The organism is Arthrobacter sp. Marseille-P9274 (assembly GCF_946892675.1).
Classification (GTDB): Bacteria; Actinomycetota; Actinomycetes; order Actinomycetales; family Micrococcaceae; genus Crystallibacter.
This window is the reverse complement of record NZ_CAMPOV010000001.1, coordinates 2735385-2791765: the sequence shown is the minus strand read 5'-3', so window position 1 is coordinate 2791765 and position 56381 is coordinate 2735385. Positions and strand designations below refer to the sequence as shown.

53 protein-coding genes, 1 tRNA gene and 2 riboswitches (2 of these 56 cut by a window edge) are annotated in these 56381 nt (G+C 68.0%); of the genes, 30 read left to right on the top strand and 24 right to left on the bottom strand.

The window, feature by feature from the left end; translation table 11 throughout:
- A protein-coding gene (locus OC550_RS12925) for an FAD-binding oxidoreductase (protein WP_262106167.1) crosses the window boundary here: on the top strand, positions 1-792 show its 3' portion. The gene continues 597 nt to the left of window position 1, outside the view; 792 of the gene's 1389 nt are visible here — the last part of the coding sequence; the start codon falls outside the window, past its left edge; its stop codon occupies positions 790-792.
- A gap of 63 nt (positions 793-855) precedes the next feature.
- The gene (locus OC550_RS12920) at positions 856-1464 is read left to right on the top strand and encodes a bifunctional 2-polyprenyl-6-hydroxyphenol methylase/3-demethylubiquinol 3-O-methyltransferase UbiG (RefSeq protein WP_262106166.1); all 609 of its coding nucleotides are present in this window, start codon (positions 856-858) and stop codon (positions 1462-1464) included.
- Between the two features lie 5 nt (positions 1465-1469).
- Here the strand turns inward: OC550_RS12920 and OC550_RS12915 are convergent, their stop codons facing one another.
- The 4 genes from OC550_RS12915 to OC550_RS12900 all read right to left on the bottom strand — a co-directional run bounded on the left by OC550_RS12915 (position 1470) and on the right by OC550_RS12900 (position 6325).
- The gene (locus OC550_RS12915) at positions 1470-2810 is read right to left on the bottom strand and encodes a DUF4032 domain-containing protein (RefSeq protein ID WP_262106165.1); all 1341 of its coding nucleotides are present in this window, start codon (positions 2808-2810) and stop codon (positions 1470-1472) included.
- A gap of 24 nt (positions 2811-2834) precedes the next feature.
- Positions 2835-3986, bottom strand: coding sequence for an ABC transporter ATP-binding protein (locus OC550_RS12910; protein WP_262106164.1), 1152 nt, complete (start codon positions 3984-3986; stop codon positions 2835-2837).
- Positions 3987-4055: 69 nt separating this feature from the next.
- Positions 4056-4853, bottom strand: a complete 798-nt coding sequence (otsB, locus tag OC550_RS12905) for a trehalose-phosphatase (protein ID WP_262106163.1) — start codon at positions 4851-4853, stop codon at positions 4056-4058.
- Complete coding sequence (locus tag OC550_RS12900; RefSeq protein WP_262106162.1) at positions 4850-6325, bottom strand: trehalose-6-phosphate synthase; 1476 nt, start codon at positions 6323-6325, stop codon at positions 4850-4852. The genes otsB and OC550_RS12900 overlap by 4 nt, the downstream gene beginning before the upstream one ends.
- Before the next feature lie 191 nt (positions 6326-6516).
- On the opposite strand from OC550_RS12900, the gene OC550_RS12895 reads away from it, so the two are divergent.
- From OC550_RS12895 to OC550_RS12885, 3 genes are all read left to right on the top strand, one after another.
- Positions 6517-7374, top strand: a complete 858-nt coding sequence (locus OC550_RS12895; protein WP_262106161.1) for a DsbA family protein — start codon at positions 6517-6519, stop codon at positions 7372-7374.
- Positions 7375-7479: 105 nt separating this feature from the next.
- Positions 7480-7556, top strand: a tRNA-Thr gene (locus tag OC550_RS12890).
- Positions 7557-7891: 335 nt separating this feature from the next.
- The gene (locus OC550_RS12885) at positions 7892-8134 is read left to right on the top strand and encodes a hypothetical protein (RefSeq protein WP_262106160.1); all 243 of its coding nucleotides are present in this window, start codon (positions 7892-7894) and stop codon (positions 8132-8134) included.
- Between the two features lie 199 nt (positions 8135-8333).
- Here OC550_RS12885 and OC550_RS12880 read toward each other — a convergent pair whose 3' ends face one another.
- The gene (locus OC550_RS12880) at positions 8334-8963 is read right to left on the bottom strand and encodes a hypothetical protein (protein ID WP_262106159.1); all 630 of its coding nucleotides are present in this window, start codon (positions 8961-8963) and stop codon (positions 8334-8336) included.
- Between the two features lie 186 nt (positions 8964-9149).
- Between OC550_RS12880 and OC550_RS12875 the strand changes: the two genes are divergently transcribed.
- Together OC550_RS12875 and OC550_RS12870 are read left to right on the top strand one after the other, a co-directional pair.
- The gene (locus OC550_RS12875; RefSeq protein WP_262106158.1) at positions 9150-9344 is read left to right on the top strand and encodes a hypothetical protein; all 195 of its coding nucleotides are present in this window, start codon (positions 9150-9152) and stop codon (positions 9342-9344) included.
- A gap of 136 nt (positions 9345-9480) precedes the next feature.
- Entirely contained in the window at positions 9481-10770 is a 1290-nt protein-coding gene (locus tag OC550_RS12870; RefSeq protein WP_262106157.1) for a CAP domain-containing protein, read from the top strand.
- 12 nt (positions 10771-10782) lie between these two features.
- Here OC550_RS12870 and OC550_RS12865 read toward each other — a convergent pair whose 3' ends face one another.
- Positions 10783-11094, bottom strand: coding sequence for a hypothetical protein (locus tag OC550_RS12865; protein ID WP_262106156.1), 312 nt, complete (start codon positions 11092-11094; stop codon positions 10783-10785).
- Positions 11095-11264: 170 nt separating this feature from the next.
- Here OC550_RS12865 and OC550_RS12860 point away from each other — a divergent pair, with 170 nt between their 5' ends.
- Entirely contained in the window at positions 11265-12329 is a 1065-nt protein-coding gene (locus OC550_RS12860) for a S1C family serine protease (RefSeq protein ID WP_262106155.1), read from the top strand.
- A 6-nt stretch (positions 12330-12335) separates the two neighbouring features.
- Here OC550_RS12860 and OC550_RS12855 read toward each other — a convergent pair whose 3' ends face one another.
- From OC550_RS12855 to OC550_RS12845, 3 genes are all read right to left on the bottom strand, one after another.
- Positions 12336-13130 (bottom strand): IclR family transcriptional regulator C-terminal domain-containing protein, encoded by a 795-nt coding sequence (locus OC550_RS12855; protein ID WP_262106154.1) that lies wholly within the window; start codon positions 13128-13130, stop codon positions 12336-12338.
- Between the two features lie 82 nt (positions 13131-13212).
- Positions 13213-15087, bottom strand: coding sequence for a bifunctional sugar phosphate isomerase/epimerase/4-hydroxyphenylpyruvate dioxygenase family protein (locus tag OC550_RS12850; protein ID WP_262106153.1), 1875 nt, complete (start codon positions 15085-15087; stop codon positions 13213-13215).
- A 22-nt stretch (positions 15088-15109) separates the two neighbouring features.
- Positions 15110-15982 carry a shikimate dehydrogenase gene (locus OC550_RS12845; RefSeq protein ID WP_262106152.1) on the bottom strand — a complete coding sequence of 291 codons (873 nt, stop codon included), beginning with the start codon at positions 15980-15982 and terminating at the stop codon, positions 15110-15112.
- Positions 15983-16230: 248 nt separating this feature from the next.
- On the opposite strand from OC550_RS12845, the gene OC550_RS12840 reads away from it, so the two are divergent.
- Positions 16231-17553 (top strand): MFS transporter, encoded by a 1323-nt coding sequence (locus tag OC550_RS12840; RefSeq protein WP_262106151.1) that lies wholly within the window; start codon positions 16231-16233, stop codon positions 17551-17553.
- Between the two features lie 99 nt (positions 17554-17652).
- On the opposite strand, the gene OC550_RS12835 is transcribed toward OC550_RS12840, so the two are convergent.
- On the bottom strand, positions 17653-18690 hold the full coding sequence (locus OC550_RS12835) for an LLM class flavin-dependent oxidoreductase (protein WP_262106150.1): 1038 nt from the start codon (positions 18688-18690) through the stop codon (positions 17653-17655).
- Positions 18691-18828: 138 nt separating this feature from the next.
- Between OC550_RS12835 and OC550_RS12830 the strand changes: the two genes are divergently transcribed.
- A complete protein-coding gene (locus OC550_RS12830) occupies positions 18829-19830 on the top strand; it encodes an MsnO8 family LLM class oxidoreductase (RefSeq protein ID WP_262106149.1) in 1002 nt (333 codons plus the stop codon).
- A 40-nt stretch (positions 19831-19870) separates the two neighbouring features.
- Here OC550_RS12830 and OC550_RS12825 read toward each other — a convergent pair whose 3' ends face one another.
- Together OC550_RS12825 and OC550_RS12820 are read right to left on the bottom strand one after the other, a co-directional pair.
- Positions 19871-21280 carry a lipase maturation factor family protein gene (locus OC550_RS12825; RefSeq protein WP_262106148.1) on the bottom strand — a complete coding sequence of 470 codons (1410 nt, stop codon included), beginning with the start codon at positions 21278-21280 and terminating at the stop codon, positions 19871-19873.
- A 179-nt stretch (positions 21281-21459) separates the two neighbouring features.
- Positions 21460-22869: an OFA family MFS transporter gene (locus tag OC550_RS12820; protein WP_262106147.1), complete on the bottom strand. Its 1410-nt coding sequence runs from the start codon at positions 22867-22869 to the stop codon at positions 21460-21462.
- 284 nt (positions 22870-23153) lie between these two features.
- Here OC550_RS12820 and OC550_RS12815 point away from each other — a divergent pair, with 284 nt between their 5' ends.
- Positions 23154-24884 carry a threonine/serine exporter ThrE family protein gene (locus tag OC550_RS12815; protein ID WP_262106146.1) on the top strand — a complete coding sequence of 577 codons (1731 nt, stop codon included), beginning with the start codon at positions 23154-23156 and terminating at the stop codon, positions 24882-24884.
- On the opposite strand, the gene OC550_RS12810 is transcribed toward OC550_RS12815, so the two are convergent.
- Positions 24881-25735, bottom strand: coding sequence for a siderophore-interacting protein (locus OC550_RS12810; RefSeq protein ID WP_262106145.1), 855 nt, complete (start codon positions 25733-25735; stop codon positions 24881-24883). The genes OC550_RS12815 and OC550_RS12810 overlap by 4 nt on opposite strands.
- Positions 25736-25803: 68 nt before the next feature.
- Positions 25804-26574: a uracil-DNA glycosylase gene (locus tag OC550_RS12805; RefSeq protein ID WP_262106144.1), complete on the bottom strand. Its 771-nt coding sequence runs from the start codon at positions 26572-26574 to the stop codon at positions 25804-25806.
- 149 nt (positions 26575-26723) lie between these two features.
- Here OC550_RS12805 and OC550_RS12800 point away from each other — a divergent pair, with 149 nt between their 5' ends.
- The 3 genes from OC550_RS12800 (at position 26724) to OC550_RS12790 (ending at position 28111) form a co-directional block, all read left to right on the top strand.
- Complete coding sequence (locus tag OC550_RS12800) at positions 26724-27032, top strand: DUF3263 domain-containing protein (protein WP_262106143.1); 309 nt, start codon at positions 26724-26726, stop codon at positions 27030-27032.
- 45 nt (positions 27033-27077) lie between these two features.
- Entirely contained in the window at positions 27078-27755 is a 678-nt protein-coding gene (locus OC550_RS12795) for a LytR C-terminal domain-containing protein (RefSeq protein ID WP_262106142.1), read from the top strand.
- Between the two features lie 149 nt (positions 27756-27904).
- Entirely contained in the window at positions 27905-28111 is a 207-nt protein-coding gene (locus OC550_RS12790) for a cold-shock protein (protein ID WP_262106141.1), read from the top strand.
- Between the two features lie 99 nt (positions 28112-28210).
- On the opposite strand, the gene OC550_RS12785 is transcribed toward OC550_RS12790, so the two are convergent.
- Complete coding sequence (locus OC550_RS12785; RefSeq protein WP_262106140.1) at positions 28211-28756, bottom strand: TM2 domain-containing protein; 546 nt, start codon at positions 28754-28756, stop codon at positions 28211-28213.
- A gap of 393 nt (positions 28757-29149) precedes the next feature.
- Here OC550_RS12785 and groL point away from each other — a divergent pair, with 393 nt between their 5' ends.
- On the top strand, positions 29150-30787 hold the full coding sequence (gene groL, locus OC550_RS12780; protein ID WP_262106139.1) for a chaperonin GroEL: 1638 nt from the start codon (positions 29150-29152) through the stop codon (positions 30785-30787).
- 2 nt (positions 30788-30789) lie between these two features.
- Here groL and OC550_RS22310 read toward each other — a convergent pair whose 3' ends face one another.
- Together OC550_RS22310 and OC550_RS12770 are read right to left on the bottom strand one after the other, a co-directional pair.
- Entirely contained in the window at positions 30790-31155 is a 366-nt protein-coding gene (locus OC550_RS22310; protein WP_306556924.1) for a hypothetical protein, read from the bottom strand.
- Between the two features lie 40 nt (positions 31156-31195).
- Entirely contained in the window at positions 31196-32101 is a 906-nt protein-coding gene (locus tag OC550_RS12770) for a DUF4031 domain-containing protein (protein WP_262106138.1), read from the bottom strand.
- 51 nt (positions 32102-32152) lie between these two features.
- Between OC550_RS12770 and OC550_RS12765 the strand changes: the two genes are divergently transcribed.
- Positions 32153-33091 (top strand): ribonuclease HI family protein, encoded by a 939-nt coding sequence (locus tag OC550_RS12765; protein WP_262106137.1) that lies wholly within the window; start codon positions 32153-32155, stop codon positions 33089-33091.
- Between the two features lie 92 nt (positions 33092-33183).
- Here the strand turns inward: OC550_RS12765 and OC550_RS12760 are convergent, their stop codons facing one another.
- The 6 genes from OC550_RS12760 to OC550_RS12735 all read right to left on the bottom strand — a co-directional run bounded on the left by OC550_RS12760 (position 33184) and on the right by OC550_RS12735 (position 40477).
- Entirely contained in the window at positions 33184-33474 is a 291-nt protein-coding gene (locus OC550_RS12760; RefSeq protein WP_262106136.1) for a WXG100 family type VII secretion target, read from the bottom strand.
- 100 nt (positions 33475-33574) lie between these two features.
- Positions 33575-35005: a cell wall metabolism sensor histidine kinase WalK gene (locus OC550_RS12755; protein ID WP_262106135.1), complete on the bottom strand. Its 1431-nt coding sequence runs from the start codon at positions 35003-35005 to the stop codon at positions 33575-33577.
- A 29-nt stretch (positions 35006-35034) separates the two neighbouring features.
- A complete protein-coding gene (locus OC550_RS12750; protein ID WP_262106134.1) occupies positions 35035-35745 on the bottom strand; it encodes a response regulator transcription factor in 711 nt (236 codons plus the stop codon).
- Between the two features lie 133 nt (positions 35746-35878).
- Positions 35879-37552: a DNA repair helicase XPB gene (locus OC550_RS12745; RefSeq protein ID WP_262106133.1), complete on the bottom strand. Its 1674-nt coding sequence runs from the start codon at positions 37550-37552 to the stop codon at positions 35879-35881.
- The gene (locus OC550_RS12740) at positions 37545-40178 is read right to left on the bottom strand and encodes a helicase-associated domain-containing protein (RefSeq protein WP_262106132.1); all 2634 of its coding nucleotides are present in this window, start codon (positions 40176-40178) and stop codon (positions 37545-37547) included. The genes OC550_RS12745 and OC550_RS12740 overlap by 8 nt, the downstream gene beginning before the upstream one ends.
- A 44-nt stretch (positions 40179-40222) precedes the next feature.
- A complete protein-coding gene (locus tag OC550_RS12735) occupies positions 40223-40477 on the bottom strand; it encodes a hypothetical protein (protein WP_262106131.1) in 255 nt (84 codons plus the stop codon).
- Between the two features lie 195 nt (positions 40478-40672).
- Here OC550_RS12735 and OC550_RS12730 point away from each other — a divergent pair, with 195 nt between their 5' ends.
- From OC550_RS12730 to OC550_RS12720, 3 genes are read left to right on the top strand one after another with little or no spacing between them, the layout of a single operon-like run.
- Entirely contained in the window at positions 40673-41056 is a 384-nt protein-coding gene (locus tag OC550_RS12730) for a cold-shock protein (protein ID WP_262106130.1), read from the top strand.
- Positions 41057-41065: 9 nt separating this feature from the next.
- A complete protein-coding gene (locus OC550_RS12725; protein WP_262106129.1) occupies positions 41066-41722 on the top strand; it encodes a DUF3027 domain-containing protein in 657 nt (218 codons plus the stop codon).
- Between the two features lie 51 nt (positions 41723-41773).
- Complete coding sequence (locus OC550_RS12720; RefSeq protein ID WP_262106344.1) at positions 41774-43051, top strand: MFS transporter; 1278 nt, start codon at positions 41774-41776, stop codon at positions 43049-43051.
- Positions 43052-43103: 52 nt separating this feature from the next.
- Here the strand turns inward: OC550_RS12720 and serC are convergent, their stop codons facing one another.
- Positions 43104-44237 carry a phosphoserine transaminase gene (serC, locus tag OC550_RS12715; protein WP_262106128.1) on the bottom strand — a complete coding sequence of 378 codons (1134 nt, stop codon included), beginning with the start codon at positions 44235-44237 and terminating at the stop codon, positions 43104-43106.
- A gap of 262 nt (positions 44238-44499) precedes the next feature.
- Between serC and OC550_RS12710 the strand changes: the two genes are divergently transcribed.
- From OC550_RS12710 to OC550_RS12660, 11 genes are all read left to right on the top strand, one after another.
- On the top strand, positions 44500-45195 hold the full coding sequence (locus tag OC550_RS12710; RefSeq protein ID WP_262106127.1) for a metal-dependent transcriptional regulator: 696 nt from the start codon (positions 44500-44502) through the stop codon (positions 45193-45195).
- 120 nt (positions 45196-45315) lie between these two features.
- A riboswitch (cyclic di-AMP (ydaO/yuaA leader) is annotated at positions 45316-45530 on the top strand.
- A 4-nt stretch (positions 45531-45534) separates the two neighbouring features.
- Positions 45535-46323, top strand: a complete 789-nt coding sequence (locus tag OC550_RS12705) for a M23 family metallopeptidase (RefSeq protein ID WP_262106126.1) — start codon at positions 45535-45537, stop codon at positions 46321-46323.
- Between the two features lie 321 nt (positions 46324-46644).
- Positions 46645-46849, top strand: a riboswitch (cyclic di-AMP (ydaO/yuaA leader).
- A 4-nt stretch (positions 46850-46853) separates the two neighbouring features.
- On the top strand, positions 46854-47627 hold the full coding sequence (locus tag OC550_RS12700) for a C40 family peptidase (RefSeq protein WP_262106125.1): 774 nt from the start codon (positions 46854-46856) through the stop codon (positions 47625-47627).
- A gap of 276 nt (positions 47628-47903) precedes the next feature.
- Entirely contained in the window at positions 47904-48404 is a 501-nt protein-coding gene (locus OC550_RS12695; RefSeq protein WP_262106124.1) for an HNH endonuclease, read from the top strand.
- Positions 48404-49063 (top strand): molybdenum cofactor guanylyltransferase, encoded by a 660-nt coding sequence (locus OC550_RS12690; protein WP_262106123.1) that lies wholly within the window; start codon positions 48404-48406, stop codon positions 49061-49063. The genes OC550_RS12695 and OC550_RS12690 overlap by 1 nt, the downstream gene beginning before the upstream one ends.
- 56 nt (positions 49064-49119) lie before the next feature.
- Complete coding sequence (locus OC550_RS12685; RefSeq protein ID WP_262106122.1) at positions 49120-49419, top strand: DUF6457 domain-containing protein; 300 nt, start codon at positions 49120-49122, stop codon at positions 49417-49419.
- Positions 49416-50612, top strand: coding sequence for a molybdopterin molybdotransferase MoeA (locus tag OC550_RS12680; protein WP_262106121.1), 1197 nt, complete (start codon positions 49416-49418; stop codon positions 50610-50612). The genes OC550_RS12685 and OC550_RS12680 overlap by 4 nt, the downstream gene beginning before the upstream one ends.
- Before the next feature lie 24 nt (positions 50613-50636).
- Complete coding sequence (fdhD, locus tag OC550_RS12675; RefSeq protein ID WP_262106120.1) at positions 50637-51491, top strand: formate dehydrogenase accessory sulfurtransferase FdhD; 855 nt, start codon at positions 50637-50639, stop codon at positions 51489-51491.
- A gap of 19 nt (positions 51492-51510) precedes the next feature.
- Entirely contained in the window at positions 51511-53820 is a 2310-nt protein-coding gene (locus tag OC550_RS12670) for an FdhF/YdeP family oxidoreductase (protein WP_262106119.1), read from the top strand.
- A gap of 139 nt (positions 53821-53959) precedes the next feature.
- Positions 53960-55840, top strand: coding sequence for an ABC transporter ATP-binding protein (locus tag OC550_RS12665; protein ID WP_262106118.1), 1881 nt, complete (start codon positions 53960-53962; stop codon positions 55838-55840).
- A 108-nt stretch (positions 55841-55948) separates the two neighbouring features.
- A protein-coding gene (locus OC550_RS12660) for an ROK family transcriptional regulator (protein WP_262106117.1) crosses the window boundary here: on the top strand, positions 55949-56381 show its 5' end (the start). The gene runs 797 nt beyond the window's last position; only the first 433 of its 1230 coding nucleotides appear in the window; it begins with the start codon at positions 55949-55951; its stop codon lies beyond the right edge, outside the window.

Below are 56381 nucleotides of genomic sequence, written 5' to 3'. Positions count from 1 at the left end.
GAGGGGACACTGGGCGTGGTGGTCGGGGCAACCCTCCGCCTCCGCTATCTGCCAACGGATGTGCAGACGATCGCGGCGTTCTTCCCCGAAGTGACCACGGCCGCCGCGGGAGTGCTGGCGGTCGGGAAGGCGCGGGTGCAGCCGTCGATCATGGAACTGCTCGACGGCCACACCTTAGCCCAGCTGGACCAGGACCAGGGATCGGACCTGCGCCGGCGCGGCGGGGCTCTGCTGCTGATCCAGACAGATGGATACGGCGCCGGGGCCGAAGCAGCGATCATCCGCAGCGTGCTCGCGGAGCTGGGGGCCACGGTGACGGCCGAGATCAGCGAGGAGGCAGTGCAGCTGGTGGAACTGCGGCGGCACAGCCGCGGCTCGGAGATCGACGACGTATTCCGCGTCGGCGAGGACGTGGCGGTACCCCGATCGCAGCTGGTGCACTATATCGCCGAGCTGGAACGGATCGCAGCCGAGCGGGGCGTCGGGCTGAAAGTGGTGGCGCACGCCGGCGACGGCAACCTGCATCCTATGTTCTGGGTGCCGGCGGGGCAGTCGGAGAAGATCCCGGTCCTGGACGCAGCGCTGGACGAATCGATCGAAGTCGGATTGCGGCTCGGCGGGACGATCACCGGGGAGCATGGCGTGGGGCAGTACAAGCTGCGGTGGCTGCCGCTGGAGCAGCGCGAGGAGGTGCTCGAATTGCAGCGCGGAATCAAAAAACTATTCGATCCGAAGGACTTGCTGAACCCGGGCAAGGCGTTGCCGGGGCGGGTGGAACCCCAGGTTTCCTGATGGGCCGGCGGGCGGCGACGCCTGACGGCTGTCGCCGTCGTCGTTAGCGCGTAGGCTGGGAAAGTGCGGAAAGAGACTCTGTGGGAAGCCCAGAAGCGTAAGAACCCGGGCCATTCAGCATGGTACATCCAGCGGTTCGAGGCGATGCGTTCGGAAGGCATGGACCTCCATGGCGAGGCGCGCATGATTGATGCGATGGCCGGCCGGGGAAGCCGGATACTCGACGCCGGGTGCGGTCCGGGACGGCTGGGCGGCGAGCTCGCCGGTCGCGGGCACGACGTGGTCGGGGTCGACGTCGATCCGGAGCTGATCGCGGCGGCCGGCAAGGACCATCCCGAGGTGCGGTGGCTGGTGGGAGACCTGGCCGAGCTGGATCTGCAGGCCCAGGGCATCGCGGAGCCATTCGACCTGATCATCAGCGCCGGGAACGTGCTGACGTTCCTGGCCCCCGGCACGGCGCCCGAGGTCCTGGTGCGGCTGGCACGTCACCTGGCGCCCGCCGGGCGGCTGGTGACTGGTTTCGGCGCGGGCCGGGGCTATGAATTCGAGGTCTTTTTGAAGGACGCCGCGGGTGCCGGGCTCGCCGTGGACCACCTGTTTTCCACGTGGGACCTGCGGCCGTTTTCACCGTCGTCGGACTTCCTCGTGGCGGTCTTCAGCCGGGCAAGCTAGGAGCGCTATTCGGCGTCGTCGTAGTCGGCCAGGCCGGGACCGGCCGCCCCGGGGTCGAGGATGATGGCGGCTTCATCCCGCCGGTGCCGCAGCACGTCGTCCAGGTAGGCCTGCAGCGCTTCAGCGAGCGGCACGTTGCGGTGCTGCGCCTCGGAGATGTACCAGCGGTGCTCGAGTACCTGGTGGACCACTTCGGCCGGTTCGAGTTTTCCTGAAAGTTCGCGCGGGATGGACTTCACGATGGGCTCGAAGACGTGGGTGACCCACTCGTGGGCCGCCAGCTCCTCATCCTGCGCAGTGCTGGTGTCCGTCCGGTAGGCATCGATGTCGTTGAGCAGCCTGCGCGCCTGGTTCTCCTGCACGTCAAGGCCCGTCAGCCGCAGCAGCCGCCGCTGGTGGTGTCCGGCGTCGACGACTTTCGGCTGGAGCTGCACCTCGGACCGGCCCGGGGCGGTCAGGATGGAGTACTCCTCCACATCGAATCCGAGCTCGTTGAGCCTGCGGATGCGGGCGTTGATCCGCCAACGCTGGCCGAACTCGAAGGACTCCCGCTCGGTCAGCGCGGCCCAGAGATTCCGGTAGCTTTCGATGATGCGTTCGCTGACGGCAATCGGGTCCACGGCCTCCTCGACCAGGCCGCCCTCGATGAGGTCCATCAGCTCGCCGGCAATGTTGACCCGGCCGACCTCCAGGTCATATTCGCGCTGCCCTTTGGAGAGCTCGGGATAGAGCTCGCCGGTTTCCGCGTCCACCAGGTAGGCGGCGAAGGCGCCGGCGTCCCGGCGGAAGAGCGTGTTGGACAGGGAGACGTCGCCCCAGTAGAAACCGAGCAGATGCAGCCGCACCAGCAGCAGGGCCTGGGCATCGATCAGCCGCGTCAGGGTGGCGCGGCGAAGGGTCTGGGAGAACACGGCCCGGTACGGCATGGAAAAGCGAAGGTGGCGAGTGACCAGCGCCGGCTTGAGGTCCTCGCCGGCGGAATTGCGCCGCCCGGCGACGATCGCCAGCGGTTCCACGCAGGGCACGGCCAGCCTCTGCAGCTTGCGCAGCATGTGGTACTCATGGCGCGCCACATGCTCGCTGGTTTCCTTCACTGCAATGACGGAGCCGCCCAGGTGCGCGAACCGGACCACATGCCGCGAAATGCCGCGCGGAAGAGCAGCCAGGTTGTGCACCGGCCACTCTTCCAGCGCCACATGCCACGGCAGGTCAAGGAGCTCCTCGTCCGTCGTGGCGGACGTGATGCTCAGGGGACCCAGCCGCGCCGCTTCTGAAGGCCCGCTGCGCCGCGGCAGCTTGCCCATCTGGCGGAAGTCCGTGGGTTCGTTCTGCCAGTTGGCGTCCATGGGCATCCCGGCTCCGGCCAGGCGTCAGGCCTGGCCGCTCGTCTCCACGGTCCGCTCCAGATCCGCCAGCGACGCCTGAGGCGTGGCCGGATCGTGGCCGCCGAGCCGCAGACCGGTCTGCGAGTCGAACAGGTGGACATGGCCCGGCTTGGGCCGGACGAACACCGTGGTGCCGGCGGTCGGAGGCCGCCTGCCGTCGGTTCGTCCGGTGATGTCGTGCCGCACCCCGTCGATCGTGGTGTGTCCGTAGACGTAGGCGTCGGCGCCGAGTTCCTCGACCACGTCGACGGCGACCTCGAGCCCCTGGCCGTCCTCGGCGCGTTCCAGGTCCTCGGGGCGCACGCCCAGGGAAACGGTCTTGCCGTGGGCTTCGCCGAGCACGTTCCGCGGTACCGGGTAGACGGCCCCGCCGAACTGCACGCCGCCCTCGGTCACGGGCAGTTGCAGCAGGTTCATGGCCGGCGAGCCGATGAACCCGGCCACAAACACGTTTGCCGGCTGGTCGTAGAGGTTGCGCGGGGTGTCGACCTGCTGCAGGATCCCGTCCTTGAGGACGGCCACCCGGTCACCCATGGTCATGGCCTCGACCTGGTCGTGGGTGACGTAGACCGTGGTGACGCCGAGGCGGCGGGTCAGCGAGGCGATCTGCGTGCGGGTCTGGACACGAAGCTTCGCGTCAAGGTTGGACAGCGGCTCGTCCATCAGGAACACCTGCGGGGACCGCACGATCGCGCGACCCATGGCGACGCGCTGGCGCTGGCCGCCGGAGAGCGCCTTGGGCTTGCGGTCCAGGTACGGCTCAAGGTCCAGCAGTCTGGCCGCTTCCTCGACCCGGCGGCGGCGCTCGTCCTTGTCGATGCCGGCGATCTTGAGCGCGAAGCCCATGTTGTCCGCGACGGACATGTGCGGGTAGAGCGCGTAGTTCTGGAACACCATGGCGATGTCCCGGTCCTTCGGCGGTACATCGGTGACCTCGCGGTCGCCGATCAGGATCCGGCCTCCGTTGACGTCTTCGAGGCCCGCAAGCATGCGCAGCGAGGTGGATTTTCCGCAGCCGGACGGGCCCACCAGGACCAGGAACTCGCCGTCGGCGATCTCCAGGTTCAGCGCGTCCACCGCCGGTTTTTCCGTTCCCGGGTACAACCGGGTAGCACGATCGAACGTTACCGTTGCCATGTCGTTTCCCTTCACGGGCAGGTACGTGCCCGACGATCCGTGGTGAAGTGGTAATTCAGTTGTGTGTGCTCAGTATTGCACGCCGGATTCAACGGCGGTACGGCGCAGCTCGGACAGGGCCTCCAGTACACGGGTGAAATCCTCTGGGGAACCCACCCGGTGGGCGGCCCGGGAGGTGCCCGGTCCGATACGGATGCCGAGGTCCTGAGGGCCCAGGGCCCCGATGGCGTCCTCGTCCGTGACATCGTCGCCGGCAAAGACTACCGCCGTGGCGCCGGTGACCCCGCGCAGCAATTCGATGCCCTGTCCCTTGTCCGAGCTGATCACGGAAGTTTCCAGCACCCGCTTGCCGTCCTTCAGATGCACTCCGGCGATGGCGGTCAATTGTTTCCGCGCGCTCTCGGTGGCGGCAAGGGCCACGTCGTCGTCCGCCGTACGGGTGTGGAGCACGACGCCGGCAGGCTTGGCTTCCAGCCGGGTGCCGGGGTGGGTCGCAACAACGCTTTCGACGACGGCGGTCGCCTCCCGCAGCGCCAGCGCCTGGGCGTCATCGAGGGTCAGGGCGGGACTGTCCGGTCCGGTGAAGACTTCGGCGCCGTGGGAGCCGATCAGCAGCGTTTCCTCGCCGGGCGAGGCGACGACCCGGAGGCTGTCCAGAGCGCGCCCGGAAATGAAGGCGGTGTAGGTCCGGGGTAGGGCGGCGAGTTCCTGCACTGCGGCGGCGGATCCCGGCAGGGGGCGGGCATGCTCGGCGCGTTCGACGATCGGGGCGAGGGTGCCATCGAAGTCCAGTGCGACCAGCAGCCGCTGGGTTCGGCTGACCGACCGCAGCGCTTCCAGCAGCTCCGGGGCGAGTCCGTCGTTCACTGTTCTTCTCCCTCGGGCTCTGCCCCGGGTCCGGCCTGCAAGGCTCGCAGGAAGCTTTGCGACCAATGTTCGACGTCGTTCTGCAGCACCTGCCGGCGCATGGTCCGCATCCGCCGGGTCGCTTCGCCGGGGGAGATGTTGATTGCCCGCATCACGGCATCCTTGAGTCCGTCGATATCGTGCGGGTTCACCAGGAGAGCCTGTTTCAGGTGGTCGGCCGCCCCGGCAAATTCGCTCAATACCAGTGCGCCGTTGACCCCCGTGCGGGAGGCCACGTACTCCTTTGCCACCAGGTTCATGCCGTCGCGCAGGGCGGTCACGAGCATGACATCGGCGGCGAGGTACAGGGCCACCATTTCTTCCTTCGGGTAGCTATGGTGCAGGTACCGGATGGCCGTATTGCTGAGCGTGTCGTACGTCCCGTTGATCCGGCCGACGGAGGCTTCGATTTCCTCGCGCAGCAGGCGGTAGGACTCCACCCGCTCGCGGCTGGGACTGGCGACCTGGATCAGAGCCGCGTCCTCGACCGTGACCTGGCCGTCCTCAAGGAGCTCGCCGTAGGCCTTGATCCTGTGCCCGATGCCTTTGGTGTAGTCCAGCCGGTCTACGCCGAGCAGTACGGTCTTGGGATTGCCGAGCTCTTCGCGGATCTGCCGAGCGCGTTCGATGACGTCGGGACGGTGGGCCAGCTCGTTGATCTGGGCCACGTCGATGGAGATCGGGAAGGCGCCGGCCCGGCAGATGCGGGTGCCGGATTCCGACTTGATATTTACGTGCTGGGATTTGATGGGATGGCCAGTAAAGCGGCGGACGCAGCGCAGGAAGTTGCTTGAGTCGCTGGGCCGCTGGAAACCCAGGAGATCAGCTCCGAGCAGGCCCTCGATCACTTGGCGGCGCCACGGCAGCTGCGCGAATATCTCCAGCGGCGGGAACGGGATGTGGTTGAAGAAGCCGATTTTCAGGTCCGGGCGCTGTTCGCGCAGCAGTTTGGGAACCAGCTGCAGCTGGTAGTCCTGCACCCAGACGGTGGCGCCGTCGGCCGCGACCTTTGCGGTGGCATCCGCGAACCGCTGGTTGACCCTCTTGTAGCACTCCCACCAGGTCCGGTGGAACTCCGGCGGGGCGATGACGTCATGGTAGAGCGGCCACAGCGTCGCGTTGGAAAACCCCTCATAGTAGAGTTCGACGTCGTCGTCGCTCATGGGAATGGGTACCAGGCGCATGTCGTCGTGGTCGAACGGGTCAAGTACCTCATTGGCGGACCCGGGCCAGCCGATCCAGGCTCCATCGGTCTTGGCCATCACCGGGGCGAGTGCGGTTACGAGGCCGCCGGGCGAACGGCGCCAGGAGGTGCCGCCGTCGTCCTCCTGCACGCGGTCCACCGGCAGTCGGTTGGAGACTACGATGAAGTCGTATTGCCCGTAGTCAGAGCCCTCCGGTTCCGCGTCCAATGATGTTGGCTTAGTAACCATATGACTCTCCTGCTAGTTGTGAATCCTGCCATTGACTCTATAAGACCGGAACCAACGGCAGACTCCGGTGCGTTAATTAACAATGGAACCGCCGGCACGCTGCGCGGTACCGTTAGACCGTTGTAGTTTCAACAAAACTGTCCCAGAGGGCGGCCGCCACGGTGCCCGAAGACCGAAAGACTTGAGGACTTATGGCAAGCCAGAACACACCGAGGCCCACCAAGGCCGAGCGCACCGCGGAGGCACGCGAAAAAGCCCGCCAGATGCGTGAGGCCGAGCAGCGGAAGCAGAAGCGCAATTCGCTGCTGGTGCGCTGGGGTGTTGTGGCCGCAGTCGTGGCGATCGTGGCGATCATCGCCGTCGTTGTCGCCACCAACCAGCGCGGCGACTTCCCCGACGCAGGCTCCACGCCCGCACACGGCAACAAGTACGGCGGGATCACGCTGACGTCCAGCACCGAACTGGCCGCCACCGATGCCGCCACGGTGGACTCGACCACGGTGGATCCGGAGGCCAAACCCCCGGCCGTGCCCAGCGGCGTCGCCGCAGCGCCCAAGGGCGATCCCGCGCAGATCGTGGTCTATGTAGACGCGGCCTGCAGCCACTGCGCCGAGTTCGAAGCCGCCTATGCGGACCAGCTCAAGACGTGGCTCGACAACGGAGATGCCACGGTTGAGTACCGTGCCGTAGCCTTCCTGGACCAGCCGGCCACCGGAAACTACTCCTCCCGCGGGGCCAACGCGATGGCCTGCGTCGCCAACACCTCGCCCAAGAGCTTCCTGCCCTTCGTGGAAGCCATCTTCGAGCGCCAGGTTCCGACCGGCATGGACAGCGACGAACTGGCCAGCCTTGCCTCCGAGGTCGGGGCGGGCGGCGCCGAGAGCTGCATCCAGGACGGCACCTACCGCCCGTATGCCAAGCACGCCGACGCGCTCGCCCGCGCCGAGGGTGTCGGCGGCACGCCGGCCGTCTATGTCGACGGCAAGGTGTGGGACAACACCGGCGACTTCGTCGAGTTCGCCCAGCCGATCCTGGATGCCCGCGCGTAACCAGGCACGCGTCCCGGGCGGGCGCCGCGGTTTCACGCCGGGCGCCCGCCTGGGCTAACCTTATCTAGCTGGTTTGTTCCAGCGCCGCTGGTTCACCGCCAGCCCGCCTCCTTAGCTCAGTTGGCCAGAGCACCTGTCTTGTAAACAGGGGGTCGCCGGTTCGAATCCGGCAGGGGGCTCCACCAAGCCTTGAGCCGCGGCTGCCGGCGACGGATCGACACAACCACCACCGTGAGCGCGGCGGCGATGGTGACCGCGGCTACTAGAGTCTCCATGTCCTGATCCTGACTAACTAGGGTGTGGCGTGAGCATCTTCCGGAGACGATAGCCCAGACGATCAAACCGGTGCCGGGACGGCGATGCCGACAACTACGAAAACTTCCATGGCGACTCCTGTCGGTGCTCCTGCACTAGGACTTATGTGTCCGGCGATTATCCATTCGGTACCCGTTGGTTAAGCCGGACGTGCAAGAATCGCTGGCATGGTCGAGGATGAGCAGCAGACAAGGGACAGGTGATGATCCTCGAGTCCCTGTTGCGCGCGATGGATCGGCGCGACGAGGTCTTTCAGGTGATTGAGGATTCAGAGGACATGGCCGAAGCAATGCGTCGCGTGGGTGAGCTGCTGGGTGTGGGCGAAGTGCGCAGCCGGGCCGTCCTTGACTTGGTCTGGGCGGCATGCTGGTCCTCGCCGCCATCTGGGGGTTTGGAGTGGTGGCAGGCTCCCTGTAGCCGGGTTCGTTCTACGCTGGAGAAGTGATGGCAGTCGTGACCTTGGCCGTGCGCGTACTGCTCATCCTTGCCACCGCCATTTCACACCCGTTCCGTCCGCGGCGCGCCGGTGATCCCATCGGCCCCGCGCGCTGCTGAGCTGAGTGTCATCGGGTGGCTGTGCGTCCTGGCCGGCGCTACCATGTTCTTCGGCGGGTAGGGCTCACACGACCAGGCAGGGGCGGGCGTCAAATAGGAACGACCTCTTCGGAATCCCCGTGTGGTGCCGTGAAGTAAACCATGTAGTCGCCGAGCTCGTCTTGGAGCACCGGGACGAACCCAAAGGTCTCCCAGTATGACCGCAGCTGCGCCTTGGCAGCCTCGTGCTCCGGGGTTCCCTCCTCGGGTCCGTCGTCTTCGAGCAGGGGTGAAGCGCGCAAGGCAACGAGGGCGACGCTGCGGCCAATGGTGGCCAGGACGGCCCACAACACATGGTGGCCGAGCCATTGTCCCCGGTAGTCCGGGTTGATCAGCAGGCTGGAGAGGATCATGAGATCCCCGCCGAGATCCTTCAGGCCGGCCTCGTCCAGGAGATCGGGGCGCATGACCCCGAGGAGTTCACCGAACGATGCGAGCTCCTGGTCGACGGCATCGAGGGTGTGGAACAGATCGATGCGCCCGGCCTTCAGGATCGTGTAGATGACAGCCGAGCCGACGCTGTGCTCTTCGCCGTCGCTGTCATCATCCGGAAAGACCGTGGCGTGGATGTCGATGTGCCACTCGAGCGGGTAGGTCTCCGGCGATTCCCGGGCGTCGGGCATTCCCAGGTACGACAGCCGGTAGGACAAGGTCAGGTACTCAGGATCGACGACGATCATTGCTACCCCGCTTCTACAGAGTGCCGTTCTGGTGCCAAAGTCTAGGGGAGGGGCCGGCGCAAGCAAAGCTGCATTCTCGGTTCATCCCCAGAGATGACTCGACCCGCGGATCGATTCGGTTGGCCCTCACCTCTCGGGTTTAGGAGCCGCCTGAATGTCTCCGCCGCAGGACGCGACCTTAACCTCTTGGCGCTCTGCTGCCGCTTCTCCCGGCGGCGCCGCGGTGACCCGCTGGGCCTGGTCCTGATCGCGCTGCTCACCATCGGAGGGGCCGTCCTTCCCGCCGGAATCATCGCGTTCGCCGCTGGCCGATGGCAGCCGGGACTCGTCATCCTGTTGACCCACGGCGCCATCAGTGCCCGTCACCGGAGCTGCCGCTGAGAGCGCCGGCATGGTAGGCGTGATGTGCCTCTCGCCGAGGCCGCAGAATCCGGGATCGCCTGACACGCCGAAGCAATGGGTCGTTTTTCTGATTAAACGTGCTATATCAGCGCCTCTACACTTACACTTGCTGACCATGGGGAAAGTACTTAAACCATTCACAGCGCTCGCGGTCCTGATCATCCTGCTCTTTTCGGGGCTCAGCCCCGCAGCGGCCATTACCAGGAGTTCCACGGATCCGGTGGTCAAGGAGATCCTGGCGCAGGTGAACAAGTACCGCGCCGAGAACGGACTTTCCCGCGTGGTGTGGAACCAGAGCATCGCCAACGTGGCACAGGAATGGTCCGAGGTGCAGAACACCCGCATCAATAAGGGCACCTACAGCCTGGAAACGATCCACCGCTCCGGCTACGGCACCCAGCAGATTCCCGCTGGCTTCGACTACGGCACGGAAATCATCGCCTACAACACCACGCCCAAGGCGATTGTCGACTGGTGGATGAGTTCCCCGGTCCACCGCTCGATCGTGTTGAGCCCGAAGGCGACCGACATCGGGATCGGCTACATGCAAACGACGAAGGCCGGCTGGTACGGCCAGTACTTCGCGGTGGCCAATGTCGCCGGGTATCCGACCACACGAAGCAGCCTTCCGCCGCATCCCGGCGGCGGCCAGAGTGCCAGCGGGGGGAGCATCAGTCAGGGCGACATCGCGGCGGTGGATTCCACCGGCAACCTCTACGTTTACCCCTCCGCGGGCGGCGGAGACCTGTGGCAGCGCACCTACGTCTCCGGCGGCTGGCAGGGCGCCATGGAGGTCGAAACCGTGGACTGGAACTCCGACGGTGTCCAGGACATCGTGGCCAAATGGAGCAACGGGCGCCTCACCGTCAACTACGGGCGTTCTGCCGGCGGCTTCGATGCCGCCTTCACCATCGGATCCAGTGGCTGGGCCGGTTATGACATTCTGGTGACGGACTGGAAGCAGGCCGATTCGTATCCGGGGATCGTCGCCAAGAACACCGCGAACGGGCGGCTGTACTATTACGCCAACCCGTCCGGTACCAGACACGGGGCGCGGAAGCAGATCGGCACCGGCTGGGGTTCGCTGGAGATCCTCGCACTGGATTTTGATGCCGACCGCAGGACCGACCTCGTCGCGAGGACCTCTGCCGGGCAGCTGAAGCTTTACCGCGGCAACGGCGCTTCCGGGTTCATCTCTGAGACCCGGCGCACGGTGGGCAGCTCCGGCTGGAACGCCATGGACCATTTGACCGCCATCGAGAACCATCTGGGCAACGGGTTGCCCGGGATCCTTGCACGGGACCGGTCCGGCAACCTGCACCACTATCCCGTGTCCGGCAACAGGATCAAGGGACGTGCGACGATCGGCCTCGGGGGCTGGAACGAGCTGCTGCTCGTCAGCTGAGCCGGAGACCGGTCAGGAGGCCTTGGCCAGCGCCGGGTAGTGCGCCCAGGCGCCGTGGTCGACCTCGAGGACGCTGCCGTCCTCACCATAGAGGATGTTGACGGCTCCGCCGGAATGTTCGCAGCCTTGGTCCGGGCACACCTCCGACAGGTCGCCGGCATACTCGTTGGCGAAGTGCTGCTCCCACTCGTCCACCTTGGCCATGGCCCACGCATCTCCAGCCTCGGCCAGGCTGATCAGCTCTTCGATGGCGTACCGGCGGCCGCGCTGCGGGTGCGCGGCTGCCGCGGCTGCAACTGGGGTGATGTTCTTCGTAGTGCTCATGGTCCCAACTTAACGCCCGGCTCTGACAGTTTCGGGCCACTCCGCCGGCGCGTCCGAAATGCACCTTCCGGCCCGGTCCGGATGGCCCGGGAAATGTCTTGACGCGGCGGCGGCTAGGGAGTTGGCTGGACGCCAGAAAGTTGGCTTGATCGCAGAGCGAAGGAATCAGCGTGAAGCCTGCCCGGGGAAACCACACGCCATCCTGGCCGCTCGTGACGGTGGCGCTTGCCGCCGTCGTTCTTGCCTCGGGATGCACCGCACCCGTCGACGAGGAAGAGCCGCCGGTTACGCAGTCGTCCTCCCCTGCCTCCGCGCCGGGCCGAGCCGCGGAGGATTCCGGTGACCTGATCCCCGACATTGTGGCTTCGGTCCAGCCTTCGGTCGTGACGATCTTCACCGGGGACGGGCTGGGCAGCGGGGTCATTTACGACGCCGGCGGGCTGATCCTTACCAACGAGCACGTCATCCGCGGGGCGGACAAGGTGGAAGTCGGCTTCGCGGATGGCAAGCGCTCCAGCGGCCGGGTGCGGGCGGCGGACCGGGTGACGGACCTGGCGCTCGTGGAGGTCGACCGCGATGGCCTCCCGGCGGCCGAGTTCGAGACCCGGTTGCCAAGGGTCGGGGAGCTGGCTGTGGTGATGGGCAGCCCGCTGGGGTTCGCCGACACCGCCACCTCCGGCATCATTTCCGGTCTGCACCGGGAGATCCCGGGCTCGGCCACCAATAGCCAGTCCCTCGTCGACCTCATCCAGACGGACGCGGCGATCAGCCCGGGGAATTCGGGAGGCGTGGTGGTGAACCGCGAGGGCAAAGTCGTGGGCATCAGCGAGGCGTACATTCCGCCGCAGTCCGGCGCGGTAGCGCTGGGCTTCGCCATTCCGGCGGCGACCGTGGTCCAGGTGGTGGAGCAGTTGCGCAAGGACGGCACTGCCGACCATGCCTTCCTTGGGCTTGTCCCAGGCGCGATCACCGAGCAGATCGCCAATCAGCTCGGCTTGCCGGACACCCGGGGAGCGCTGGTGCTGTCCGTGGTGGACGGCGGCCCCGCCGACGACGCCGGCATCCGTCCGGGCGACGTGATCGTGTCCCTGGCAGGCGAACCGGTGGAGACGCCCGAGGATCTGCTGGCGGTGCTCCGCGGACACGCTCCGGAGGAGAACGTGGCGGTGGAACTCAGCCGGGGCGGCCAGAAGCAGGACGTCAAGGCCAGGCTGATCGACCGACCGCTGGACTAGGGCGGATCAGGCTACGCCGCGATTGCGACCGCCGAAATCGCTGGCGATGGCCTCGGCGGCCTGCTGGAGGCGGGGCAGTACGGTCTCGGCGATCTCCGCTTCCGGCATTCGGTGCGTCTGCAGGGAAACGTTCAGCGCGGCGATGAGGTCATTGCCGCGCCGTACGGGTACGGCCAGGCCGCGGAGTCCGTCGTCGAGTTCCCGGGAGACCAGCGACCAGCCGAGTTCTGCGGCACGGTCCACTTCGCTGCGCAGGGCGTCGATGCTGGCCACCGTGTTCTCGGTGAACGGGGTCAGCTGGATGCTCTTGTAGTAGGACTCACGGTGGGCCGGCGGCAATCCCGCCAGCAGGATGCGGCCCATGGACGTGGCCCAGGCCGGGAATCTCGTGCCGACGTTCACCGAGACGCTGAGCAGGCGGGGCGCGGCGACGCGGGCGATGTAGACGACGTCGGTTCCATCGAGGATGCACAGCGAGGTGGTCTCGTTGAGGTCGACGGCGAGCTGGCGCAGGTGCGGTTCGGCGATCTGCGGCAGGGTCAGGTTGGCCAGGAAGGACGCGCCGATGTCCAGGGCCCGCGGCGTGAGTTCGAAGTGCGTCCCGTCGGTGCTGACATAACCGAGGTCGGCAAGGGTCAGCAGGAACCTTCGGGCAGCCGCGCGGCTGAGGTCAGCTTTGGCGGCGACGCGGGTCATGGTGAGCCGCGGCTCGTCGGAGGTGAAAGCCAGCAGGACCGCAAAGGTCTTCTCGACTGACTTCACGTAGTAGGCCGGTTGCTGATCGGCCGCCTCGGTCACCATATGCTCCTCCGATGGGTCATGCTCAAAGGCCTAAGGGCCGAGAGCTAGGATACAGCGGCGGACCCCTGCCGCCGGATTCGGCCTAGCCGCGTGCGTGCCGGGTTCGCCCGTACTGGGCGGCCAGCCGCACCGGCGTGTTGGGTGCGCCGTAGCCGTCATAGCCGGCCCTGCGCTCGACGACCTCGAAGAACACATTGCCCACCGTGGCCGTATAGAAATGCAGGAACTCTCCGTCCTCGTCCCGGTCGTACAGTAGGTTGTACTGCTGCAGGGTCTCGAGGAAGCCTGGCTCCAGCCGGAACCGGGCCTGCAGGTCCGCGTAGTAATTGGCGGGGACCGGCAGGAAATCCAGCCCGCGTTCCAGGGCGCGGCGCGCCACTGAGACCAGGTCCGTGCAGGCGAAGGCGACATGCTGCGGGTAGCCCGGGGCTGACGCCGGATGCTCCAGCGCTAGCGGGGCAATGTTAAGTGCAAGGCGGATCCTGCGGTCCTCCGTGCGCATGACCTGGCTGCGGACGAGGCCCACCGGGCTCGGCACCTCGGTTGACGCCTGCCGGTCCAGCGAGAGGGTGCTTTCGTAGAAGAGCACGGCTTCGTCATAGTGCTGCCACGGCTGGGCCAGGTTCACGTGATCCACGTGGGTGATGAGCCCGGCCGCCGGCACCCCCGCAGCGTAGTCCGGGGCGCCGGTCCGGGGGCTGAACTCCTTCATCCAGGCTACGGTGCCGTCCCCGGAGGCTTCGCACAGGAAGATCTCGGTCGAATCGGGCGCGGAAACGGCCTGCAGTACTTCCTCATCCGCCTGGCTGGGGCGGAGCACCGGGGTGGCCTTAAGCTGCACGGCACGGGACGCGGCCGCAACCGGGTTCTCGACGTCGAACCCCAAGGCCGCGATGGTGGGTTCCATCTTCCGCGCCTGCTGTTCGTTGATGATGATGCGGGCCTGTCCCTGGGTCCACAGCTGGACGGGCTTTGTCCGGTGCCGGCCGGCATAGCCGAAGCCCAGCTGGTACAGCAGCTCCTGCACCTGCGCGGTGTTTTCGGCCTTGACCTCGGTGAAGTTGAAGCCGGTCGGGTCGTCCACCTTCGGCAGCGTCGCCAGCTCCATGGCGTAGCGGCTTCCCGGCCCGTCCGCATCCTGCAGGTGCAGCAGGGTCTGTTCTTCAAGCCAGATCAGCGACCGCATGGCGTCGACGGCGGTGCGCACCTCATCGGTCTGCCGGAACACGTCGTTGAAGATTTCCAGCGAGACCGGGCCGTTGTACCCGGCGCGGACCAGGTGCCCCATGAAGCCGGCCAAATCGAAGTCGCCCTCGCCGGGAAACACCCGGTGGTGCCGGCTCCAGGATAGGACGTCCATGCTCATGCGCGGGGCGTCCGCGAGCTGGACGAAGAAAATCTTTTCCGCCGGTATCTTCTCGATGCCGGAGGGGTCCCAGTCGCGCGAGAGGATGTGGAAGCTGTCCAGGCAGGTGCCGAAGTTCGGCAGGTCCACCAGCTCCGCAATCCGCCAGGCGTGCTCGAAGTCGTTGACGAACCTGCCCCAGGCCAGGGCCTCATAGGCGATCCGGACGCCGTACTTTGCGGCCAGCTGGCCCAGCCGGCGCAGCTGGGCGGCGGCGGCCTCGTCATCGTCGATGGTTGCCGTGGCGACGTTCGTGCAGAGCAGCATGGTGTCGATGCCCAACTGGTTCATCAGCCTGAACTTGGCCTCGGCACGGTAGAGGTTGGCCTCCAGCAGGTCCTCGCCGACTCCTTCGAAGTCGCGGAAGGGCTGGTAGAGGTCGAGGCTGAGCCCGAGCTCGTCGGCCAGGGCGCGGATCCGGGCGGGGCTGCTGGGGGAGACGAGCAGATCCTGCTCGAAGATCTCGATGCCGTCGAATCCTGCGTCGGCGCAGGCCTGCATCTTTTCCTCGAGCGTTCCGCTGAGGCAAACGGTGGCGATGGAGGTTCTCATGCTGCTGCTTTCCGGCCCAGGCCTAGCGGCCTTGCCCGATCAGTTCGAGGAAGTGCTGCCGCATGCGGGCGGCGTCCGGCGCGATGCCGGTGATCAGCGCGAAGGCGTCCACCGCCTGGCCGACGGCCATGTGCCCGCCGTCGAGCACCCGGCAGCCCTTGGCCGAGGCGGCCCGGACCAGTTCGGTCTCCACCGGCCGGTAGACGACGTCGGCGACCCAGTGGTGCGGCTGGAGCAGGTCAGCATCGATAGGGAGGCCGGGGTGGCTGTGCATTCCTACGGGGCTGGTATTGACGAAGCCGTCCGCCTTGGACAGCGCATCCGCCAGCCCGTCACGTCCGGCTGCGGCCACCTGGCGGCCGGGGAAGAGCTCGGCGAGGGCTGCGGCCCGGGCCGCGACGCGCGCCGGATCGAGGTCGATGAGGGTCAGCGACTGCACGCCGGCCTTGAGCAAGGCATAGGCGACGGCGGATCCGGCCCCGCCGGCGCCGAGCTGCACGACGTTATCCAGCGTCGCGCCGGGCAGCCCGTAGGCCAGGCCGGTGCCGAATCCGGAGAAGTCTGTGTTGTGGCCGATGAACTTCCCGTCGCGGACCAGGACGGTGTTGACGGCACCCAGCCGGGCGGCGTCGTCCGCGACCTCGTCCAGGTGGTCCAGGACCAGCTGCTTGCACGGGTGGGTGACGTTGAAGGCGTTGAAGCCCAGGTTCCGGCCCTGCCGCAGCAGGTCTCCGACGGATTCTCCCGGGAGCCCGATTTCGGTCAGGTCCACCGGCCGGTAGAGGTAGCGCAGGCCGTGATGGTCCGCTTCGCGCTCGTGCATCGGCGGCGTCAGCGATTGGCTGATGCCTTCGCCGATGAGTCCGACCAGGTAGGACTCGCTCACAGTGCTCATGCGAGGTTCGCTTTCTGTTGGCGGGCTTCAAGTGCCCGGTTTCACGGCCTGTTCGATTCTTGCACAATTGTGCGTATATCGCACTAGACCGAGCAAACGAATTTTCCTGCCTTGCGCGGCTGGTGTGATACGCGCTACCTTTACTCAGTGTTCGAACTACGCGCAGTTGTGCGTATGGCGCACAACCTGTCCCGGCCCCGCATTCGAGCTGCCGGACCCCAAACCTCCCCGTACACCAAGGATTTCTCATGAGTGCACCGATGCAGGAGAGCGTGGAACACGCGCGGACTCCCAAGAAGGCGGCGCTGGCCAGCTTTATGGGCAGCGCGGTCGAGTACTACGACTTCTTTATTTTCGGATCCGCCGCCGCGCTGATCTTCCCGCATGTGTTCTTTCCGGACGAAAGCGCCCAGGCCAGCATCATGTCGCTGGCTACCTTCGGCTTCGCCTACATCGCCCGGCCCATCGGTGCCGTCTTCGTAGGCCACTTCGGCGACCGGATCGGCCGCCAGAAGGTCCTGATGTTCACGCTGGTCATGATGGGCGCCGCGACGTTCATCATCGGCTGCATCCCGGACTTCGACACCATCGGCTGGTGGGCACCCGCGATCCTGGTGCTGTGCCGACTGATGCAGGGCCTGTCCGCGGCCGGAGAACAGGCCGGCGCCAGCTCGCTGACCCTGGAGCACGCCCCGGACAACCGGCGTTCCTTCTTCACCTCGTGGACCCTCACGGGCACCCAGGGCGGCCAGATCCTCGCCGCGCTCGTCTTCATCCCGGTGGTCGCGCTGCCGGACGAGATCAAGTACGGCATCGGCTGGCGCATCCCGTTCTGGCTCTCGGCGATCGTCGTCGTCGTCACCTACTTCATCCGCCGCTCGCTGCACGAGACCCCAACCTTCGAGGCGGCCAAGGCCAATAACGAGATCGCGAAGCTGCCCGTCGGCGTGCTGCTGAAGAACCACTGGCGCGACGTGCTCCGCGTGATCTGCTGCGCGTTCATCGCCGCCGTCTCCACCGTCTACGGCACCCTGGCCATCAAGTACGGCTCCGAGGTGGGCAACGTCGACGAGGGCATTACCCTCTGGCTCGTGGTCGCCGGCAATGTCGGCGCCATGTTCACGCAGCCGCTCTTCGGCAACCTCGCCGACCGGATCGGCCGCAAGCCGGTCTTCATCTACGGAGCCGTCGGCAGCGCCGTGTTCATGCCCTTCTATCTGCTGTCGATGGAGTCGGGCAACACGCTGCTGCAGTTCGCGCTGTCCGTGCTGACCTTCTCCTGCGCCTACGCGGCCGCCAACGCGGTGTGGCCCTCCTTCTACGCCGAGATGTTCAGCGCCAAGGTCCGGTTCTCCGGCCTGGCCATCGGCACCCAGCTGGGCTTCCTGATGGCAGGCTTCGCTCCGTCCATCGTGGCCGCGATGGGCGGCATCCAGGAAGGCGGCTGGGTCGCCACCAGCCTCTTCACCGCCGCGATCTGTGCCATCGCCGCAATCTCGGCGCTGACCGCCCGCGAAACCTACAAGGTGCCCACCGCCGAACTGGGGCAGCGCCAGGCCGTCACCGTCTAGCCGCCGCAGCCTGCGCGTACGACGCCGGGAGGAGACTTCAGAGCGAAAGTCTCCTCCCGGCGTCGTTGGTTGAGGCACTCTTCCGGGGTGCGGGACGGATCAGCCGGCCAGCAGCTCGCGGACCAGGGGCGCCACCTTCGTGCCGTAGAGCTCGATGCTGCTCATCAGCTTTTCGTGGGACAGGGTGCCGAGGCTGTACTTCAGGTCGAAGCGGCTCAGGCCAAGGCCCCGGGCGACCTTGGCGATCTTGGCGGCAACGGTCTCCGGGGAGCCGACGAAGAGCGCCCCGTCCGGGCCCGCCTCGGCCTCGAACTGCGCGCGGCTCATCCGGCTCCAGCCGCGCTCGCGGCCGATCCGCTCCTGCATGTCCGCATATGGCAGCCACATTTCCTCGCGCGCCTGCTCGTCGGTGGCGGCGATGTAGCCGGGGGAGTGCGCGCCGATGGGCAGCCGGGGCCGGCCGAACTGGTCCAGGGCCCGGTGGTAGAGATCGGTGAACGGGGCGAAGTTCATGGGGGCGCCGCCAATGATGGCGAGCATCAGCGGCAGCCCGTAATGAGCGGCGCGGACCACGGACTCCGGGGTCCCGCCGACCGCGATCCAGGCCGGCAGCCTGCCCGTGCCCGTGGGCGGATAAATCCGCTTGTTGTCCAGCCGGGGGCGGGTGCGGCCGGCCCACGTGACGGGCTCCTCCTTGAGCAGTTCCGTGAAGAGCTGGAGCTTTTCGTCGAAGAGGATGTCATAGTCGGCCAGGTCCAGTCCGAACAGCGGAAAGGATTCGGTGAAGGAGCCGCGTCCGAGGATGACTTCGGCGCGGCCGCTGGAGGCGGCGTCGAGCGTCGAGAAGCGCTGGAACACCCGCACCGGGTCGTCGGAGCTCAGCACGGTCACCGCCGAACCGAGGCGGATGCGCTTGGTTTGGCCGGCAATCGCGGCCAGCACGACGTCAGGGGCGGAGACGGCGAAGTCCTCCCGGTGGTGTTCGCCGATGCCGATGAAGTCCAGGCCGACCTCGTCCGCGAGGACCGCCTCCGCGATCACGTTGCGGATCACCTGGTCGTGCGGCAGGAGGGCGCCCTCGGGTCCTTCGGTGACGTCACCGAAGGTATCCAGGCCGAGTTCTAGAGTCTGTGCCACGGAAGCCGGGCCTTTCTGTCGAATGGTTGATGCATTTGCATCTTATTGAACCTCCGGCGGGAACAGGCTATTCCGCCGGACACCCGCCGGCGGGACGGCAGGCAGGAATACCCCCGGCGGGGCGGCGTTGTGCTTTGTGTGCAGCTACCGTCGATTCCCGTCTCCATCCTGGACCGAGCCAACGCCCGCGAGGGCCGAACCGCGGCAGACGCCCTGAACGCCACCGTGGCGCGGGCGCAGCGGGCCGAGGGGCTCGGCTACCACCGCTTTTGGGTGGCCGAGCACCACGGGGTTCCCGGGATTGCGGGTTCCGCGCCGACGGTGCTGATGGCGGCCGTGGCGGCGCGGACCGCGCGCATCCGCGTCGGCTCCGGGGGAGTCATGCTGCCGAACCACCAGCCCCTCGTCGTCGCGGAGCAGGCGGCGACCCTGCAGGCGCTCTTTCCGGGACGGATCGACCTGGGGCTGGGGCGGTCTGTCGGCTTCACGCCGGCGGTCCGGGCCGCCTTGCGCCAGGACGGGGACGCCGCCCACGCGTTTACCGAGGACCTCGCCGAACTGCTGGCCTACCTGAGGGGAGGCGCGGACATCACGGCCCGCCCGGAAGATCGCGGGGTGACGCCGCCGTTCGTGCTGGCGACCGGAAAGGGAGTGGACACCGCCGCCAAGGCGGGCCTCGCCGTCGTTGTGGGGGGTCCGGCCTTCAGCGGGCGCGCCTCCGCGCTGGCGCTCGGCGCGCTGGAACGCTACCGGCGGAACTTCCGGCCCTCCGCCTACTACTCCGAGCCGTATGTGATCATCTCGGCGAACGTGGCGGTCGCGGACAGTGCGGAGGAGGCAGAGGAGCTGCTGCTGCCGGAGGCATGGGCGATGGCGCTGTCCCGGACCCGCGGGGAGTTCCCGCCGCTGGCGCCGGCCGACGCCATCAGGGATGTGAAGATGTCGCCGCGCCAGAAGCAGTTGGTGGCGGAATCGCTGTCCGCATCGGTGGCCGGGACGGACGCGGCGGTGGCGGAACGACTCGGCCGGCTGCTGGCGGCGACCGGGGCCGACGAACTGATGGTCACCACGAACACCTTCGACACGGACGCGCTGGCCGCGGCCGACCGCCGCCTCGCGGGGATGTTCGGGCTGGCCTAGCAGGCGCTGCGGTCGGACGGGAAGCGGCCGCCGGAGGCCTTCACAGCCGGCTGGTCGGGGCGACGAGCAGGCCGACCGGCCGGCGGATCCACCACTGGCCCGTCCGGCGCAGCTCCGACCAGGTGGAGTAGCGGTAATGGAACACCCGGGCGCGTACCTGCAGCGGCGCAGCGCCGCCGAACGGGTCCCGGCTGAGCATCCGCAGCGTGCGCCCGTCCGCAGCCAGCAGCCTGCGCAGCAGCGGGATGAACCAGCTGTCGCCCGGGGCGCCGAGGGCCAGGAACCACATCAGCCAGTCCAGGCGCAGATGGTAGGGCGCAAACTGGCGCGGCAGCCGCCGCGGGTCGCCGGGCTTGCCCTTGAACTGGTATTCCTCCCACTGGTCGCCGTCGAGCGTTCCTTCGACAACGATCTCGAAGCGCTCGCGGGTGATGCTGCCGAAGGCGCCGTAGGCGTTGGCAAGGTGCCAGCGGTTGAAGCTGGCGTTCATCAGCTGGCGCTTGGCGAACAGGTTCCGCGCTGGCCAGTAGCTCAGCACCACCATCAGCGCGGTGACGGCGAGGACGACGACGGTGAACCAGAGGGGCGTGGGACCGTAGTCCGGCGTCAGGGCAGGCTCGCCGGGAAGGACAGCGGCGATGGCCCGGTCGCCCAGTGCCGCCGAGGCGATGATGATGGTCAGCCAGTTCAGCCAGGCGAAATTGCCGGAGAGCACCAGCCACAGCTGGGTGACGATCAGGATGGCGGCGGCGATGCTGCCGACCGGCTGGGGGAAGAACAAGAAGAACGGGACTACGAGCTGGGCGAAGTGGTTGCCGGCCACCTCCACCTTGTGCAGCGGCTTGGGCAGGTGGTGGAAGAACCAGCTGACCGGGTTCGGCATCGGCTGCGTCTCGTGGTGGTAGTAAAGGGCCGTCAGGTCCCGCCAGACCCGGTCGCCGCGGATCTTGATCATGCCGGCCCCGAACTCCAGCCGGAAGGCCAGCCACATAAACAGCCACAGCACCGTGACCGGCGGCGCGATGTCGTTGGAGCCCAGGAAGGCGGCCAGGAAACCGGCCTCCAGCAACAGCGTTTCCCAGCCGAAGCCGTAGAAGGTCTGGCCGACGTTAACGATCGACATGTAGAGGCCCCACAACAGCAGGAATGCCGCCATCGGAAGCCACGGCGGGCCAGCTTGCGGCAGGCCGGCCACCAGCAGCAGCGCCACCACCGCGCCCGTCCAGGCCACCGCCAGCAGCAGCCCGTCCGAGTAACGCCAGCGGAACAGCGTGGGTCCGCGGGCGGACGCCCGGGCCAGGTAGCGCGGAACGGGCAGCAGCCCGTTTTCGCCGAGCAGCACCCGGAACTGCGCCACCGCGGAGAAGAATGCGATCGTGTAAACCGCGGCGATGCCGCGCTGCAGTACCTGCCGCGCCACCTCGAATCCGTCGGCCTCCAACCAATCCATCGCACTCTCCACGTTAGGGCGGCGGTCGAGGGTGTCAAGGGAGGGAAGCGGATGGACTGCAGGACCTCCTGCGCCCGCTTAGCCGAAGAGTGCGGACGCCTTCATCAGCGTCTGTACCATTCCGTAGAGCAGCGGGATGCCGACCAAGAGCCAGCCCAGTGCCACCTGTGCCTTCTTCATCAGTGCCTGTCCTTTCCTGCCACGGCGGAATCGAGATGCGCAGATTCCGCTGCAGCCGGTTCATGGTGTTTAGCGTCGACCGGTTTGACCAGCAGGTTGGCGGCGAACCCCAGCACCAGCAGCCCGACCATGGTCAGCAGGGCCGGCTGGTAGGCCGCCGCAGTCAGCTCGCCCGGCTTGCCCTGCGCGTCGAGGAAGGCGTTGACAATCAGCGGTCCCGCGATGCCGGCCGCAGACCAAGCCGTGAGCAGCCGGCCGTGGATGGCTCCGACCTGGAAGGTGCCGAAGAGGTCGCGCAGGTAAGCAGGAACGGTCGAGAATCCGCCGCCGTAGAAGCTGATGATCACGAAAGCAAGCAGCACGTACAGGGAGGTGGAGGAGTGGCCGAACAGCGCCAGGACCACGTACAGCACCGCGCCCACACCGAGGTAGATCATGTAGATGTTCTTGCGGCCGATGTAGTCGGAGGTGGTTGACCATGCGAACCGGCCGGCCATGTTGCCGATGGACAGCAGCCCGACGAATCCTCCCGCGACGGCTGCGGTGACGAGGGAGCTCCCGTCGGCCTGCCTGAAGAAGTCCTGGATCATCGGCGAGGCCTGTTCGAGGATGCCGATGCCGGCGGTGACGTTGCAGAACAGCGCGATCCAGACCAGCCAGAACTGCGGCGTGCGGATGGCATTGCGTGCTGAGACGTTGGCGGTCGTGACCAGCTCCTTCGCCTTCACCATGGAGGGATCGAAGCCGGCGGGCTTCCAGCCCTCGGGGGGCACTTTGATGGTCATCGCACCGAACATCATGTACAGGAAATAGACGACGGCGAAGGTCAGGAAGAGCTTGCCAACCGCGTCTCCGCTGGCGACCCAGCCGGGGGTGCCGTCGAAAGACGGATCGTAGAACTGGAGCAGGGCGCCGGACAGCGGGCTGGCGATCAGCGCGCCGCCGCCGAAGCCCATGATGGCCATGCCCGTGGCCAGCCCCGGACGGTCGGGAAACCACTTGATCAAGGTGGAAACGGAGGAGATATAGCCGATGCCGAGTCCGATGCCTCCGATCACGCCGTAACCGAGGTAGACGAGCCACAACTGGTTGTTGAAGATCCCGAGCGAACCGACGAGGAACCCGGAGGACCAGAAGACCGCCGCCGTGAACATCGCCATCCGGGGCCCGTTCCGGTCCACCCAGGTGCCCATGACGGCCGCGGACAGGCCGAGCATGACGATGGCGACGGAGAAGATCACGCCGATTTCGGTGAGGCTGGCATCGAAGTGCGCGACCAGCGCGTTCTTGTACACGCTTGTCGCGTACGCCTGTCCGATGCACAGATGGACGGCCAGGGCTGCCGGCGGGATGAGCCAGCGGTTGAACCCAGGCGGGGCGATGGAATTTTTGCGGTCCAGCCAAGCCATGGCAGTGCCTTCCGAACGTGATTAATCGTTTATTCAATACTGTGCGTTATATCACAGGACCGCCCGCGGCCCGGCTTGGGTCGGGTGCTTACGGTCGGCCGCCGCAAGGGCGAGAATGAGTCCATGGAGACCGGCGAAAAGGGCCGGCATTCGCCGCGCCGGGTTGAGGCCGCACCGGGTGTGATGCGATTCTCGGCCGAAGCGGACTTCTGGTTGCGGCCGATGTGTCACCATAAAATCCGGCCCCGGCGGGACTACCGGGACAAATCAGGAATGGAGGGGCAGTGCAGGACAAGGACGGTCAGCGGGACACGGAGTCGGGGACGACGCCCCGGGCCGGCATGCTGCCCATCGTGAGGCCGATGAACCAGGCCGGCGGTTCTCCCGACGGGACGACGGCCAGCCAGTCTCGACCGGGCCGTCCTATTCCCGAATCCTCGGACGGCCGCCCGGTGGCCACCAAACAACAGCCTAGGTCGGCGAGGGCCCAGTCCCGCCGGCACAACAGGCACCGGGGAAAGCCGGAGCTGCCGAAGAAACCGGTCGCGAAGGAAGCCAAGCCCGTCCCCGCCGGAACGGCTCCGCTGCCGTTGCCCAAGAATCAGCAACGGACCAACGCGGCCGCCCGCCGGATGCTTCGCAAACTTGTGCAGGGGGAGGCCCCTCCGACAGCCCCGATGGGCATCGTTGAGCGCCTCGCCGGCAGCCCTTACGCCAACCCGCTCGTGCAGAGCTCCGGGGTGGACGCTTCGGCGCGCCTCACGCTGGACTTCGCCCTCGACGTCGCCGAAACCATGCTGAGGTTCGGGGCCGGTGCGCTGGAGGTCGAATCCAGCATCATCGCCGTGACCGCCGCCTTCGGGCTGCGCGACGTCGACGTGGACATCACCAACCAGTCCGTGGTGATCAACTATGCCCGGCCGGACACTGTGCCGATCCACGTTCTGCGCGTCGTGCGCTCGTGGACCAACAACTACGCGGGCCTATCCGCGGTACACCAGCTCGTGACGGACATCGTCAACGGCGGCGTGGGCCGGACCGAGGCCAGGGAGCGGCTGAAGCAGATCACCTCACGTCCGAAGCCGTTCCCGCGCTGGATGGCGATCGGTGCCGGCGGCGTGTTCTCCGCCGCGATCACCGGATTCATGGGCGGCGGAATCTTTGCCGGGCTGGTGGCACTGCTGGCCACGGTGCTGATGGGTCTGCTCGGCCGGAAACTCAATAAGTGGCGGGTCCCGGACTTCTTTGTTACCGCCGTCGGCGCCTGCCTGGCAACCATCGCGGCACTGGTCTTCTTCCAGCTGCGCGTGCCGCTCAGCCCGGCGCTGGTCATTGCCGGCGGCATCCTCTACCTGCTGCCGACAGGCCGGCTGGTGTCCGCCACCCAGGACGCCATCAACGGCTTCCCGGTCACGGCCATGGGGCGCTACCTCTCAGCCTTCCTGACCTTTGCGGCCATTGCCTCCGGGGTGGCCGTGGGGCTGGTTGCCGGGAATCTGGTGGGCGTCAGCCTGCCCGAAATCTTCATCGAGGGCGGGACCAACTATCCCTTCATCGTCCGGGCCGCGCTGCTGATGATGGCCACGATCGCGATTTCCATCACGGAACAGACCCGGGCGAACATCCTGCTGCCGACTGCCCTGGTGGGAGTTGTTGGCCTGATGGTCTACGAGGCCGTCCTTCTGGCCGGCCTTGGGTCGCGCATCAGCCCGTTTGTCGCCGCCGTCGTTATTGGTTTCCTCGGGCGGATTGTCGGACTGAGGCTGGGCTCCCCGCAGTTGGTGGTCGCCGTCCCCGCGGTGCTCTTCCTGCTTCCGGGCTTCTCGGTCTTCCGCGCCATCTACGAGCTGACGATCAGCACCGAGCAGGCGTTCAACGGCATGATCGGCCTGCTCGGGGCTTTGACCGTGATCCTGGCGATGGCCGGCGGCACGGTGCTCGGCGACTATCTGGCACAGCCCCTTACCCGCAACCTGGGGTCCAACGAGGGCCGGCGGCGGAACCGCCGCCGCTAGCCCGGATAGTTCTCCGGAAAGATCTGGCCGGCCGGGGTCTTCTTCTCCGCCTGGAAGGCGTCCTCCGCGCGGCCGTAGGCCCAGTACCCCGAGATGGACACCTGCTTGCGGTGCAGCCCGTGGTCCTTGAACAGGACATCGCGCAGTTCCTTGACCGCACCGCGCTCGCCGTGCACAAAAGCGTCCACCTCTCCCACCGGCCAGTCCAGCTCCGCCACCGCGTCGCGCAGCAGCGAGGTGGTGCCGGCGGGACGGCCCAGCCGGTAGAGCCAATGCACTTCGACGCCGTCCGGTGCGCCGAGCTCCTGCACGTCCGCGGAGGAATCAACCTCCAGGAACACATGGCCGGCGGCGGCCGGCGGCAGGGCCTCGATGGCGGCGGCGACGGCGGGCAGGGCGGCGTCATCGCCTGCGAAGAGGTACCAGTCGGCGGCCGGTGCGGGGGAGTAGGCGCCGCCGGGGCCGGTCAGCATCAGCCAGTCGCCGGGCCGCGCGGAGGCGGCCCAGGGGCCGGCCACGCCTTCGTCGCCGTGGACCACGAAGTCGATGGCCAGCTCGCCGGCCTCGGTGTCCACGCTCCGGAGCGTGTAGGTGCGGCTGACCGGGAGCCGGTCCGCGGGCAGTCTTTCCCTGAGGCCCGCCACATCCGCGGGAAGCTCGACGTCCAGACCCGGCGGGAGGAACCAGATCTTTACATACTGGTCCGTGGCCGGCTTGGGCTCGAACTTCGTGAACCCCTCGCCGCCGGCGAAAACGCGGACCATATGTGCGGAGAGCCGCTCGGTCCTGATGACCTGCAGGTTGATCTGCGGTTTTCGGGTCCGTGCGGGTGCTGCGGGCTGGCTCGACATCGACTGCTCCTGGCTTCCTTGATACTTAGGCCAACCTAACCCAGTAAGCCGCCTGCGCCCAATCGGAGTTACCGACCGGGGCTGGCGGGCAGGCGCCAGTCGACCGGCGCCGCGCCCTGCGAGGCCAGCAGCTCGTTGACCCGGCTGAAGGGGCGCGAGCCGAAGAAGCCGCGCGCTGCGGACAGCGGGCTGGGGTGCGCGGATTCGACCTTGGGCACACTGCCCAGCAGCGGCGCGAGGCCCTGGGCGTCGCGGCCCCAGAGCACAGCTACCAGCGGACGGCCGCGGGCCGCGAGGGCGCGGACCGCCAGCTCGGTCAGTTGCTCCCAGCCCTTGCGCCGGTGGCTTCCGGCCTTGCCCGCCTCCACGGTGAGCACGCGGTTCAGCAGGAGCACGCCCTGGGCCGCCCAGGCGCTCAGGTCGCCATGCGGCGCCGGCGGAATGCCGAGGTCCGACTGGAGCTCTCTGTAGATGTTGGCCAGGCTGCGGGGCAGCGGCCGCACCCTGCCGTCGACCGCGAAGGAGAGGCCGATCGGGTGGCCCGGTGTCGGGTACGGATCCTGTCCCACGATGAGCACCTTCACCGCGTCGAGCGGCTGTCCGAAGACCCGCAGGACGTTGGCCGGCGCAGGCAGGATCTCGCGTCCCTCGCGCCGCTGCTCCGCCAGTTGGTCCGCCAGTGCATGGACGGTGCCGGCCGCCGGCGCCAGCGCCTTCGCCCACTGCGGATGCATGACGTCCCTGAGTTCGGCCGGCGCGGCAAAAGGGTAAGCAGCGGTTGCCGGCCCCGCTCCGGGGCGGGCCGGAAGCGGAAACAGGGCGCCGTCGTCGTCAGTCATGCCCCTATGGTGCCGGGAACCGGCACGGAAGCGCGAACCCGCCCGGGCGTCGGCAGGATCACCGGGGCCGGTAAATGACAAGGCTGTGCTTCGGCCTTAAAATGGGCAGGACAGTTTCCCCAGCAAACCAAAGGAAGTGACGGTACCTCGTGCCCGGTCCCGCCGAAGCCAGCGCCTTCTCCCTCGACGCCGAAGTTGATGAGGCGAGCCCGCTGAGTGAACGGGACCAGAAGATGCTGGCCTTGGAACGGCAGTGGTGGAAGTACTCCGGCGCCAAGGAACAGGCGGTCCGCGAGCTGTTCGATCTCTCCGCAACGCACTACTACCAGATCCTCAACGCGCTCATCGATACCGAGGAAGCGCTGGCCCACGATCCGATGCTGGTCAAGAGATTGCGTAGACTACGTACGTCCCGGCAGCGTGCCCGCACGGCCCGCCGGCTGGGCACCAACGCCTGATCCGGATCCTCCGGACATCCACTGACAAGGACGCACTCTTCAGCGATGACCAAGTATCCCCGGGACGAGTTTGACCAAGTTCCTGAAACGTATGACCGGCAGGGTGTCCACCGTGCGCACGTGGACGTCAAGAAAAGCAGCGGGCTCGGCCTGATCATTCTGGCTTCGGTGCTGGCCCTGGCCGTGGGCGCGGTGTCCTTCTTCGTCGTCCCGCTGCTGGGGGCGGGCGGGGCCGGCCTGCCCGCCACGCAGACCGCTACCGCGGCGGAGTCGCCCGCGGCTGCAATGGAGACGGCCGAGCCGACGGCAGCGGCCGCCGCGAAGCCGACCGCAAAGCCCACGGAGGAAGCCGCCAAGGAGTCCGAGGAGGCCACCGAGGAACCGACCCACGAGCCCGCGGAAGAGCCTTCGGAGGAACCGAGCGCGGAAGCGGCAGGCGAAACGGTCAACCGGGCCGACCCACTGCTGATCTTTAATGCCGCCGGCGTCACCGGCCTTGGCGGAACCGTGTCCGAGCGCGTCAGCGCGGACGGTTGGTCCGTAGCCATGGTGGACAACTGGCAGGGCGGGGCGATGCCCAACTCGGTCATCTACTACAACCCGGGCCAGGTGGCCAATGCCGAGGCGGTCGGCCAGCTGCTGGGCATCACCGACCTGCGCGAGACGGCCCAGGGCGCAGTGTCGCTGTACGTCACCGTGGTGCTCGGTCCGGGCTTCCAGTAGCCCGTCGGCGCGTGAAACCACCGATCATTACACCTCCATAACGTTCGATGTGCCGTGCCTCACATTCCGGTCCGGGTGCCGATAGAGTAAACGCACCTGGTTGCCGGGAGCAGTGGCTGCAGGGGGAACTACTGACTATGGAGAGCAACATGGCGCTGGGAACCGTCAAATGGTTCAACGCGGAGAAGGGCTACGGCTTTATCACCGTCGATGAGAACAAATCGGACGTATTCGTGCACTGGTCGGCCATCCTGATGGACGGCTACCGATCCCTCGAGGAGGGCCAGCGCGTCGAATTTGAGATCGGGGAAGGCCAAAAGGGGCCGCAGGCCGAAGACGTGAAGGTCTCTGCCTGAATGGTTAAGTACGACGGCGGCGGGTGAGGTTTCGTGAGGACCTCGCCCGCCGCCGTCGTCGTCAAAGCGGTTAGCCCGGCCGCTGCGCCGGGAGCCGTCCTACTCCTTGAGCGGCACGCCCTTGGCGTCGCGGCGGAACATCTCGGCGCCGACGAGAATCATGATGCCTTCGATAAAGCCCCAGATGGCACCGAAGCCGAAGGTCACCAGGGTCACGGCGATCTGGGCGATGCCCAGGCCGACGTAGCCCAAGTAGAAGCGGTGGATGCCGAGGCCGCCTAGCAGGACGCCTAGGAGTCCCGCGACGAGCCGCGACTTCTGCTCGGGGTAGCCTCCGTAATACGGCTGGCCGTAGGGCTGTTGCCCGTATGGCTGCTGGCCGTAGGCGGGCTGGGTGTACGGCTGCTGGCCGTAAGGCTGCTGGTAGGGGCCGCCCGCCGGTGCCTGCGGATAGGGTTGTTGGTCCGGATCTTGGCCGTGCTGGGCCTGCCCGTAACCGGGCAAGCCGGGCTCCTGCGGTTGGGATGGTGTCCGGCCGTGTTCCTGCGGCCCGCCCAGCGGCCGGGTGGGATTGGTGCCGGCGCCGGCCAGAGGCTCAGTGGGATTCTCGTCCGGTTGGTCTTGCCTGCTCGGATTCTCCGACATTTCGACGGTCCTTCACTCGGGGTTCACTGGTGCTCCAATACCAATCTACGGGCCCGTCGGATGCCAAGCCATCGGGGGCCACCCTGATCCTGGGGTCGGGGTTCCGGCGAAGATTTTCCGCGTCCAGCGAAGACCGGGCTTCCGGCGCCGTGACGGCTTGCACTCGACCGGGCTGAGTGCTAATTATGGAGTTGGCACTCTCGCAGGCCGACTGCTAACGCGGCCGGTTCGGCGGGAGAGAGTGAAATTCCTAAGCCACTGTGGTGAGGGTTCCGGTGCGGTGTGAAGAGATCGCCGTCGCCGGAGTCCGTCCGTCGCGGGCACCGCTGTGGTCAGCAACCGGGTAATTCCGGTTGCGCCCGCTGTCTACTGTCCAGAAGGGACGATGCCGCCATGGCAAAGATCATTAGCTTCGATGAAGAGGCCCGCCGCGGCCTCGAGCGGGGTCTTAACATCCTCGCTGACGCTGTTAAGGTGACCCTCGGCCCGCGTGGCCGCAACGTGGTCCTCGAGAAGAAGTGGGGCGCTCCCACGATCACCAACGATGGCGTTTCCATCGCCAAGGAGATCGAACTCGACGATCCGTACGAGAAGATCGGCGCAGAGCTGGTCAAGGAAGTTGCCAAGAAGACCGACGACGTCGCAGGCGACGGCACCACCACGGCAACCGTGCTGGCCCAGGCCCTGGTCAAGGAAGGCCTGCGCAACGTTGCCGCCGGCGCCGATCCGCTGAGCCTCAAGCGCGGCATCGAGAAGGCCGTTGACGCCGTTACCGCCGAGCTGCTGGCTTCCGCCAAGGAAATCGAGACCAAGGAGCAGATCGCCGCTACCGCATCGATCTCTGCGGGCGACCCGCAGATCGGCGAGCTGATCTCCGAGGCACTCGACAAGGTGGGCAAGGAAGGCGTCATCACCGTCGAGGAGTCCAACACCTTCGGCCTCGAGCTCGAGCTCACCGAGGGCATGCGCTTCGACAAGGGCTACATCTCCGGCTACTTCGTCACCGACGCAGAGCGCCAGGAGACGGTCCTGGAGGATCCCTACATCCTGATCGTCAACTCCAAGATCTCCAACGTCAAGGATCTGGTTGCCGTCCTGGAGAAGGTCATGCAGTCCGGCAAGCCGCTGCTGATCATCGCCGAAGACATCGAGGGCGAAGCCCTGGCCACCCTGGTGGTCAACAAGATCCGCGGCACCTTCAAGTCCGTCGCCGTCAAGGCTCCGGGCTTCGGCGACCGCCGCAAGGCCCAGCTGGCCGACATCGCCATCCTGACCGGTGGCCAGGTCATCGCCGAAGAGGTCGGCCTGAAGCTGGAGAACGCTACCCTCGACCTGCTGGGCCAGGCCCGCAAGGTTGTTGTCACCAAGGACGAGACCACCATCGTCGAAGGTGCAGGCGACGCCGAGGAGATCGCCGGCCGCGTGGCCCAGATCCGCGCCGAGATCGAGAACTCCGACTCCGACTACGACCGCGAGAAGCTGCAGGAGCGCCTGGCCAAGCTGGCCGGCGGCGTTGCAGTCATCAAGGCCGGTGCCGCAACCGAGGTCGAGCTCAAGGAGCGCAAGCACCGCATCGAGGACGCTGTCCGCAACGCGAAGGCTGCCGTTGAGGAAGGCATCGTCGCCGGTGGCGGCGTGGCCCTGATCCAGGCCGGCGCCAAGGCGTTTGCCAACCTGCAGCTCGAAGGCGACGAGGCCACCGGTGCCAACATCGTCAAGGTTGCCATCGATGCTCCGCTGAAGCAGATCGCCTTCAACGCCGGCATGGAGCCGGGCGTTGTGGTCGACAAGGTCCGCGGCCTGGAGCCCGGCCACGGCCTGAACGCTGCAACCGGCGTCTACGAGGACCTGCTGGCTGCCGGCGTGAACGACCCGGTCAAGGTCACCCGTTCTGCCCTGCAGAACGCGGCGTCCATCGCCGGCCTGTTCCTCACCACCGAGGCCGTTGTCGCCGACAAGCCCGAGAAGAACGCTCCGGCCATGCCGGGCGGCGACGACATGGGCGGCATGGGCGGTATGGGCGGCTTCTAGCCTCACCTGCCTGTCCTGCTGACAGCGCGCCAAATCTGCGAGGTGCGGTTCCCGTAACGGGGGCCGCACCTTGCGGCGTTAAGGGCGGTGAATTCGTTCAGCGCGAGCTCTACCAGGACCTCCACCGTAATCCGGAACTCAGCCTGGCCGAACACCGAACCGCGCAGCTGGTCCAGGCCAGGCTCGCCGGCTTCGGCTACGACGTCCAGCGCATAGGAGGCACCGGCGTCGTCGGCATCCTCGCCAACGGGGACGGCCCCGCGGTACTGGCCCGTGCGGTCATCAATTTCTGGCTCTTCGCGCAGACGCTGCTGAACGTCATCCCAAGCGTCCAGGGCGAACTCGGCGCCACCCGCCCCCTGGGCCACCCGGCCCGCCCGGACGCTCCTGCACGCCGTCGATCGGCAGCTAGCGAAGATCCCCGGCAGGCGCTGCTACCAGCTCGGCGGCAAGGTTGGCCCGTGCCCGCTCCAGCCACAGCCTGCGGCCGGCGGCCGTGCGGTAGAGCGGATCCAGTGCCAGCAGCCGGCGTACGACGGCGGCGCGCCCGGCCGCGAAGTCAGCGTCGGCAATGTGCGCGTACTCTTTGCGGACGTTGTGCAGGTACCGGCGGTAGCCGTCCGGCTCCTGTCCCAGGACGGACAGGTCGGCGTCGCAGAGCAGGGCGCCGGCAGCATCCTGCAGCTCGGGCGAATGGCCCGCGGTCAGCAGCACCAGCCGGACCACCTCGTCCACCTCGGCCGCCGGAATGCCGGCGGAGGGCAGCAGCCGGGCGGCAAGATCCGCCGAATCCTGTTCGTCCCGGCCGGCCACGCCGTTGTAGACCGCGTCGTGGAACCACGCGGCCAGCGTGACGGCGCGGGGAAGAGGGCCCGGGTTTTCGCCCGCCTCCCTCAGCAGGTCGAGGCTGTCGAGCACGGCCAGCAGGTGCACCCGGTCGTGGTAGTGCCGGTGCTCTTCGCCCCAACGGCGGATGAGTTCGCGGCCCAGCCCGGGATGATCCGGCATGACGCCGGCCCAGCGCGAGGCGAGTGCCGTGCCCAGCTTCCCGGAACGGCGCCGGGCGGGCACGCGCAGCCCACTCCCGATCAGCCGGCGCACGAGTTCCGCCCCGGATACCTCCTGCGCACCGAGGACCACGAGTTCCGCATACCGCTCCAGCGGCACGTCGTAATGGTCGAGATCGAAGGCCCGCGGCGGCACGTCGGCAGCCGCGGCGAAGGCATGAAGTTCCTCCAGCGAGTCGTCGGAGACCAGATGCGAGAAGCGGGTTCCGTGTGCCGGCCAGCGGGGTGGATCGATCAGGATTGCCATCCTGCAAGCCTAGATCCAATACCGCCTGCGGTGATCTGAAAAGATAGGGACATGACCATTACTGCTGCCGCCGACGGCTCGGCCCTCGGCAATCCCGGGCCCGCGGGCTGGGCCTGGTTCATCGACGAGAACTCCTGGGCAGCAGGAGGCTGGCCGCACGGAACCAACAACCAGGGCGAGCTCATGGCCGTGCTGGACCTGTTCAAGGCGACCGAGCATATCCCGCAGGAACCCCTGCGCATCCTGTGCGACAGCCAGTACGTCATCAACTGCATCACCAAATGGATGCCGGGATGGAAGCGCAAGGGCTGGCGCAAGGCGGACGGCAAGCCGGTCCTCAACGTGGACCTGCTGCAGCAGATCGACGCCGCGATCAAGGGCCGCAGCTACGAGTTCGAGTGGGTCAAGGGCCATGCCGGGCACGACCTGAACGAGGCCGCCGATGTGCGGGCCCGTGCGGTGGCCACCGCCTTCCAGAACGGTTCCGTCATCCCGCACGGGCCCGGATTTGCCGGCGCCCTGCCCAGCCATGCCGAAACCACCTCGGCCGTCGCGGAATCGGCGGTGCCGGCCAATGAGCCGCAGCTCCCTTCATCCGAGCCGGACCTGTTCTCCGCCCTCGAGGACTACGACGAGGCCGGGCAGGGTTCGGCCGAGGACGTGGTGCTCCGGCTCGAGAAGGAATTGCTGGATCCAGGGACCCGTGCGGACTTCGGCCGGCTCGGCGTGCTGTTGCATCCGGACTTCGCGGAGATCGGGCAGTCGGGCCGGATGTGGACCAGGGATGCCATGATCAGCTCGCTCCAGGAGGATCCCGAGACCGACGCGTCCTTGGAGCTCTTCGCCGCTGAACGGTTGGGCGAAGACAGCATCCTGCTGACGTACCGCACCAGCACGCGGACCGGATCCGCCCTGCGCAGTTCGCTCTGGCTCCGGGACGGGGAGCAGTGGCGGCTGCGGTTCCACCAGGGGACTCCGGAACGGAACTAGCATCGCAGGCCGCCGGCGGCCGGCCGCGGCGGACGCGACGCCTCGCCGAGGGCGGCGCGGGGGAATCCGGCGGCCCGGATGCCGGCCCCGACTTAGCCCATGAACATACGGGCGTTGGCCTCCTCCGCCTGCGCGTACTGCTGGGAGGCCTGGGCCAAGGCGGCATTGATGCTGGCCAAGGATTCCTCCACCTTCAGCTGCGTAGCCCGCCATTCGCTGACGAGCTGCTGGAAGTTCGCGGAGGCGGAGCCGGTCCAGAGCGACTCAAGTTCGCGCAGGCCGGCCTGCATGGTGTTGACCTCGGACTGGAGCCGGCCGATGGTGCCCTGCACGGCCATGCTCTTGGCGTTGAGGGCTTCGCTGTCTACGTGGAATACCGCCATGATCGAATCCTTCGAAGTTGAGGCTTGATGACACTTCGAGGCTAGGCGCGTCCCCGCCCCCGGACGAGGGCGGACTGCAGGTTGTGGATAACCTGAGGCGTCAGTCGATCTCGTAATTGCTATTCGGGACCTCGGGGAGCGGCTCGTACGGGATGCGGATCGACATGGTGGCGCCGCCGCCCTCCGTTTCGCTCAGCCGCACCGTGCCATCGTGCTGGGCCACGAGGGCGGCAACGATGGCCAGGCCCAACCCGGTCCCGCCCGTCTCGCGGTAGCGGGAGGTGTCCGCACGATAGAAGCGCTCGAAGACCCGGGCGGCGTCGTCGTCGGAAATTCCGGGGCCGTGGTCCCGCACCTCGATCACCGAGTCCTTGCGGTCCGCGATCACCGGCTCCACGCCGACGGCGATCTCGATCGGGGAACCGCCCGGCGTGTAGCGCAGGGCGTTGGTGACCAGGTTCGCCATCACCTGCCGCAGCCGGCCTTCGTCGCCCACAACGGGGGCGGGGCGCGGGGCGGCCCCGTCGAGCCCGATCACGCTGATCTCGCGGTCGGGGGCGCTCGCGCGGGCATCCATCGCGGCATCGTTGCCCAGCAGCAGGAGGTCCAGCGGCTTCGACTCCAGCGGACGCTGCTCGTCCACGCGGGCCAGGGTCAGCAGGTCCTCCACCAGTTGCCCCATGCGCTGGGCCTCGGCCTCGATCCGGCCCATCGCGGCCTTGACGTCTTCCTCCGTCTGGAGGGCCCCGTGGCGGTAAAGCTCTGAGAAGCCCCGGATGGTTACCAGGGGCGTGCGCAGCTCGTGGGATGCGTCGGCGACGAACCGCCGCATGCCCGTCTCCGAGGCGGCCTTGGCGGCGAACGCGGTTTCGATGTGGGCAAGCATCGCGTTCAGGGAACTCGAGAGCCGTCCGATTTCCGTGGCCGGGTTGTCCACCTCCACGCGGCGGGAAAGGTCCCCGGCGGCGATAGCGGCGGCCGTTTTCTCCACCCTGGCCAAGGGCCGGAAGGCGCGCGTGACGGCAAGCCACGCGATCGCCGAAGCCGACACGGTGGCAAAGAGTCCCAGCAGCAGGCTCAGCGCCGTGGCGGAGTCTACGGTGTCGTTGATTTCCTTGTAGGACCGGGCGATCACGACGGTACCGCCCTCGTTGGGCAGCACGTAGGCAAACGCACGCCATCCCGGGCTTCCCGCGGCGGTGCCTTTGAGATCGAAGATTGCGGATTTGCCGAGCCGGAGCACCTCCGGCAGGGTCAGTTCCGGCACTGCCGGTGCATCGCCGTCGACACGCGGCGTCTTCCTGATGCTTGTTCCGTCGGGAAGCAGGAGCGCGCCGTAGTAGCCGCTCAGCCGTAGGTTTGCGTCATCGCGGGACAGCAGTACTCCGCCCATTACCTCCGCGTTGTTGATGAGGTTGAGGTCCAGCCGCCCGACCAGGTCGTTGCGGATGAACGCGATGGTGAAGGCCGAAAGCACCGCGATCGTGGTGGCGACGAGCACGCTGATAATCGCCACCAGTTGCGTCCGCAACGAGACACGGTTCCACCGCTCCAGCAAGGTCAGCGCTTTTCCGACGTGCGGAGCAGATACCCCACTCCGCGCTTGGTCTGGATGAGAGCCGGGGCGTCCGGATTGATATCGATCTTCCGGCGCAGGTAGGAGATATAGGACTCCACAATGGACGCATCGCCGTTGAAGTCGTACTCCCAGACATGATCGAGGATCTGGGCCTTGGAGAGCACCCGGTTTGGGTTGAGCATCAGGTAGCGCAGCAGCTTGAACTCGGTCGGAGAGAGGTCGATGACCTGGCCGCCGCGGCGGACCTCATGCGCGTCGTCGTCGAGCTCCAGATCCTCCACCTGGATGACCGCGTCGTCTTCCAGCAGCGGCTGGGTGCGCCGCAGCACGGCCCGGATGCGGGCCACGACCTCGTCGAGGCTGAAGGGCTTGGTGACGTAGTCATCACCGCCGACAGTCAGGCCGGTGACCTTGTCCTCGGTGTCGTCCCGGGCGGTCAGGAAGACGACGGGGAAGTGCCGGCCCGCGGCCCGCAGCCGCCGGGTGACCGTGAATCCGTCCATGTCCGGCAGCATGACGTCCAGCACCGCGAGGTCCGGGTTGTGCTGCTCGGCCGCGGCGAGGGCGTCGCGCCCGTTCGCGGCAGCAACGACATCGAACCCGGCGAACCGCAAGGAGGTCGAAAGCAGCTCGCGGATGTTGGGTTCGTCGTCGACAACGAGCAGGCGTGCTTCAGGTCCGTTCTTCTTCACATTTCCCAGTATGCTCACAGTTTCTGGGAGTTGTCTGCACGTCGGGTGGGAGCGGGCCCAGAGCCACCTTGGCGCAACGCGGACGACGGCGGTCCCTGCGGCCGCCCGCAGCCGGGCGTGCGGGCGGCCGGGCCTACTCCGCGGGGTTCGGGATGTCCTGGGCGTCCATGATCGTGTAGGCATAGCCTTGTTCGGCCAGGAAGCGCTGGCGTTTGGCGGCGTAGTCCTGGTCCAGGGTGTCACGGGCGACCACGGTGTAGAAGCGGGCGGCGCGGCCGTCCGACTTGGGCCGCAGCAGCCGGCCCAGCCGCTGGGCCTCCTCTTGGCGGGAGCCGAAGGAACCGGAAACCTGGATCGCCACCGAGGCCTCCGGAAGATCGATGGAGAAGTTTGCCACCTTGGAGACCACGAGCGTATGGATGCTGCCGGCGCGGAATTCATCGAAGAGCCGCTGCCGTTCCTTGACCGAGGTTTCGCCCTTGATCACGGGGGCATCGAGGCGCTCGGCGAGGTCGTCCAGCTGGTCGATGTACTGGCCGATCACGAGGAGCTGCTCCCCGCGGTGGCGGGCGGCGAGCCGCTCCACGACGTCTGACTTGGTGTCGGACGCCGCGCACAGGCGGTACTTGTCGCCGTCGTCGGCCATGGCGTAGGCCACCCGCTCATCGCGGGGCAGGTCCACGCGCACTTCCACGCAGTCCGCCGGGGCGATGTAGCCCTGCGCCTCGATGTCCTTCCACGGGGCGTCGTAGCGCTTCGGTCCGATCAGCGAGAAGACCTCGCCTTCGCGGCCGTCCTCGCGGACCAGCGTGGCCGTCAGGCCGAGCCGCCGCCTCGCCTGCAGGTCCGCCGTCATGCGGAAGATCGGGGCGGGCAGCAGATGCACCTCGTCATAGATGATCAGGCCCCAGTCGTGGCCGTCCACCAGTTCCAGATGCGGGTAGATCCCGCCGCGGCGCATCGTCAGGACCTGGTACGTCGCGATGGTGACCGGCCGGACCTCCTTGACGGCGCCGGAATATTCGCCGATCTCTTCCTCGGTCAGCGTGGTGCGGCGCAGCAGCTCGTCCTTCCACTGCCGCGCGGAGACGGTGTTGGTGACCAGGATCAGCGTGGTGGTGCTGCTGGTGGCCATGGCCGCGGCGCCCACGAGCGTCTTGCCCGCGCCGCAGGGCAGGACGACCACGCCGGACCCGCCGGACCAGAAGTTCTCCGCGGCGACCTGCTGGTAGGGCCGCAGCTGCCAGCCGCCGCTGTCCTTGCCTGCGCCAGGCGTCTCGGTCAGCCGGATCGGGTGCGGCGTACCGTCCACGTAGCCGGCCAGGTCCTCGGCGGGCCAGCCGAGCTTCAGCAGCAGCTGCTTGAGCTGGCCGCGCCCGGAGGAGTGCACCACCGTGGTCTCGGCGTCGATCCGCGGGCCAAGCAGGGGCTTGATCTTCTTGGCATGCATGACCTCCTCGAGCACGGGGTAGTCGTTGGTCCGCAGCACCAGCCCGTGCTGCGGATCCTTCTCCAGCCGCAACCGGCCGTAGCGGGACATGGTCTCTTCGATGTCGACCAGCAGGGCGTGCGGCACCGGGAATCGCGAGTAGTTCAGCAGCGTATCCAGCACCTGCTCGGCGTCCACGCCTGCCGCCCTCGCGTTCCACAGGCCCAGCGGCGTGATCCGGTACGAATGCACGTGCTCGGGGGCCCGCTCCAGTTCCGCGAACGCGGCGATGGCGTGGCGGGCCTCGGTGGCCTGCTCGTGGTCAACTTCCAGCAGGATGGTCTTGTCGCTTTGGACGATCAGCGGCCCGTCAGCCATCCGTTTGCTCCTTTTCGGTGCCGGTGTCCTCCACCAGCTCGATGTCCATGACGCGGTGGATCGGCACCACCCGCTCGTTGCCGCGGTCCGGGTCCGCCACGCGGAGCCGGCCGCCGCCGACCGACAGCGGCTGCAGGATCTCCCGGCGGTGGTTGCCGTGCGGGTCCACGATACCCATCCGCACGCGCTTCTTCAGCCGGATGGCGCGGCGCAGCGTCTCCAGCGCCAGCAGCGGCTCGGCTTCGCCGGCCCTGCCGGCCCCGTCGGCTGCGCTCCCGTGCAGCAGCTCGAGCTGGGCCTGCAGGTCCTCCTCCGTGAGCTGCCACGGGTTGGTGGTGACCGCGGACGACGGCGGGGAGGCGCCTTCCGTCCGTGCGCTGCGTTCGGTGTTTCCGGGCGGGGTCCCCTCCGGGCTGCCAAGCGCCGGCACCCCGTCCCGGTCCGGCGCGGGGGAGTAGCCAAGGCTGCGGAGCGAAGCCAGCAGATCTGCGGCACTCGCCGAGGCGGCGACGACGGTCGGGGCGAGGCGGCGCAGTCCGAGGCCGGCGGCGCGGGGATCCGCCAGCAGGTCGTCGAGGAGCTCGGGGTCCTCGCCGCGGAGATAGGAACCGGCCGATCCGACCCGGATGGCGCCATGCCGCCCCGCAGTGTCCTCGACCAGGTAGCGCAGGGGCTGCGGCACGCCGGTGGCCGAGTGCCGCTCCAGGAAACCAAGGATTCCGGGCGCGTCCCGGCCGGCGTCGAGGGCCCGCCGGATGGAGTCTGCGGAGAACCGGTGAATGGCGGCCGGGCCCTGGCCTTCGGCGCTGGAGAGCTCCTGCAGCTGCCGCGCGACGGCGGGTTCGAGGTAGCCCGGGGCGACGGCGGTCAGGTCCCCCTGCAGCATGAAGTGGGCCAGCGGGGCAGGCAGCGCATCGGCCAGCAGCTCGGCCGCAGCGGCCGGATCGTCGAGCAGCAGGGCGCCGAAGGCGGTCAGCGCGCCCGAGCCGATCAGTCCCAGGCGCGCCGCTTCGTCCAGCATGCCCGGAACCAGCCGGTCGAACTTCCGCTGCTGCCGCGGCGCCTGCCAACCAAGGTACGCGATGACCTGGCCGGAGGAAGGGGCGGGGACGGTTCCGGCCTGGCCCCGTGCTGTCGGTTGGGTGAGTTCCGTCAGGGCAGCCAGCAGCCGGCGGCGCACCGACGGTGCATCCGGACGAGCGGCCTCGGCGGCCAGCACGTTGATCTGCGCGCCTCGCACCGGGGCAGGTCCGGCCGTGGCCGCCTTTTCCGTGCCCCGCCGCGGCAGGGAGGTGGCGGAGCCGACCGTCGGGGTGCCCGCGAGGGAGGGGGCGCGGCCGAGTTCGAGCCAGGCGGTGGCCAGCAGCTGCCACTGCCGGTGTCGGTCCAGTGCCGCGTAGGCTTCGGCGCCGTGCGGGATCCAGCGGGAGGTATCGACATCCAGCACCAGCAGGCCCGCGGCCGCGGCGAGTTCCAGCAGCCAGCCGGTCCCCCGGGTGCCGGCCTGTAGCTCCTCCGCCAGCCGCCGCACTTCCCGGACGCCGACGCCGCCGGCGCGCAGGGTGGCTATCGGCGACCGGGCCGCCGCGCCGAGCAGGTCCGACATCAGGCGCAGCGTCTCCGCCACCGCGGAGAAGGCCGCGTTGTCCCGGATAGCGGGCCGAACGGTCCCGGACGCGTCAGCACCGGATGAGCGAACAACGGATGAGCCGTCACCGGATGCGCCGGGCCCGGGGGCCAGCGGGGGACGGACATGCCACGGAGCGGCGACCGCACCCCCGCGGAGCAGGAGTCCGACGGCCCGCGGCAATTCCACGTGCGTGTTGTCGAGCGGAACCAGCAGGCCGTGCGCCAGCAGCCAGGGCACCGGCTGGCGGAGCGGCTCCGCCGCATCTATGGGACGCAGCGCGTCGGGCACGGCACCCACGGGCGATGAACGGAACCGCTCCAGCAGGTCCGCCGTCTTCGGGGGAGCGTCGGCCAGCAGCGCGGGCCACACATCCGGCAGCTGCAGCCAGCCCTCGAGCGCGGCGGCCGCGGCAGCCCCGTCCCCGGTCGGACCGGCCAAGCGGTGGCCGGCGGCGCGCAGCGCGGTGGCGGCGGCGGCGAGCCTGCTGCCGGTGGACGCATTCAGCGAAGCCAGGGCGCGGTGGCTGCGACCCAGCGCCGCCGGGTAGGGGCCGAGCACGTCCACGAGGCTTGCCAGCGGAAGATAGGCGCAGTGCCTGCCCCCGCCGTCGTTATTCTCCGCACTCTCCGTGGCCGGCGGCTCTCCGTCCGCGCGCACCAGCAGGCCCAGGTCGTGGAGTCGCCGGAGGTAAGGAACCGGCTGATCCGGGGCCAGCCCCTCGGGTGCGGCCAGCAACGGGGCCAGGCCGGCGGCGTCGGCGGCGGTGCCGGTATCGACGTCGGTGGCCAGGACCAGCGCTTCCAGCAGTTCCAGCTCGGGCCGGTTGAGCTTCTCCAGCGCGCGCTGCAGGCTGACGCGGGTGCAGGCGCGGGCGGCCAGGGCCGGGAAATCCGGAACGGGAGGGAGGCAAAGATCCGGCCGGGCAACGAACAGCTCCCGCAGCTGGTCGTTGCTGCGGGCCGCCAGATCGTGGGCCAGCGCCCGGATGGAGGACACCGTCTTAACGGTACCCGCAGCAGGCTCCGGGGGCCGCCGGTGCGTCAGAGGCTGCGGCGGCGGCGGATGTTGCGGATGACCATGGCGCCCATCAGCAGGAAGGCGACGGGGAAGCCGACCCAGGCGATGCCCACGAAGCCGGGCCAGGTTTCGGCGCCGAAGAGTGCTGCGATCAGGATGACAGCGAGGCTCACAATGCCGGCGGCGGAGATTACGGCGGCCAGCAGGATTACCGTGACGAGCAGCTTGCTGGCCTCGGAACTGCCGCCGGGCGGGGGAACGGGAGCGTGGCCGGACATGCCCATAACGCTAACAGCGGACAAGATGCCGGCAAAGTCGCAGAAGGGGCAGCCGGACAGGCTAATCTAGATACGGACTTCCCGTCTGCGACGGAGCCGGTGCAATAGCGCGCCGGCGGCCGGAACCCAGGCGGAGCAGCAAGGCAGCACCGGGCGAGAAGCCGGTGCATCAAACCGTAGAACGAGGTAGCTCAAGTGCCAATCGGCAAGGTGAAGTGGTTCGACACTGAGAAGGGATTCGGCTTCCTGGCCACGGACGAAGGCCAGGAAGTTTTCCTGCATGCCTCGGCCCTGCCCGCAGGGGTGAAAGAGGTCAAGGCCGGAACCCGGATGGAGTTCGGGATCGCCGAGGGCCGGCGCGGCGCGCAGGCGCTGTCCGTGCGGATCATTGACGCCAAACCGTCGGTTGCCAAGGCCACGCGGAAGCCGGCCGAGGACATGGCGGTCATTACCGAGGACCTGATCAAACTGCTCGATGCCATTTCCAACGGGCTGCGCAAGGGCCGGTACCCGGAGAAGGCGCATGCCGCCAAGGTCGCCGCGGTGCTGCGCCGTGTCGCCGACGACCTGGACGCGTAGTCTCCGAGCATGACCAATCCCGAACCGGAGACAGCCGCCGCGCCCGCCCCCAGGCGGCGCGTCTACCAGCGTGCGCCGAAGCTCGACGCGGTGCTGGCGGAAGCCATCGAGCGGGCACGCCAGGGCGTGCTGGAGATCGCCCCCGCCGACCAGGTAGGGCGGCACGTCAGTGCGGTGGCCGAGGGCGAGCGGCTGGTGGTGCATCGGTTCGAAGCGCGGGTCCCGGGATACGGCGGCTGGCAGTGGTTCGCCTCGGTGGCGCGGGTTCCGCGGAGCAAGCACGTGACCGTGTGCGAGGTAGGGCTGCTGCCTTCCGGGCAGTCGCTGTTGGCGCCGGACTGGGTGCCGTGGTCTGAACGCGTCCGGCCGGAGGAAGCAGCGGAGGCTCGGGAAGCCGAAGCGGCGGAAGCCTCGACCGATGCCGAGGCCTCCACTGAGGCTTCCACCGAGGGCAGCGCCGGGATTCCGGCACCCATGGCGCAGGACGGATCGGACGAAACTTCGGACGCCGCCGTCGTTAGCGAAGAAGATCCGGAGGCGCCGGAAGGCCGCTCCGGGGACAGCGCCGAAATGCCGGAGCATGGCTCCGAATCCGCGGCCGGACAGCCCGATGGCGAGGCTGGCGCCGCCGGGTCCGCCGACGAGGCACCGGAGGCCAACGGATAGCCACCTCGGCGTCCGAAATGAGTCCTGCAGGAGGAAGGGAAAGTGAGCTCGATGTTCCGATCCCTGCAGTTCTTCAACTACCGGATCTGGTTTGTCGGCGCCATCGTGTCCAACATCGGCACGTGGATGCAGCGGACCGCGCAGGACTGGCTGGTCTATGACATCCTGACGGCCCAGGACGCCGCCGCGATGGGCATCGTGATGGCGCTGCAGCTGGGACCGCAGCTGCTGATGGCTCCCTGGTCCGGTCTGATCGCGGACCGGTTCGACCGGCGGAAGATCCTGATGGCCACCCAGCTGAGCATGGCGTTGCTGGGGCTGGGCCTGGGGCTGATGGTCATCGCCGAGGTGGCGGAACTCTGGCACGTCTACGCGTTCGCCCTGGCCCTCGGCATCGTCTCATCGGTAGACGCGCCGGCGCGGCAGACCTTCGTCTCCGAGTTGGTGCGCGACGACTTCCTGCCGAACGCGGTGGCGCTGAACAGCACCTCCTTCAACCTGGCCCGGATGGTGGGCCCGGCCGTGGCCGGCGTCCTGACCGTGGCCGTGGGACCGGGCTGGGTGTTCCTGATCAACGCGGCGACCTTTGCCGCACTCATCGCGGCGCTGCTGGCCATCCGCCGCTCCGAGCTGCGGGTGCTGCCGCGGGCGCCGAAGGGCAAGGGCAAGATCCGCGAAGGCTTCCGCTACGTGCGCCACCGGCCGGACCTGGTGGTGGTGATGTGGGCGATCTTCATCATCGGCACGTTCGGCCTGAACTTCGCCATCTATATTGCGGGGATGGCGCGGACCGAGTTCGGCGGCCACGCCGGCGATTTCGGCCTGCTGTCCTCGGTGATGGCCGTCGGCTCCGTGGCGGGTGCCCTGCTCTCGGCCCGGCGCGAACGGCCGCGGCTGCGCTACGTTTTCGGAGCCTCGGCGCTCTTCGCGGTCACCTGCACCGCGGCCGCGCTGATGCCCAACGTCTGGCTCTTCGGGGCAGCCCTGGTGCTGGTCGGCGTCTCGTCGCTGACCATCATGACCAGCGCGAACGCCTATGTGCAGACGACAACCGATCCCGTGATGCGGGGCCGCGTGATGGCGCTGTACATGGCCATCTTCATGGGCGGGACGCCGCTGGGGGCGCCGTTCGTCGGCCTGGTCTCCAACCTTTGCGGGCCCCGGTGGGGGCTCGGCGTCGCCGCGATCTCCGGCGTCGTCGCGGCCTTGATCGGGCTGGTCTGGGCCTGGCGTGCGCGGCGGCTGCGCTTCGCGTATGACAGGGCGGCCGGGCGTCGGGTGCGCATCGTGTACCTGCCCCAGCGCAGCGGCTCGCAGCGCGGCCCTTAAACGGCTGAAGCGCCCCGTTGCCGGTGCGCTTCAGCCGTTGGTGCGGACGGCGTCAGCCGTTGAGCTGTTCCACGACGTAGTCGATGCACTTGAGCAGTGCGCTGACGTCCTCGGGCTCGATGGCCACGAAGGTGGCGATGCGCAGCTGGTTGCGGCCGAGCTTGCGGTACGGCTCCACATCCACGACGCCGTTGGCGCGCAGCACCTTGGCGACCGCCGCGGCGTCAATGCTCTCGTCGAAATCGACCGTGACGATGACATTGGAGCGGTGCTCGGGGTTGGCCACGTACGGGGTGGTGTTCTTCGACGCCTCGGCCCAGCTGTACACGCGGCCGGCGGAATCCGCGGTCCGCTCGGACGCGAATTTGAGGCCGCCGTTGCCGTTGAGCCACTCGATCTGGTTGTTCAGGGTGACCAGCGTGGCCAAGGCCGGGGTGTTGTAGGTCTGGTTCTTCAGCGAGTTGTCGATCGCCGTGGTCAGGCTCAGGAAGTCCGGCACCCAGCGGTCCGAGGCGCCGATCCGTGCGGCACGCTCCAGCGCGGCGGGGGAGAACAGGCCCAGCCAGATGCCGCCGTCGGAGGCGAAGTTTTTCTGCGGGGAGAAGTAGTAGACGTCGCTCTCGGCCACGTCGACGTCGAGGCCGCCCGCCGCGGACGTCGCGTCGATGAGGACCAGCGCGCCGTCGTCCGCGCCGGCCACCCGCTTGACGGGAGCGGCGACGCCGGTCGAGGTTTCGTTCTGGGCCCAGGCGTAGACGTCCACACCGGCCTCGGCCTGCGGCTCGGGCAGGGAACCCGGCTCAGACTTGATGATCGAGGACTCCGCCAGGAACGGCGCCTTGTTCGTGGCGGCGGCGAACTTCGAGCTGAACTCGCCGAAGGAGAGGTGCTGGGCCTTCTCCTCGACCAGTCCGAAGGCTGCGATGTCCCAGAACGCAGTCGCCCCGCCGATGCCGAGAACCACCTCGTAGCCCTCCGGCGCCTGGAAGAATTCCTGGAGTCCTTCGCGAACGCTGCCGACCAGGTTCTTGACGGGAGCCTGCCGATGGGAAGTGCCCAGCAGGTTGCGGCCGGCCTGCACCACGGCATCGATCTGCTCGGGGCGGACCTTGGAGGGGCCGGCACCGAAGCGACCGTCCTGGGGCAGCAGTTCTGCGGGGATGCTTATGGACTGGTTGTCGCTCATCTGGTCTCTTCCTGGCAGGCTACGGTGTTGACGTGAAGTTCGCCATTGAACGGTCTATATTCTGCCGTACCCTTCGGCCGGCCCGTTAACTGTTAACTACCGGGCGCCAGTCGCGCAGTCTGGAACCGGGGACGCGCGCGAGGCGGGACCCGGTTGACTGTCCAGTGCGGCAAACAGGCTAATCTGGACTGTGGGACAACGACGCCGGTGCGTCGGTTTGAGAAGCGGATTCCCGCCATCTGCGCCGAGGAGCAAGAAATAAGTGACTGATCTCATCGACACCACCGAGATGTATCTGCGGACGATTCTCGAGCTGGAAGAGGAGAACATCGTAGCCCTTCGGGCACGCATCGCCGAGCGGCTGCGCCACTCGGGTCCCACCGTTTCGCAGACCATCGGCCGGATGGAACGGGACGGCCTTGTGGTGGTCTCGGACGACCGCCACCTGGAGCTGACCGAGCACGGGCGCCAGCGGGCGGTCGAGGTCATGCGGAAGCACCGGCTGGCCGAGCGCCTGCTCGCAGACGTGATCGGACTGGAGTGGGCCTACGTGCACGACGAAGCCTGCCGCTGGGAACACGTGATGAGCGAGCGGGTCGAACAGCGTCTCTACGAGCTCCTGGGCCGGCCGAAGGAATCGCCCTACGGCAACCCGATCCCAGGCCTCGAGGCCCTCGGCGGGGAGCCCGCCGCCGAATTTGCCACCGGCATGGTGAACCTCAGCGAGGCCATGCGCGGCTACTCGGCGGAGCAGCGCGTGGTCATCGTCCGGCTGGCCGAGCCGATCCAAGTCGACCCGGAGCTGCTGCTGCAGTTGGAGGAAGGCGGACTCAAGCCGGGCGCCGAACTGCAGTTGGCCACGGTAGGAGAGTACATTTCGGTTCGTGTGCCGGGCATCGAGGGAGCCCTCGAACTTCCCCCGGAAGTCGCGGCGCACATCTTTGTATCCCTGAGCTAAGCCGGCCTTCGCCCTAGCCAGCAACGTTTAAATCCGTTATCCACAAGCTTGGATAACGGATTTATCACTTAGAGCTTTCTGCCCCTATAGTTGTTGCTTGGCGCCGATGCATTGGCGTTACCTGATCCGCAGCCGAACCCTGTCGGCGGACCAGCGTCTGAATCCGACAGGGGCGGAGGACCCACTACCGGCAGCGCCGTTCAGCTGCCTTGGGGTGAAGCCTCGTTTGTGTTCGGCACCTGCCGGTTTATCCGCTGATGCCGCATGCCCAGCGAGGCCGAGTTTCTTCTACTCGAACCCGACAGCTAACTTCGCAGGCTTCCAGGAGAGGGAAGACTGTTGTCAGAACTAAGAGCAACGGGACGGCGCCGTTCGGCCGCCCCCGTACCGGTCCGGCGGCCTCGCACCGCAGCCACCGGCCGCCGCCGCGCCGAGGTTGCAGCATCATCGAAGTCATCGGTCCGTGGTGCCGGCCACAAGGCCGCCGTTGCCGCCGCCGCCTCAGGCCTGGCGCTGACCATTCTGTTGCCGACGACAGCCGGCAATGCCACCCCGGGCCCGGACGTCGCCGAAGCCGCCGGAACGGGCGCCGTCGCGGTTTCCGGACAGCCGGTGACCGCAGCGGCCGGGGTTGAACTGCAGTTCCAGCGGACCGGCCTGAGCAGCACGTTCGACCCGGACGCGAAGCTCGAGCAGGTCATGGTCGCCGCCGGGGAGGACGCCAAACCGATCGGTAGCGAGGGGACGCTCTCGCAGCCGATGGACAGCATGAAGATGACCTCGCCGTTCGGCTTCCGGGTCAACCCCGTTACCGGCTACGCCGGGGAAATGCACACCGGCCAGGACTACGGGGCAGCCTGCGGCAGCCCGGTCTACTCCGCCGCGGGCGGCACCGTGACGGAAGCCGGCTGGGCCGGCGGCTACGGAAACCGCGTCGTGGTAGACCATGGCAACGGCCTGAAGACCACCTACAACCACCTCACCAGCATCAGCGCCAAGACCGGCGACAAGGTCTCCCGCGGCGACCTCCTCGCCCAAAGCGGCACCACGGGGAATTCCACCGGCTGCCACCTCCATTTCGAAGTTGTCGTGAATGGGGACATGGTGGATCCGAAGGGCTGGCTCTAAGCCATTGTCCGGGGCGCGGGATAGGGCGTTAGCCCATTATCGGCAGTAAAACCAAGCCTTTGCGCTTCGGTGTTTAATCTGTGCTGCACAGCTGGTTCCGTCGGCATTCCTCCGAGGTTTTGCCGCCCGCCGACAACTGTGGCGCAATTCACTTTTGATCGATTGTTCCCGCATTTTCCGGACGTCTGATGAAACGTTCCGGTGTGGGATGGAGCCTGTCGTGATCGTTCCGTCGCCGCGTTGTGATCTGAATGTGACTTATCTCCGGGGATCGTATATTCTCTAACTCGTGCCAAATCGCAGACATGATTTGGTGCCTCCGGATGGATTGCCGAGCTCTGCCACCGACCGGGGTCCGTTCGCATAAACATTCGCATGGCAGGGGCGGGGGAACCACTTTGTGGGTTTCAGTTGAAACCCTTGGGGTTAAGTTTTGGGCCATTCCGGATTGTTGACGGAATTCCCATGGCCGGATGACTCCCATCCGAACCCGACAGCTCACCTCGCAGGCATGGGGAGAGGTATTGATCGTGTCTAAGAACACTTCAGTCACGGGTCGCCATCGTGCCGTCCCCGTGCGCACCAGCCCGTTGGAGACGATCTCCAAGGCTGTTTCCTCGAACGCCGGTTCCATGGGCCGCCAGGCTGCCGTCATCGCAGCTGCGTCCGGCTTGGTCCTGACCGTCGGCGTTCCCGCCCAGGCCACCGCGATCCAGCGCGACGCCTCCGTCCAGGCAGCAGCCGCGGCTCCGTCCCGCATCCAGGTCGAGGCCGTCCAGGCCTCCAACGCTGCCGACATCGAGTTCGACCGCCCGAGCATCAGCTCCACGCCGGCACCGGTGGAGGAGCCGGAGCCGGTCGTTGAAGCTGTGTCCGAAGAGGTTGCGCCCGCCGAAGAGGCGCCCGCCGCGGAAGCCCCGGCCCCCAAGACAGAAGAGAAGGCCGCCAAGGCTCCCAAGGCCGACGTTGCCGCCAGCGGCATCGGTGCCGCACTGGTCGCCTCCGCCTACAGCCAGATCGGCGTCTCCCAGGACTGCACCGCGATGGTCGAGAACGCCCTGCGCTCCGCCGGTATCTCCGTCGGTGACCTCGCCCCGGCCCAGTTCTTCGCCTACGGCACCCAGGTCTCCACGCCCCAGCCGGGCGACATGATCTACTACGACGACGCCGGAGCCGGCGTTCCCCACATCGCCATCTACGTGGGTAACGGCCAGGCCATCCACGGCGGCTGGACCGGATACACCACCACCCTCGCCGACGCCTACATCGGCTCGGGCCCGGTCTTCATCCGCCCCAGCGCCTAAGCATCACCGTGAGCCGGCCGGTTCGCACAGCATCCCGGCCGGCCGTCACGAACAAAGGAACGCCGCACCCCAAGGTGCGGCGTTCCCTTGTAAATCGGTAGGGGACAGAAGGTTTAAGCGGCGGCCCGGGAGCCGCGTCGCCGGTCCGGCAGCCAAAAGAATTAGCGCAGCGCCGCGAATTGCGCTTACTCTAACTCTTGTCGGTGACGAATCATCATGGCCGGGCACAGCAGTGATCCCGCTGACCGGACGTGGTCGGACGAACAGGAATGTGCAATGCGCACACTCGTTCTGAACGCTGGATATGAGCCGCTGGCGGTAGTGACCTTCCGCCGGGCGTTGCTCCTTGTGCTCACTGGCAAAGCGAGCGTCATCGCCGAGGACGGGGATCCGGTGGTCGGGCCGAATGACATCCTGGGCCGTCCCTCCGTGATCCTGCTCAACCGCTACATCAAGATCCCGTACCGGCAGGACACCACGGTCACCCGCCGCGGCGTGCTGCGCCGGGACGGCTACCTATGCGCCTACTGCGGCAAGACCGCCAACACGGTGGACCATGTCAAGCCGCGTTCGCGCGGCGGCGAGGACAGTTGGGAGAACCTGGTGGCCTGCTGCCTGCGGTGCAACAACGCCAAGGGGGACCGCACCCTGAACCAGCTGGGCTGGCACCTGCGGATCGTTCCCCGCGCACCCCACGGCACTCATTGGCGGATCCGCGAACTCGACCGGCCCGCCCCGGCCTGGAGCGAGTTCCTGGACCGCAATCCGGCGGCCTGATGGATCGTACCTTCGACGCCGTCATCCTGGCCGGCGGCAGATCCTCGCGCCTGTCCGGCACGCCGAAGGCCCTGCTGCGGCTGGAAGGGAAATCGCTGCTGCTGCGGACCCTGGAAGCCGTCTGCCGCGCCCAGCGGATCGCCGTGGTCGGCCCCGGGGAGCTAGCCGGCGAGCTGGCGACCTTCCGCCGCGGCGCGGGCGCTCCGGAGGCCGTCTTGACCCGGGAGGACCCGCCCTTCGCCGGGCCGGCGGCCGGCATCGCGGCCGGCGTCGCGGCGCTGGACCAGGGAAGCGGAAAGGAGCACGACGGCGGGAGGCCGCGGGGGGCGGGCCTCACCTTGATCCTCGCCTGCGACATGCCCGCCGCCGGCCGGCTGCCCGAACAGCTGCTGGACGCCGTCGCCGCCGCGCCCTCCGCGCGGCTGTGGCTGCCCGTGGACGCCGGCGGAAGGATCCAGCCACTGGCGTGCTGCGCGGACAGCCGTGCGCTCCGGGAAGCACTGGCCCGGTTCACCGCGGCCGACCTGCAGGGACTTTCGGTCCGGAAGCTGATCGCGGACCTGCCCGCGGCCCGGTTCCCGCTGGCCGCCGCAGCTACCGATGACGTGGACACGTGGGAGGACGCCGGGCGCTTTGGCATCGCGCGGCCTGCGCCGTAGCCTGATCTAAAGATCGTGCCTAGCCCCGCCCGCCGGGGAGAACATCGGAGGACCGGATGGCCGCCGTCGAAGAGCAGCTGCAACCTTTTGTCGCCGAACTGCTCGCCGCCCTCGAAATCGAGGACACGCCCATCGACCTTGATTCGGTGCTCAACCTGGCCGGCGTGGCGGCCCACAGTGTGGTCCGGCCCGCGGCCCCGGTGACGACCTTCATCGTCGGCTATGCCGCCGGTTTGGCAGTGGCTACCGGCCAAGCCTCGCCGGAGGCCGCGATGCGCGCGGCGAGCCGGGTGGCAGACGAGGTGGCCCGGCAGCACGGCGGCGCCGGCGGCCCGGACCAGCCCGTGCGGGCGTGAGCGCCGAGCCTGACTCCGTTGCCTGGGCAACGGCCAGGGAGAAAGCCTGGTCGGCCGGCCGCGAAGCTCTTGGACAGGACCCCGCCGGGCCGGCCGAAACCGTCCCGCTGGAGCGGTGCCTGGGCCTGGTCCTCGCCGAGCGGGTGGCCGCGCAGCTGCCGGTTCCGCACTATGCCTCGTCCGCCATGGACGGCTGGACGGTGTCCGGTGCCGGGCCCTGGCTGCTGAAGCCTCCGGGCAGCGCCCTGCGGTCGGGCGAAGCGGCACCGGTTGTCACCGGTGGCCTGATCCCCGAAGGCACGGACGCGGTGCTGCGCAGCGAATACGGCGTGCTCGGAGAGCGGCACGGGCGGCCGCTGCTGGACCGTGCTCCGGGCGTTTCCGGCGAGGAACCCGCGCCCGGCCGGCACATCCGTCCCGCGGGCGAGGAGGCCGCCGCCGGGGACACGGTCGTGCCGGCGGGAACCCGGCTGACGCCGGCCCATCTAGCCATTGCGGCCGTCTGCGGCCACGACGGCCTGCCGGTCCACCCGGCTCCCGAGGTCGCCCTGCTGCTCACCGGCGACGAGGTCGTGACCTCGGGGCTCCCGGCCCCGGGCCACGTCCGCGACACCTTCGGGCCGACGCTGCCGGCCATCGTCTCCGCCCTCGGCGGCAAGCCGTTCCCGCCCCGCCGGCTGCCCGACGATTTTGCTGCGACCCGCGCGGCCATCGATGGCTGCGGGGGCCGCGTCGTCGTGACGACCGGCGGTACCGGGCATTCGCGCGCGGACCATCTCCGCGCCGTGCTGAAGGCGGCGGGCGCGCAGATCCTGGTCCCTTCCATCCGCATGCGCCCGGGCCACCCGGCCCTGCTCGCCCGCCTTGCCGACGGCCGGCTGGTGGTCGGGCTGCCCGGCAATCCGCTGGCGGCCATGATGGCCCTCCTCACCCTCGGCGCGCCGCTGCTCGCAGGCCTGACCGGCCGGCAGCTTCCGCCGCTGGACAGCGTGCAGTCCGGCGCCCGCTTCGCGCCCCTCGAGGGCAGGCACCGGCTCGTCCCGTACGCGCTCGACGAGCAGGGCGCCGTGCCGGCAGACCACGTCGGATCGGCGATGATGCGCGGCCTCGCAGCGGCGGCCGGCGTCGTCGTTGTTCCCCCGGAAGGTGCGCGCCGGGGACAGCAGCTGCCTACCTTGCCGCTGCCGTGGTGACTTAGGCTTGAACCGGAGGAAAACATGGGACGCGTAACGCAGCGCCGGAAGGTGCTCAAACTCAGCCTGGCTGGCCCGCCGCGGCGCCGGGAAGACATCATGGCGGCCGAAGAGCCGCTGGAAATCCGGCTGGGCCGCAAGCCTTTCAGCGTCACGATGCGCACGCCGGGCGACGACTTCGACCTGGTCGCCGGCTTCCTCGTCTCCGAGGGCGTCGTCTGGCAGCCCGAGCAGCTCGGCGCGATGCGGTTCTGCGCCGGCGAGGACGAGGATGGCCGGCAGACCTACAACGTCATCGAGGCGCAGCTGGCCCCGGGCGTGCCGCTGCCGGACACCTCGCTGGAGCGGCATGTATATACCTCCAGTTCCTGCGGGATCTGCGGCACGGCGTCCATCGATGCGGTCACCAAGAATTCGCACTTCGGGCTGGAACCGCCGCCGGAGGGCGGCGGCCTGGCATTGGAGACGCTGCTGGCGCTGCCGGACCAGCTGCGGCGTCGCCAGCAGGTGTTCGAGCGCACCGGGGGAGTGCACGCGGCCGGGCTGTTTACGTTCGACGGCGAACTGCTGTGCCTGCGCGAAGACGTCGGACGACACAATGCGGTGGACAAGGTCATCGGCTGGGCCCTGCGTGAGGGCCGCCTGCCGCTGCGCGGGACGGTGCTGCAGGTCTCGGGCCGGGCCTCGTTCGAACTGGTGCAGAAGGCCTACCTGGCCGGAATTCCGGTGCTCTCCGCGGTGAGTGCGCCGTCCTCGCTCGCCGTCGAACTGGCGGAAGAAACGGGCCTGACCCTCGCCGGCTTCAGCCGCGGTGAGACGGTCAACGTCTACTCGCACCCGGGGCGGCTGGTCCGTGCCGGAGTCGAGATTTCCGTGTGACGGCAGCTACATTAGGTGCATGGCCCGCCCTGCACCTGTAAATGACATCAATGAGAACGAACTCGAAGTCCACGACCCCAAGTCCGCCGCGGCGGGGGTCAAGGCCGTCATGGTCTCGATGGAACGGGGATTCTCCCAAGCCGGCGTGAACCGGACCGTACGCTCCATGCTGCGGGTCAACCAGCACGGGGGCTTCGACTGCCCGGGCTGCGCCTGGCCCGAATCGATCACCGGGGCGCGCAAACCGGCCGAGTTCTGCGAGAACGGCGCCAAGGCCATCGCGGAAGAGAACACCGTGCGCACCGTCGGCCCGGAGTTCTGGGCCGCGCACTCGATCGCCGAGCTGGAAGCGAAGACCGAGTACTGGCTGGGCCACCAGGGCCGCATCAGCGAGCCGGTGATGATCCGCGAGGGCGAGACCCACTACAGCCCCGTGTCCTGGGCCGAGGCGTTTAACGTCATCGGCGAGCACATCAGGTCGACGACGCCGGACCGCTGCGTCTTCTACACCTCCGGCCGGACCGCGAACGAGACGGCGTTCCTGTACCAGCTCTTCGCGCGCTCGCTCGGGACGAACAACCTGCCGGACTGCTCGAACATGTGCCACGAGTCCTCCGGCTCCGCGCTGAACCCGACCATCGGGATCGGCAAGGGCACGGTTTCGCTGGAGGACCTGGGCGAGGCCGAACTGATCTTCGTCGTCGGGCAGAATCCCGGGACGAACCACCCGCGGATGCTCTCGGCGCTGAAGGAATGCCGGGAGAACGGCGGCAAGGTGGTCGCCATCAACCCGCTGCCGGAAGCCGGGCTGCTCAACTTCAAGGATCCCCAGGATCCGGCCAGCCTGCTGCGGGGCGGCGCGCAGATCGCCGACGAATTCCTGCAGGTCAAGGTCGGCGGCGACCTGGCGCTGTTCCAGGCGTTCGGGCACCTGCTGCTCGAGGAAGAGGAACGGGTCCCCGGTTCGGTGGTCGACAAGGCCTTCATCGAAGCGCAGACCGAGGGTTTCGAGGCCTACCGCGAGGCCCGCCGGGAGATCGACTGGGAAGAGACGGAGAGGGCCACCGGGATCTCCCGGATGGAGATCTCCGCAATCGCCGGCATCCTCGCGAAGTCCAAGGCGACCATCATCTGCTGGGCGCTGGGGCTGACCCAGCAGCCGCATTCGGTGGACACGCTGAAGGAGATCATCAACCTCCTGCTCCTGCAGGGCAACTTCGGCAAGCCCGGCGCCGGTGCCTGCCCGGTCCGCGGCCACTCCAACGTCCAGGGCGACCGCACCATGGGCATCTGGGAGAAGCCCAAGGAATGGCTCCTCGAGGCCCTGGACAAGGAATTCGGCATCCAGTCCCCGCGCGAGCACGGCTTCGACTCGACCGAGGCGCTGCAGGCGTTCGAAGAGGACAACGTGGACGTGTTCGTCTCGCTCGGCGGCAACTTCGCGCTCGCCAACGCGGACACGGCGGCACTCGAAGCGGGCATGAAGCGTGCCGGGCTGACCGTGCACATCTCCACCAAGCCCAACCGGTCCCACGTGGTGCACGGCCGCACTTCCATCATCCTGCCCACGCTGGGCCGGACCGACACGGACGACAAGCACCCCAAGGGCGCCCAGTTCCTCTCCGTCGAGGACTCCATGTCCGTGGTCCACTCGACCCGCGGCCGGCTCGCCCCGGTCTCCGACCACCTGCTGGCCGAGCCGGTGATTGTGGCGCGCATGGCGCAGGCTGCCCTGGGCGATGACCACCCGGTGGACTGGCGGGCCATGGCGGAGGACTACGACGTCATCCGCGACCACATCTCCCGCGTGCTGCCCGGCTTTGAGAACTTCAACGAGCGGATCCGCAACAAGAACGGCTTCGTGCTGCCCAACCCGCCGCGCGATTCCCGCTCGTTCGCCACGGACATCGGACGGGCACGCTTCACGGTCAGCCCGCTGGAGTACCTCGAAGCCCCGGAGGGCCACCTGATCCTGCAGACCATGCGGAGCCACGACCAGTACAACACGACGTTCTACGGGCTCGACGACCGCTACCGCGGCATCTCCAACGGACGCCGGGTGGTCCTGGTGCACCCGGAGGACCTGGAAAGCCTGGGCTTCGCGGACCGCGACCTCGTGGACGTGGTGAGCACGTTCCGCGGCACGGAGCGGCGGGCCGACCGGTTCCGGCTGGTGGCATATCCGACGGCGCGGGGCTGCGCGGCGGCCTATTTCCCGGAAGCCAACGCGCTGGTCCACCGGGAGCTGGTGGCGCGTGAATCCAACACGCCCGGCTTCAAGGCGATGACGGTGCGCTTCGAGCCGCACCAGGCCGACCAGCTGAGCTGATCCGGCGGGGACGGGCGAGGACGTTCGGCGCCCGCCCGTCCCCAGGGTTCCGTCCTCGGCTGACAGGCTGCCCCGGCCGGAACATCAGAGGGCCTCGAATGGTTCTAGGCTTACAGGAGAACCATCGTTAGGAGCCAGCATGTCCATGGAAGGCGCAGCCTGGAGTTCGGTCTACCGGCTGTCACATTCGTCGGACAAGGGGAAGCACGGCTTTTCCAAGGAGACCATCAAACGGACCTTGGCGTTCGCCGCGCCCTACAAGGGCAAGCTGATCTTCTTTGTCGCCATGTCCATCGTTACGGCCGCTCTGGCCGTCGCGACGCCGGTGCTGGCCGGCCGGGTAGTGGACGCCATCGTGGCCCGTTCCGAAGTCGGCACGGTGATCTGGCTCGCGGTGATCATCGCCGCCGTCGCCGTTGCCGATGCCGGGCTGAGCATGGTGACCCGCTGGATCTCCTCCAGCCTGGGAGAGGACGTAATCCTCGACCTGCGCACGGCGGTCTTCGACCATGTGCAGAAGATGCCGATCGCCTTCTTCACCCGGACCAGGACCGGCGCGCTGGTGAGCCGGCTGAACAATGACGTGATCGGCGCGCAGCGCGCCTTCGCCGGAACCCTGTCCGGCGTGGTGAGCAACTTCGTCTCCCTGGTGCTGACGCTAATCGTGATGCTGACGACCTCGTGGCAGGTGACGCTGCTGGCGCTCATCCTGCTGCCGGTCTTCCTGCTGCCGGCGCGGCGGATGGGTTCGCGGCTGGCCGACATGCGGCGCGAGGCCGCGGACCACAACTCGGCCATGAGCACCCAGATGACCGAGCGCTTCTCGGCCCCCGGCGCCACGCTGGTCAAGCTGTTCGGCCGGCCCGCGGAGGAGTCCCGCGAGTTCAAGGTCCGCGCCGAGCGGGTGCGCAACATCGGCGTGAAGTCGGCGGTGCTGCAGTGGACCTTCGTCACGGCACTCACGCTCGTTTCCGCGCTGGCGCTGGCGCTGGTCTACGGGCTCGGCGGCTTCTACGCGATCGTCGGCCAGCTGGATCCGGGCGACGTGGTGGTGCTGGCGCTGCTGCTGACCCGCCTGTACGCCCCGCTCACCGGCCTGGCCAACGCGCGGGTGGAAATCTCCTCGGCGCTGGTGAGCTTCGAGCGGGTCTTCGAGGTCCTGGACCTGGACCCGCTGATCAAGGAGAAGCCGGATGCGGTTGATGTCCCGGAGGGCCCGGTCACCGTGGAGTTCCGGGACGTGACGTTCGCCTACCCCTCGGCCGACAAGGTATCGCTGGCGTCGCTCGAGGAGGTGGCGGTCCTCGACACCCGCGGCGGCGAGGAGGTCCTGCACGGGATCAGCTTCCGCGTGGAGCCGGGGGAGACGGTGGCGCTGGTGGGTTCCTCCGGCGCCGGCAAGTCCACCATTGCGTCCCTGCTGGCGCGGCTCTACGACGTCGACCAGGGGGCCGTGGAGCTGTCCGGACGCGACGTGCGGGACCTGAGCTTCGACGCGCTACGCGGCACCATCGGCATGGTAACCCAGGACGGGCATCTCTTCCACGACACCATCCGGGCCAACCTCGCCCTCGCCCGCCCGGAGGCCACGGACGAGGAGCTGTGGGAGGTGCTGCGGCGCGCCCGGCTGGAGCCGCTGGTGCGCAGCCTCCCGGACGGGCTGGAGACCATGGTCGGGGAGCGCGGCTACCGGCTCTCCGGCGGTGAGCGGCAGCGCATGACGATTGCGCGGCTGCTGATTGCCCAGCCGCACGTCGTGATCCTCGACGAGGCGACGGCGGCCCTGGACTCGACCAACGAAGCCGCGGTCCAGGCAGCCCTGACCGAGGCACTCGCCGGGCGCACCGCCGTCGTTATTGCCCACCGGCTGTCCACGATCCGTTCCGCGGACAAGATCCTGGTGGTCGAGGGCGGCCGGATCATCGAGCAGGGCACCCACCCGGAGCTGCTCGCGCAGGCCGGCCGGTACGCCGAGCTGTACCGCACGCAGTTCCAGACGGAAGAGGCGCCGGTGCGCTGACCTCGGTTCCTCGGCTACCGGACGGAGGATGTTCTCGGCGGGTGGGTTCGTTTACAGTGTCATAGGTTGTCCAAAGTCAGGACCAGGTCTTGGGAGCGGGACTCATTCATGCAGCGTGGTACCAATCTGGGCCGCCTCGGGGGCTACAACCAGGCGGTCATCCTTGATACGATCCGCCGCGCCCATGACGGAGTGGCCAGGGTCGAGCTCGTGGAACGCACCGGGCTGTCGCCGCAGACCATCTCGAACGTGGTGCGGCGGCTGGTAGACCAAGGCCTGGTGCGGGAGGACCGGAAGACAGTCTCGGGCCCCGGCAAGCCGCGGACGGTGCTCGAGCTCGAGGTTTCCAGCCGCTTCGCAATCGGCATCCACCTTGACCCGGCCGTGATGACCGTGGTGGCCCTGAACCTCACCGGCCAGGTCGTCGCGCGGGCCCGCCACGCGATGCCCGGCGGCCCGAAACCGGACGGCACCGTAGAGTCCATGGCCGTGGCCGTGAACGGCCTGATTGAGGAGGCCGGCCTGGACCGCGCCCGCATCC

What these genes read in the sequence shown, in the direction of transcription:
- fdhD (WP_262106120.1), top strand. Translation starts at nt 50,637, where the DNA reads ATGGGACGCGTAACGCAGCGCCGGAAGGTGCTCAAACTCAGCCTGGCT.
- OC550_RS12735 (WP_262106131.1), bottom strand. Translation starts at nt 40,477, where the DNA reads ATGTCCGGCCACGCTCCCGTTCCCCCGCCCGGCGGCAGTTCCGAGGCC.
- OC550_RS12670 (WP_262106119.1), top strand. Translation starts at nt 51,511, where the DNA reads ATGGCCCGCCCTGCACCTGTAAATGACATCAATGAGAACGAACTCGAA.
- OC550_RS12665 (WP_262106118.1), top strand. Translation starts at nt 53,960, where the DNA reads ATGTCCATGGAAGGCGCAGCCTGGAGTTCGGTCTACCGGCTGTCACAT.
- OC550_RS12765 (WP_262106137.1), top strand. Translation starts at nt 32,153, where the DNA reads ATGACCATTACTGCTGCCGCCGACGGCTCGGCCCTCGGCAATCCCGGG.
- OC550_RS12895 (WP_262106161.1), top strand. Translation starts at nt 6,517, where the DNA reads ATGGCAAGCCAGAACACACCGAGGCCCACCAAGGCCGAGCGCACCGCG.
- OC550_RS12910 (WP_262106164.1), bottom strand. Translation starts at nt 3,986, where the DNA reads ATGGCAACGGTAACGTTCGATCGTGCTACCCGGTTGTACCCGGGAACG.
- OC550_RS12820 (WP_262106147.1), bottom strand. Translation starts at nt 22,869, where the DNA reads ATGGCTTGGCTGGACCGCAAAAATTCCATCGCCCCGCCTGGGTTCAAC.
- OC550_RS12900 (WP_262106162.1), bottom strand. Translation starts at nt 6,325, where the DNA reads ATGGTTACTAAGCCAACATCATTGGACGCGGAACCGGAGGGCTCTGAC.
- OC550_RS12785 (WP_262106140.1), bottom strand. Translation starts at nt 28,756, where the DNA reads ATGTCGGAGAATCCGAGCAGGCAAGACCAACCGGACGAGAATCCCACT.
- OC550_RS12690 (WP_262106123.1), top strand. Translation starts at nt 48,404, where the DNA reads ATGGATCGTACCTTCGACGCCGTCATCCTGGCCGGCGGCAGATCCTCG.
- OC550_RS12805 (WP_262106144.1), bottom strand. Translation starts at nt 26,574, where the DNA reads ATGACTGACGACGACGGCGCCCTGTTTCCGCTTCCGGCCCGCCCCGGA.
- groL (WP_262106139.1), top strand. Translation starts at nt 29,150, where the DNA reads ATGGCAAAGATCATTAGCTTCGATGAAGAGGCCCGCCGCGGCCTCGAG.
- OC550_RS12745 (WP_262106133.1), bottom strand. Translation starts at nt 37,552, where the DNA reads ATGGCTGACGGGCCGCTGATCGTCCAAAGCGACAAGACCATCCTGCTG.
- OC550_RS12865 (WP_262106156.1), bottom strand. Translation starts at nt 11,094, where the DNA reads ATGAGCACTACGAAGAACATCACCCCAGTTGCAGCCGCGGCAGCCGCG.
- OC550_RS12695 (WP_262106124.1), top strand. Translation starts at nt 47,904, where the DNA reads ATGCGCACACTCGTTCTGAACGCTGGATATGAGCCGCTGGCGGTAGTG.
- OC550_RS12870 (WP_262106157.1), top strand. Translation starts at nt 9,481, where the DNA reads ATGGGGAAAGTACTTAAACCATTCACAGCGCTCGCGGTCCTGATCATC.
- OC550_RS12810 (WP_262106145.1), bottom strand. Translation starts at nt 25,735, where the DNA reads ATGTCGAGCCAGCCCGCAGCACCCGCACGGACCCGAAAACCGCAGATC.
- OC550_RS12845 (WP_262106152.1), bottom strand. Translation starts at nt 15,982, where the DNA reads ATGAGCACTGTGAGCGAGTCCTACCTGGTCGGACTCATCGGCGAAGGC.
- OC550_RS12795 (WP_262106142.1), top strand. Translation starts at nt 27,078, where the DNA reads ATGACCAAGTATCCCCGGGACGAGTTTGACCAAGTTCCTGAAACGTAT.
- OC550_RS12720 (WP_262106344.1), top strand. Translation starts at nt 41,774, where the DNA reads ATGTTCCGATCCCTGCAGTTCTTCAACTACCGGATCTGGTTTGTCGGC.
- OC550_RS12840 (WP_262106151.1), top strand. Translation starts at nt 16,231, where the DNA reads ATGAGTGCACCGATGCAGGAGAGCGTGGAACACGCGCGGACTCCCAAG.
- OC550_RS12790 (WP_262106141.1), top strand. Translation starts at nt 27,905, where the DNA reads ATGGCGCTGGGAACCGTCAAATGGTTCAACGCGGAGAAGGGCTACGGC.
- OC550_RS12725 (WP_262106129.1), top strand. Translation starts at nt 41,066, where the DNA reads ATGACCAATCCCGAACCGGAGACAGCCGCCGCGCCCGCCCCCAGGCGG.
- OC550_RS12760 (WP_262106136.1), bottom strand. Translation starts at nt 33,474, where the DNA reads ATGGCGGTATTCCACGTAGACAGCGAAGCCCTCAACGCCAAGAGCATG.
- OC550_RS12685 (WP_262106122.1), top strand. Translation starts at nt 49,120, where the DNA reads ATGGCCGCCGTCGAAGAGCAGCTGCAACCTTTTGTCGCCGAACTGCTC.
- OC550_RS12880 (WP_262106159.1), bottom strand. Translation starts at nt 8,963, where the DNA reads ATGATCGTCGTCGATCCTGAGTACCTGACCTTGTCCTACCGGCTGTCG.
- OC550_RS12825 (WP_262106148.1), bottom strand. Translation starts at nt 21,280, where the DNA reads ATGGATTGGTTGGAGGCCGACGGATTCGAGGTGGCGCGGCAGGTACTG.
- serC (WP_262106128.1), bottom strand. Translation starts at nt 44,237, where the DNA reads ATGAGCGACAACCAGTCCATAAGCATCCCCGCAGAACTGCTGCCCCAG.
- OC550_RS12855 (WP_262106154.1), bottom strand. Translation starts at nt 13,130, where the DNA reads ATGGTGACCGAGGCGGCCGATCAGCAACCGGCCTACTACGTGAAGTCA.
- OC550_RS12885 (WP_262106160.1), top strand. Translation starts at nt 7,892, where the DNA reads ATGATCCTCGAGTCCCTGTTGCGCGCGATGGATCGGCGCGACGAGGTC.
- OC550_RS12770 (WP_262106138.1), bottom strand. Translation starts at nt 32,101, where the DNA reads ATGGCAATCCTGATCGATCCACCCCGCTGGCCGGCACACGGAACCCGC.
- OC550_RS12850 (WP_262106153.1), bottom strand. Translation starts at nt 15,087, where the DNA reads ATGAGAACCTCCATCGCCACCGTTTGCCTCAGCGGAACGCTCGAGGAA.
- OC550_RS12915 (WP_262106165.1), bottom strand. Translation starts at nt 2,810, where the DNA reads ATGGACGCCAACTGGCAGAACGAACCCACGGACTTCCGCCAGATGGGC.